Here is a 57,671-nt window from a genome sequence, read left to right on the forward strand (position 1 = left end):
TTGGTGCCGTCCTCGAAGCCGACGCCCGGCAGGAATACCGAGGTGTCGTTGACGAACGAGCCGGTCGGCAGGAAGTGCCGCATCGGCAGCAGGTTGCTCGTACGGTTCAAGAGATCCTCGCCAAAGTGGATCTGATCCTTGGCGGACACGCCCAGCAGGTTGGCGACCGTCGGCAGAACGTCGATCTGTCCGCCCGTCTGCTCGAACGTCTTGGGATATGTGACGCCCGGCGCGTGGACGATAAACGGAATGTTGAACATATCCGTATACCCGTACTCCCGGCCGAAAATGCCTTGCATCAGTCCCTTTTCCTTGTTGTCCAGCGAATACAGCGGCAGGCCCTGGTGGTCGCCGTAGAACACGATGACGCTGTCGTCCCACAGACCGCTGGACTTCAGCTCCTCAAGGAATTGACCCATCGCATAGTCCGCGTAGTTCTGAGCCAGAATGTAATTGCCGACAAGCGTGCCGTCGTACTCCTCAGGCAGCTTGATCTTGTCCTTGGCCTCGGGAATCTTGTACGGGTGATGCGCGCTCATCGAGATGACCATCGCGTAGAACGGCTTATCCTCGGCGTCCATCTTGGCGAGCTCCGGCACCGTCTTGGCATACAGCACTTCGTCGGAAGCGCCGAACGCGATATGGTCGTCGTCGCCGTAGAACGCTTGATCGTAATACTTGTCAAAGCCGATCGCCTTGTACAGCATCGAGCGATTCCAAAATTCTACGCTGTTCGTATGGAACGTCGCCGTGTTGTAGCCGTTGGCCGACATCAGCCGCGGCAGGCTCGGCAGCGCCTTATCCATATAGTCCGAAGACGTAGCGGCTTCGTGATGCGGCACATAGAGCGACGTGTTGACGACGAACTCGGCATCCGACGTCGTGCCCTGACCGACATTGGTATAGAAGTTGTTGAAGTAGAAGTCGCCAGCTGCCAGCTTGTTGATATTAGGCGTGATCTCTTGACCGTCGATCGTAAGACCGATCAAGAAGTTCTGGAAGGATTCCATCTGAACGACGATGAGGTTCTTGCCCTTGGCCGCCGCCCAGAGCGCCGGATTCGCGGGCTGCTCTCCGCCCTTGAGCGCGTCGATCGACGGTTGGTTGATCTCCTTCATGTCGATGACTTCCTCGTGCACCGTGCTGTCCGCAAAAATCGTATAAACCTCGTAATTGAGAATGCCCATGCCCTCTGCCTTCTTATTCTCGTTCATGCTGGCGTGATTGGGCCAGATGTTGAAGATGCAGAGCGCGGCGGATACGATAAACGTGGCAAGCAGCGCGGTGCGGTTCACCTTGCGCATGCCGATGTTCGTGAATCGGGCGATATACTTGGGCCGGAACATATAGAAGGCGAAAATGACGATATCGATAAAGATCAGCAGGTAGTACGGATCAAGCAGCGAGTAGGTGCTCTCTCCGACCTTCGTCACCTTGTCGGCCTGCTCGAGCGCATGATACGTAACGATGACGCCGTAGTATTTGTAATACATGAGAACGGCGAAGTAGAGCAATGTGATCGACAGGTTGGCGATCATGTAGTAAAGCAGCTTGCGCTTGGACGCGAACCACTCGATCAGACAGAAAACGATCAAAATGAACGGAATCTCGGTCAGCACCGTCATCCAGGACGGGCCGTCGTCGAAAATGACGAACCAAGCCAAGGCGCCCTTTAAGAGCAATATCATAGAAAACCACAGGATCGGCTTGGACTTCATTGCATTCCATAGTCGCATCTCGGCACTCTCCCTCTTGCAGCATAGCCGTATTTTCAGACAGTATCCATGCGCGCATCGTAGTGTATTTTTGTAATCGGTCTGTAAACAACGTTTTTAATTATGCCTCGAATGCGGCGGCATGTCAAAAGACATAAGCCGCGAAATAAGCTGAAAATCCGGCTTCTTGAGCGTTCTTCCCGGCCAAATCGAGCCGAAATGCCCCTATAGAATGGGAATAAATTGAAATGGCCCGAAATAAATAGGACCTTCCCCTTATCTCTACTTAACATTACCCGTTATTGCGCTTCCTTACCTTTAAACGAAGTACGGAGGGACATGGTTCCGTCTCGCTTCCTTAAATGTAGCTAAAATTGCCCCGTTAGACGAAAACGCACGCGAAAAGGCTCCACGGAAGGTTTCCCCTCCATGAAGCCCGATCTCGCAAACAACCTGTTTCTACTATGTTTCTACCATAATAATAGAAGCTTTATTTGCTCACGATATCTTTGACGGCCTTGTCGAATTTGTCGAACAGCTGATCCTTGTCGATGGAGCCGCCTTGATACTCCTGCATCGCCGCGCCCCAGCCCTGGATGACGCCGTCCGGGTACCGTCCCCAGTTCCAGCCGCCCGCTTCCTTCGCCTGCTCGGATACGGCCGCGCCGAGCTGGCCGATGTCCTCCTGCGTCGCGGGAATCGTGACGAGCGCAGGGATAAACTTGAACTCCTTGGTGATGTAGCTCTTGCCCGTATCGGAGGTGACCATCCACGCCAGGAATTTTTTCGCTTCTTCGGCGTTTTTGGACTTGCTGTTGACGATCCAGAAGTTGGCGGGACCGGTGTAGATATGCGCCTTGCCGCTGTCGTCGATCGGAATCGGCAGCATGCCCAGGTTCAGCTTGGCCACCTTGTCGATGTCGCCCTGGATCCAGTTGCCTTGCTGGATCATCGCGGCTTTGCCGCTGGCGAACGTGGCGACCTGGGTCGCGTAGTCGGTCGTCAGCTTATCCTTCTGGGAATACTTGAAGACGAGGTCGACGTAGTTGATCCACTTTTCGAACACGGCGTTTCCTTTAAAGGAGGCGGTGCCTTTCTTGTTGTCGTCGATGAACTGGATCGGGTCCGGCTGCTCGGAGAGTCCGACGTTAATCGTGTGATGGCCGATCGACCACCACTCGTTCGTCGTGGAAAACGGCGTGATGCCGGCGTCCTGCAGCTTCTTGGCCGCGGCCTCGAGTTGTGTCAGCGTCTTCGGCAGCTCGGTGATGCCTGCCTTGGCGAACAAGTCCTTGTTGTAGACGATGCCGTAACCTTCGATATTCATCGGCATGCCCAGCAGCTTGCCGTCAACGCGAGCCGGCGCAGCAGCGGAGTTCACGACATCCGTGGCCCAAGCTTCGCCCGACAGGTCCGTCGCCCGGTCGTAGTAGGGCTCAAGCGCCGCATAGCCCTCGGAGTTGAAAATTTCCGGTTCGGAGCCCGAAGCGATCTCCGCCTTGAGCAGCGCGTTGTAATCTTCGCCGCCTCCGTGCGTTTCCACGTCGACCTTGACGCCCGTCTCCTTCTCGTACTGCTCGGCCATTTTGTTCAGCGCGTCCGCTATCTCGACCTTGAACTGGAACACCTTGATCGTGACGTCCTTCTTCGGCGCATCCGAGGAAGGAGCGGCGGACGATGCCGGCGCAGACGATGCGGAGCTGGGCGCAGCCTCCGAAGATGCCGGAGATGCGTTGTTGTTGTTATTGCCGCAGCCTGCGGCGACCGTCAGGAGCGAGGCGATCAAAATGCCTGCGGAGATGCGTTTCATGTAATGACCTCCCATGTATTCAATGTTCTGGCTACAGGTCGAGTATAGTGGAGAAAACGTTTGCACAAAACCGACGATGTTGATGTCAAAAGTGTAACATATTGACCCCGGCCTGCTCCTAGCCCTTGACCGAGCCCGAGGTGATCCCTTCGACGATGTGCTTCTGAAGCAGCAGGAAAAGCACGACGATCGGCGTGACGCTCATGGCGAGACCGGCGAGCGCGAGATCCCACTGCTTGGTATATTGCCCGAAAAACCGCGTGACCGCGAGCGGAATCGTCGTCAGGTCTTTGTTCGATCCGATGATAAGCACGGGCAGCAGATAATCGTTCCAGATCCACAGCGTATTCAAAATGACGACCGTGACGGCGATCGGCTTGAGCAGCGGGAAGACGATCCGCCAGAACACGCCGTACGGCGAGCAGCCGTCCATCACCGCGGCCTCCTCGATCTCGAGCGGCACGCCCTTGATGAAGCCGTGGAATAAAAAAACGGACAGCGCGAGTCCGAAGCCGAGGTAACAAACGACGATGCCAAGCAGGTCGCCGCGCAGCTCCAGAATGCTCGTCACGCGCACGAGCTGCAGCATGACCGACTGGAACGGGATAATCATCGACGAGATGAACGCGAGAAACAGCAGGTTGTTGAAGCGCGTCGGCCTGCGGACGAGCCGGTAGGCGGTCATCGAGCTGATCGTCACGATGCCGGCGACGCTGATCGCCGTGATGACGACGGAGTTGCGAAGCGCGGTCGGGAAGCGGATCATGTCCCATACCCGCGAGTAGTTCGTAAACTTGTAGATCTCCGGCAGCGAAGCGGCGTCGACGAGAATCTCGCCGAGCGTCTTGAGCGAATTCACGAGCACGAAGTAAAACGGAGCGAGAAACAACAGCGCCAGCAAGATCGCGAAGACTTCGATGCCGACGAGCCTGTAGCGCAGCGAACGTTCGCGGTTCATCAGGCCTCCACCTCCTTGCGCTTGGTGAGCCATACCTGCGTCACCGCGATGAGCGAGACGGCCAGGAAGAACAGCATCGCCTTCGCCGTGCCGAGGCCGTAGCGGTTATTGACCAGCGCCTCCGCATAGATGTTGTAGGCGAGCGACTGCGTCGACGTGCCCGGGCCGCCTTTGGTGAGCGACAGGTTCAGGTCGAACATCTTGAAGGCGTTGGAGATGGTAAGAAAAAGGCATACTGTAATGGCCGGCATAATGAGCGGCAGCGTCACTTTGCGGATGCTCTGCCAGTAGCCCGCGCCGTCGATCGTCGCCGCCTCGAGCATATCCTTGGGCACGCCGGTCAGCGCCGCGATATAGATGACCATCATGTAGCCCGCCGACTGCCAGACGAAAACGATGACGAGTCCCCAGAAGCCGGTGCCCGCCGTACCGAGCCAGGGCTGCTCGAAGAAGGACCAGCCTGTCATTTCCCCGATCGTCTTGAAGCCCTTGGTGAAGATGAACTGCCAGATATAACCCAGCAGAATGCCGCCGATCACGTTCGGTACGAAAAAGACCGTCCGCAGCAAGTTGCGGGTCTTGAGCGCACGCGTCAGCATCAGCGCAAGCAGGAATGCCAGCAGGTTCGACGCCAGCACCGTGACCGCCGTGAAGCGGAGCGTGAAGCCGAAGGCCGCCCAGAACTTGTCGTCCCGCATGAAGATGCGATTCAGATTGTCCATGCCCGTCCAATGCGCCTTGTTCAGATCAAGGCCGTTCCACTCGGTGAACGAGTAATAGAAGCCGAGCAGAAACGGCACGAGCACGATGATCGAGAACGCGATCAGGCCCGGTCCCACGAATACGAGCTGCTGCAGCCATTCTCCGGATTTACCGCTGCGTTTGGTCATGAGGCACACTCCCTTTCCGTTATGTAAAATATAAAGCGATATTGCGGCATGGACCACCGATAGATATGATGGGTTTGGTGTAATATATTGACCTCGGGGGAACCGTCTTGAAAAAAAGCATCCGAACGAAGCTGATGGCGCTGCTCCTCGCGGCTACCATCGTCCCGATGGCGCTGTCCATGGTCATCTCGGATTTTTATATTAAAAATCAGGTGACGGGCAAGGCGATCGCGGAAAACCGCAGCCTCCTCGAGGTGGGCAAAGACAACATCCTGAACTATATGAACACGCTCAACCGGAACTCGTTAAGCGTTTACAACTCGATCAATTCGCCAACCTCCCTATATGCCATCATCGAGCGCTTCACGGCGCCCGGCGCGAATGTGGAGGCCGCGGATCTGCTCTATCGCACGACGATCTACCAGCATCTGCTGAACATGTACCAGTCGAACAAAGAAATCCACCAGATTCACCTGCAAATCGGACGCGGTGAGGACAGCTGGTCCTATCTGCTGGCGCGCGGCCTTTTCCGCAGCGGACGGGAAGCGGACGGCGGCTGGCCCGCCGGGCGGGCGGACGACCCGATTCCTTTCATGGAGCCGGCTCACAAGAGCGCGAGCTACGCGCTCGATTCGCGGCGTTCCGTGTCCGCCCGGGACGTGATCACGCTCAGGCGGCCGATCATCCGTACGCCGAGCGACAAGGTTATCGGCTATCTGTCGATCGACGTGCTGCTGAGCGAGCTGGGCGACATCTGCGGGCGGCTCGCGCTGTCGAGGGAGGAGAAGCTGTACGTGCTCGACCGGGGGGGCCATGTCGTATGCGGAGCGGAGCCCGAGAACGGCAGCCTGCTTCAAAATGAAGGCTGGGCACGCAGGCTGCTGTCGGAAGCCGGCGGCAGCGGCGACTTCAAGTGGTCGGATTCGGCCTTTTCGGGTTACGTCGTGTACGATACGCTGCAGACGCAATTCATGGACTGGATCGTCGTAAAGCAGCTGCCTTACTCGTACTTGTACCAGAACGCCAAGGGCATCCGCCTGATCAATTCGCTGATCATCGCGCTGTCCCTCATCGTGGCCGTCATCGCGACCCTGATCGTGTCCGTCCAATTCACCAGCCCGATCAAGAAGCTGATCGCGCGCATGAATCTGGTGCAGGCGGGCAAATGGAGCGCCGGCGCCGAGGCGGGCTTCGCCAACCGCAGCGACGAGTTCGGCGTGCTGGAGCGGCGCTTCGGCACGATGGTATCGACGATCGAGGAGCTGATCAACCGGGAATACAAGCTCGCGCTCGCGAACAAGACGAACCAGCTGAAGGCGATGCAGGCACAGATCAATCCCCATTTTCTGAACAATGCGCTGCAGTCCATCGGGACGCTCGCGCTGCAGTCGAACGCGCCGAAGGTCTATGGGCTCGTCGCGGCCATGGCCCGGATGATGCGCTACAGCATGAACACCGAGGAGACCGTCGTGCCCCTGTCCGCCGAGCTCGCCCACGCCAAGGCCTACCTGGAGCTGCAGAAGCAGCGGTTCGGCGAGGATCTGGATGTGTACTACGAGATCGATCCCGAGGCGGTCGATATTGCCGTGCCGAAGATGCTGCTGCAGCCGCTCGTCGAGAATTACTTCAAGCACGGCTACGATCCCGGCGCAGGAAACGGAGCGAGGGATTCCAGGGCTGGCGGCGAAACGGGCGGCGGCGCTGAAACAGGAGGAACAAGCGGCAGCGGCGGCATGAGCACCGCCGGCGCCAAGCTGTACATTCGCGCTTGGCTGGAGGGCGAGCGCGAATGGCTGCACATCGATACGGCCGATAACGGCCGAGGCATGGAGGCCGGATCGCTCGAACGCCTGCGGGCCCGCTTGAATCGCGACAGCGCGGAGGACGGCACGGGCGGGCAGATCGGACTCGCCAACGTTTATATGCGCCTTCGCTTATACTTCGGCGAAGAGGCGGGGATGACGGTGGACGCTTCGCCCGGCGGCGGATTCAGGGCCGCGCTCCGGATCCCGCTGCCAAAGACGCCGATTGCGGAAGAGCAGCCCGACGGAACGCACGCACGCGCGACAGACGCAGAAGAGGAGAATACAAGATGAAGATTGTCATCGTAGACGACGAACGCCACGTACGGGAAGCCGTCCGCCTGCTCGTGGATTGGGAAGCGCTCGGCGTCACAGAGATACACGAAGCGGCCAACGGCGAAGAAGCGGCGACGCTCATCGAACGCGTGCGCCCGGGCGTTGTCGTCACCGACATGCTGATGCCGGTGCAGGGCGGGCTCGACCTGCTTGCCTGGCTCCAGACGCAGCGGCCCGAGATCCAGAAGATCGTCGTTAGCGGCCACGACGACTTCCACCTCGTGCGCGGCACGATGCAGCACGGCGGGCAGGATTACCTGCTCAAGCCGATCGATCCCGAGCAGTTGACCGGCGCGCTCAAGCGCGCGATCGCCCGTTGGCACGATCAGGACCGCTCCCGCAAGGACGAGCTGGCGCGCAGCATGGAGATCAACCAGCTGCGTCCGGTTATGCGCGACCGCATCTTCTCCGACCTGCTCGGCGGCGGAGACTCTAACGGCCATGCGCAGCTCGCGCTTCAGGGCGAGCCGGTTTTCCGCCAGGCGTCGACCTGTCTCGTCGCCGTCCTCGACCTGGACTCTGCCTCCTCCGAGGTCGCCGAGCGGTACGCCCGCAACCGGGATCTGCTGTACTTCACGCTGACCAACATCGCGGACGAAGTGCTGCGTCGCGGCGATCGCGGCCTCGCCTGCCGGAATCTCAGGTCGGAGAACGAGATTCTTCTTTTCTTCTGGATCGAACCCGGCGCTGCGGCCCGCCGCGACGCGACGGTACAGTCGCTGCTGTCCGAGATTAACGAATGCTGCTTCCTCGCGCTCAAATGCCGCTTCGACTATGGCATCGGCACGGAGCAGCCGTTCCCCAAGGGAGCCGCGAATTCGTACCAGGCCGCCAAGGCCGCGCTGCGGGATCGCGATCTGCTGGTGGAGCGCGCCTATTATTACCGCTACGATGCGGCTGAAGTCCGCAGCTCCGCCGCGACGCCGCGTTTCGAAGAATACGAAGAGAGTCTGCGGCTCGCCGTCCTGAGCGGTTCGGACAAGCAGATCCGGGATGCCGTCGGCCGCTGCATCGCCGAGATGCGCCGCATGCCCCGGATCAGCAGCGAGCAGTTCGAGCGGTGGCGAACGGCCTTCGCCGAGATGCTGCAGCGATGGCGCGAGGCGGATGCAGAACGCGCGGAAGGCCTGCCGGTCGCGCAGTCGCGCGCCGACGGGACGGACGGCCTCCCGCTTCCCACCGGCGCGCTGCCGCTGGACGCGCGCGGCCGGCTCGATCTGGACGGTTTGGAGACCGTTTTTCGCGAATTCCTGACCGCCTGGTCGCACAGCCGATCGGCCGCAAGCCAGCAGTCGCAGAGCGCCATTCCTGCCGTCGCCCGCTATATCGAACAGCATTACAACAAGGAGCTCACCCTGCAGGATATCGCGAGCCAGTTCTATTTGAGCCGGGAGTACATCTCCCGCAGATTCAAGCAAGAAACCGGGGAGAATCTCATTGACTTCCTCTGCCGCATCCGCATCGACAAAGCCAAGCTGCTGCTCGAGAGCCCGCATTTCAAGATCTCCCAAGTCGCCGAGATGGTCGGATACGCGGACGAGAAATACTTCAGCAAGGTATTTAAAAAGCTGACGGGGCTATCGCCGAATCAGTATCGTAAAAATAATGCCTAATTCGCCGCAAGCCAACGGGGGTCAAGCGCAGGTTTGCTCCCCTGCGGCCGGCGCGACGCTCGCTCGCCCTCGCCGCATCCAGTCCTCCGCCGAATACTTTGCAGGCCTATCGCCCGAATCCCGCTGACTGTTGATCTGCGTCATCCCTTCTCTTGCAAACAGTCTGCATGGAGCAGATCGCAAATAAGCCTTCCCATCCCCGCCGTCAAACCCTCATTTTTGCGCATTTGAACGATATCCCCTTGAATCAGGAGGGTATGAACAAGGGTATGAACAAGGTATGAACAAGGTATGAACAAGGTATGAACAAGGGTATGAACAAGCGTAAACCCAACGTTCCCTGACGGAAGGGGATATCGTTAAAACGGACGAAAAGCCCTTCGCGCGCCGGGACGTCTCCCGCGGCAAAGGGCTTCTCGTTATGCTCGTTTGGTTACTGGCCTAGCAGCTTGAAGAGCGCTTGCGCACTCTCGGCGCGGGTCAACCCCGACTTCGCGTCGAAAACATGGCCGTTGCGTCCGGACAGCAGGCCCAGTCCGGCTGCGCGACCGATCGCCTCGGCGGCCCAGCCGCTGAAGCCGGATGTGTCCGCGAACGGTTCCGCAGCTGGAGCGGCGCGGTCCGCGCCGACAACGCCTGCATAGTCGTAGGCCCGCATGAGCATGACGGCCATTTCCTCGCGCGTGATGCCTTCGTTCGGCGCGAACGCGCTCGCGCTTCGGCCGCTCACGATGCCCGCCTCGGCTGCCGCCGCTACGGCTTCCTCGTACCAGGCGCCGGATGCGACATCCGCGAACGGCGCCTCCTTTTGCGGTGCGGCCAGTCCCAGCGCGCGGCTCAGCATCGCGGCGAACTCGGCGCGCGTGACGCCTCTCGCCGGTTCGTAGCGCGAACCGGCCGTGCCGTTCACGATCTGCTTCGCCGCGAGCGACCGGACGGCCGTCCAGGCCCAGTGGCCGGACGGTACGTCCGCGAACGCCGCGTCGATATGCAGCGCCGCGTACTTGCTGAAGTGCGAGACGGACGCCGTCAACACGCCGTCGTCGGACCACGTCCCGCGCACGTATTCAAGCTGGCCGTCGTCGGCGACATGGTACACGCCCGTTACGTCGCGGTCGGCGACGGCGGCATCCGCTCGGAATGAGAGCTTCACCGGCTGCGCGAGCTCGCGAACGGCGCGGTTCTCTCCGTCCTCGCCGATGACGGAGAGGCTGAAGTCGTACACCTCGCCTACGAGCCGGATATCGCGCCCCTCCCGCGAAGTCTTCGCAATCAGCGCATCGGCTTGCGTAGCGGTCAGCGGCACGATGTCGAGCGCTACCTGAGCCGCCTTTTCATCCGTCCCTACCGCTTGCGACAGCAGGCCGGCCGGCACCGATATCGTCAGTCTTTCCTTGACGAGCGTCAGTTCGCCCGGCTTCAGAAGTTCCCCTGCATTCGCCGGGAGCAGGATGCGCGTCGCGCCGGACGGAAGCTCGATCTTCACCTTGCCGGTCGCATCCGGCACGAGCTTGTCGGCCGCAATCTTGAGCTCCGCAGGCGCGGAACTCGGCGTTGACGTTGGCGTCGGCCCGTTGCTCACAGGCGTCGGCGTTGGCGTCGGCGAACCGGACGGCTCCGGCGAAGGCGACTCCGTGCCGCCCCCTGTCCGCGTGATCTCGAGCTTAATCGTCTTCGTCGCCTGAGAGGCTCTGCCTTTGTCCGTATAGAACGGGAGGTTCAGCGTCTCGGCCGTCGGCTCGATATGGAGCGTGAAGACGTTCTTGCCCTGCGCGAGCGGGATATCGTTCACCAGCACGTTGCCGTAAGCGTCCATCGCGCCCTCGGGAATCGGCTGTCCGTTGATCGTGAACGCCACGCCGTACGGCACCGCGGCGCGCAGCGCGAAGCTTGCGTCCGCTGTCGAGTAGGCGATGTCTTCGCCGTAAGATTTGCGCGGCTGATAGATCGCCACCGGCATATCGACCCAGCGCAGCACGTAGTCGTCGACGATCATTTTGTTGCCGCCCTGATTCGCGATCTTGAGCTGCATGTTCGTATCGGTCGAGCTATACGCCCAGTTGCCCGGATCTGTCGTATCGTTCTGCACCCTCGCGTGGCTCGTGAACGCCTCTTTGTTCCAGTCGCCTCGGGCGTACTTGTACTGCATCGACTTGCCCGCCATCATCTTGAACGAATATTCCACGACCTCGCGGGTCGTGGCGCCGCTCGGCACCGCCAGCTTGGTCGAGGACACGTTCCAGCCGTTGAAGTCGCCGGCGATCGTGATGTCGTCCGTCGTCGGCGTGTAGTCCGGCAGATGCAGCCGCAGCGTCACGTCGATCATCACGAGCCTTGGCGTCACCGACTGCGGCTGTGAGTATGCCCGATTGTAGGCTTGGTCGTAGGCGGCAACCTTGTAGGTGTAGGTCGTATCGTTATTTACGGTGAAATCGGTATACGCGCGAACTTCCTTCGCCACCGTCGCGATCTTGCGGTACACGGCATCGGTCACGGACTGGCGATAGATCTCGAAGCCAGCGACCGATGCGTCATCCGACGTCCAGGCCAGACTCGCGCGTCCGGATTCCTGGAGCAACCCGCCCAGCTCCGGCGCATCGGGCGCCTCCAGGTCGTCGTCCGACTGGAGAACGTTCACAGTATTCTCGCCGGAGAGCGTCCAGGTCTCTTCGTTATCCGAGGAAAAGGCTGCGTAATAGCGGTAGGCGCCCGCCGCGGTCGGCTCGAAGGAAGCGCGATACGCCTTGGCCGCCCCCGCATCCTCCTTGTATCTTAACGAGACGGCCACGGCGTCAGCCAGATCTCCGTTTTCCGGGTAAAAGAACAGCTTGCCCGGCAGATTCGGCGCCGCCCTGCCCGCATAGGCTGCATTGTCCGTAAGCCCCGGCGCCAGCACCTCGACGGTGATGCCTTCGATCTTTTTGCCGACGCCCGCATAGACGACGCCAGCCACCGAGGATGGTACGGCTACCGATTGAACCGGATAAAACGGCGTCGCGGACACCATCGTTCCGATCAGGCTCTCCGACTGGCCGGCATAGGCGGTAACTGCGTAATAATACTTGGTCGCATTTACGATGCCGGTCTGATCAGTGAAGGCAAGCGTGTCCGCTTCGACGTCGCCGACACGCGTCAGCGCGCCGCCCTCGATGAGCGCCCGGTATACGCGATAGCCTGCCGCTCCGGGAACCGTCTGCCAGGCGAGATCGACCTTGCCGTTGCCGGCGGCGGCGGTCAAGCCCTGAACAGCGGCGACCGTGCCCAGATCGCCGGTCGATACCATCATGACGCCCGACAGGGCAGGCAGCGTCAGCTTGAGCTTGCCGCCTTGCACCGTCGCCTCGATCGCGCCGCCCAGCTCATCCTTCAGCTGAAGTCCGTCCGGCAGGAAGCCGGTGACGTCCGCTTCAATCTCCTTGGCCGCGGCGGCACGGTTGATTGCAACGAGACCGCCCTTAGACGCCGTCTTGCGGGCATACGCGATCACGTCGCCTTCTGCGTAGGCCATCTTCAGGTCGCCGGTGCTGAACACGTCGTTGGCATGACGCACCGCAGCCGCGTCCTGGTACGTCTTGAACAGGTCTGCGTAGCGGCCTACGGCCTCATATTCTTCTCCGCTTCCCGCTACGCGCTCCCATGGGAACGTCCGTCTAGAATCCGGATCCTTCGTGCCGGTCAAGCCGACCTCGTCGCCGTAATATATCGTCGGCGCGCCCGGATAGCCCAGCTGGAACAGCGCGACGAGCGCCTGCTGCTTCAGCGCCTTGTCGGACGCCTCCGGCGCGATGATCAGATGCTCCTCCTCGTAAGAAGGGAAATCAAGCTTCGTGATCGAGCGGGTCGTGTCATGGGAATCCATCAGATTCAGCATGACCTGCCAGGCTTCCTTGGGGTAGTCCTCGCGGATCGACTCGAGCGTCTCGTTGAACGCCTTGGCGTCGCCGCCGATCATGAACGTCTGCAGCGCGCCGCGGAAACGATAGTTCATGACCGAGTCGAACTGGTCGCCCAGCAGATACGGCGTCGCGACATTCCATTCCTCCCCGAGGATGATCGGCTCGTCGATCGTATTGCCGCTCGCGTCCTTCAAACCGGCCGTGGATTTGACGGCTTCCCTGAACTTTTTCCACGTACCCGCGGATACGTCCGGCGCGACGTCGAGCCGCCAGCCGCTCGTGCCCATCCATACCCAGCGCTGCGAGACGACGTTTTGCATCGCCTCGTCCGCTTCCGCATCGGATTGTCCCGACAGGTCATGGCCGATGACTTCCTCGCGATAGGCGACGTTGTTCCATTCGTGCGCCTCCTGCGGACCGCCGATCGCCGCTGCGTCGCCCGCTTGCGGCGTCACGGCGTCCATCGCCGGCAGCGAGTCGTAGCCCCACCAGGCGTCGTATTTGTAGTGGGTGTTGGTACCGTCGCGATCCGGAACCTTCTCGTTCTCGATCGTGAACCAGGTCGTGTAGGCGAAGTCTTCCGGATACTTGTAGTTCATGCCCGTCTTCGGATTTTTTTGGCTCGTATAGTAAGCCTGCGCCTCGCTTTTCGCCTGCTCGAGCGTCTTGCCGGGCGCGGCATTCCGGATGTCGTATACCTTTGCCCAATACTCGTAAGCGCCGATCTCCGGATATTTCTCGTAACGGTCGAAATAAACCGAGTCGTCGCCGACATGATTGAACACGCCGTCGCCGATAATCCGGATGCCCTGCGCCTTCGCGGCCTTGGCGAAGTCGATGAAGATCTTGTCCGAAGCGACGCGCGTCGCTTCGTAATTCAAGCCGGATGCCGGGTCGCCCGGCGTATTGTACACCGGCTCGCCGAACATCGGATCGAGATGCTTGTAGTCCGTCGCATCGTACTTGTGGTTGGACGCCGCCCAGGCGATCGGATTGAAGTAGATCGTGTTGACGCCGATCGACTTGAGATAGCCGAGCTTCTGCTGCACGCCCTGCAGGTCTCCGCCGTAAAACTCGTTCGTCCAGACGCCGTCCGTCTTCGCGCCCGGGTAATACGGCTGGTTTTCCGGCTTGACGCGGTCCGGATTTTCCGGCACGTCGCTCCACTTGCCCGCTACCTGGCCCGGCGCCGGATCGTTCGCGACGCCGCCGTCGAAATATTGCAGCGGGTAAGGCGCGATCTCGCTCGTGTCGTCGGATTCGGACCGGTTGCCCCGATATCCGTCCACGATCTTCGCGCGATTGTTCGTCTCGTCGCCGTCGAAGAAACGGTCCGGGAAGATCTGATAGACGACCGCTTCTTTCATCCAGTCCGGCGTATGATAGTCTGCGCTGTAGACGGTCAGGTCGAAGGGCACTGCGCCTTCGTCCGACACGACGCCGGTGCCGCCGCGCGCGATATTTCCGTTCTTGTCGTCGCCGAGCTCGACCTTCGCCGCGCCGTCGATCAGGATGAACTTGTAGCCCCATACGCCGATCGGCGCGAACGTAGCGGCCGGAATCTTCGCCTCGAAGTAGTCGCTTCCCGCGACCGAGGTCGTCTTGCGCATATCGAACGTACGGGCCATGCCTTCGCCGTCCGTCAGTTCCACGCGCGCGAGCTGGACGTCGTCCTTGGCGGCCGCCACGCGCAGCGTCAAGTCCTCGCTCGCTTCCTTGATTGCGCCGAACGGCTTCTTGTACGTCAGCGAACGGCTGTCGAACCGGATGCCCGACTTGTCGATCTTGCCGTCGAAGCCCCCGCTCTGGAGCACGCTTTTCCCGCCGAGCTGCCTGTTCTGGCTTTGGTAGTCGATGGTGAAAATCGTAAAGGCTTCGTCCGGAATATCCAGCGCCAGATTGCCTCCGCCGTCGCCGTAGCTCTCGTCCCAGCTCGGTCCGAACGCTACCTTGGCCTCGTACCGTCCCTGCGGAATGCTCGCCTGGTACTTATATACGCTGCCGTCGAAGTCGTAATCGACGAAGCGCAGACCCGACGTCGAAGGCGACCAATCCGCCGATTCGCCAAGCGCGGTCTGCAAGCTGCCGACGAGTCGCGGCCATTTGTCTTCGCCCAGCGCGGCCGTATACTGCGGCAGTCCCGAGACGCCGGCCGCCGTGATGCGCGCCTGGCCGATCTCTTCGTTGACGTAGAAATTTACTTTGGTCTCCTCGTCAAGCGTCAACGAAAAGTTGTTGCCTCCGTTGCTGAAGCCGTCCCAGGTTCCGTTCTTGGTCAGCTTGAATTCATGCGTTCCTGCCGGCAGTACCGCCGAAAACGCATAAAATCCTCCGACCAGGTGCTTCATTTTGCCTGCGGAAGTCGCAGGCTTCTCGTTCCAGTCGGTGAACGAGCCAGCTACGACCCATTGGCTCTCGCCCCCAGGCTGATCTACGAATACGTCCGCCGCAATGGCAGCGCTTGCATAACGGACTGCGCCGATCCCTGCGAACAGCTGCAAAGCCAACAGTCCTGCGATAATGAGTGCGACCTGCCTTCGAATGCGGCTCCATGCCTTTGACATAATCTTAACGATCCCTCCTGTGCTAATTCTGAACTCGTCAGCAAACCCGGCGCAAGGCAAAGACGCAGAACCCCGTTGTGCTATGTATGCCGCCATCGTTGCGCAAACGTTTGCATAACTTGTCATGAAAATAGCATATCACCTGGCGGAAAAGACTGTCAACGCCGAATGTAAGCGCTATATGAAATATGGAGGAATTCACGGTTATGTGCAAAGCGTTGCACACAAGCGCGTTTGCCGTCCCTCCGCCGCTCCCAGTCATTTAAAAAACCGCCAGGGGAAGATCGCCCTGACGGTCCTTTTGGGTTTGACGGCTATTCGAGACGCCTGTCGTATCCGACGTCCCGCCTATCCCTTTACGCTGCCGAGCTTGATGCCGCTGACGAAGTACTTTTGCAAAAATGGATAGACGAGCAAAATCGGAACCGCGGCCACGACCATTTGCGCCGCCTTGACGGAGCGGTCGTTCAGCTGCGCGAGGCGCTGCGCGTCCGTAGCCGACATCGTCTGGAAGTCGAACTTGACAACGATCGTCTGCAGGTAGCTCTGCAGCGGGTAATGCGCGGCGTCCCGCATGTAAATCAGGCCGTCGAACCAGGCGTTCCAGTGTCCGACGACGCAGAACAGCGTGATCGTCGCAGTCGCCGGCGTGGAGATCGGCACATAGATCTGCCACAGCGTGCGCCAGTGGCCCGCGCCGTCGATCATCGCAGCATCCTCCAGCTCCTCGGGCACCTGCCTGAAGAAGTTCAGCATCAGAATGAGGTTGAACACGGTGACCGCGCCGGGAAGAATAAGCGCCCACAGCGTATCCATAATCCCGATTTCCTTGATCAAGATGTAAGTCGGAATGAGACCGCCGTTGAACAGCATCGTGAAGAAAAAGATCCAGACGTACAGCGTTCTGGCGCGGAGCTTCTCTCTCGACATCGACAGCGGATAGGCGAGCAAAATGACGAGCAGCACGTTGACCGCCGTGCCCAGCGCCGCCCGCTGGAGCGTAACGCCGAAGGCTTTCCAAAAGGCGCTGCGCTCGAGCACGTAGACATACGGCTCCCATGTAAAGCGCACAGGCCACAAGGTGACCAAGCCGCCGGAAACGGCGGCATTGTCGCTGAGCGACAGGGCGATTACGTGAATCAGCGGCAGCAGGCACAAAACGGCCGTCAAGGTGAGCAGCGCATAGTTGAACACGCTAAATATTTTCTGACCGCGGGTTTGTCTGAGCAGCAATGCGATTCCCTCCTAGAAAAGGCGGTACTTGAACAGCCGATAAGCAACCAGATAAGAGGTCGAGATCAAGATGAAGGATACGAGCGACTTGAGCAATCCTACGGCGGTCGAGGGCCCGAATTGCGTCTGCTGAAGTCCCATCCGGTACACCATCGTATCGACGATATCGCCGGACTCGTATACCTGCGGGCTGTACAGATTAAAAATCTGATCGAAGCCGGCATCGAGCACGGTACCGAGACTGAGCACCATCAGCAGCACGATGATCATATGCATGCCGGGAAGCGTCACATGCCAGGTCTGCTTCCAGCGCCCCGCCCCGTCTGCCGCCGCAGCCTCATACAGCGAAGGGTCGATGCTCGTGATGGCGGCCAGGTAAATGATCGTGTTGAAGCCGAACGTCTTCCAAATGTCGGAGACGACCATCGTGTAGGGAAACCATGCATTCTCGCCCAGAAAAAAGATCGGTCCGATGCCCACCCAGCCGAGAAACTTGTTGACGATGCCCGTGGACGGCGACAAAATATCGATCAAAATCCCGCCCAGAATAATCCACGATAAAAAATAAGGGAAATAAATGATCGTCTGCGTCGTCCGCTTGAACAGCACGTTGCGAACCTCGTTCAGCAGCAGTGCGAAGGCGATCGGCACGACCAGTCCGGCTACGATCTTGAGCGCGGCGATCCGCAGCGTGTTCCAGACGACCTGCCAGATCGTCGGCATGGAGAAGACATAATCGAAGTTGTCCAGGCCGACCCATTCCTGCCCGCCGAACAAGCCTTTGAGCGGAATAAAGTTCTGGAACGCGATCGAGACGCCGACCATCGGAATATACGCAAAGATCAATATCAGAACTAGACCCGGAAGCAGCATAAAATGAAGCGGCAGCTCGCGTCTTGTCTTGTAGCCGAACTTGAACGACCGTCTCCTTTCATTGCCCAAGGCCGGTGTATGCTTGCTCATCCTTTTCGCCTCCTCCCTTTGAATTGAAGCAAGCGCCGCAGGTCAGGACGGCGCTTGCGGGTATAGGACTGCCTCGCGCTTACTTGCCCAGCTCCGCGTTGACCTCTTGCGTGACCTTGTCTCCGCCCAGCTTGTTCCATTCGGCGACCATCTTGTCGAAGCCTTGATCGGCGTCCGTCTTGCCCATGATGATCGCGGTCAGCGTCGTGACGATCAGCTCATCCATGGAGCTGCCTCGCGTGATCTGCGTCGGCGTCGGCGCGCCCAGATACGCATTCCACACGATCTGATCCGGATAGGACTGATCCACATAGGCGAACGGCGTATCCTTCGGCCCGAACATCATTTCGAACGTCCACATGCCGGACTTGATGTTGGCGTAGAAACCGGCTGCCGTGCCGCCCAGGCTGTCCGTCGTTCCGTTCGCGATGGCCGCCTTGATATCCTGATGCGCCTTAAGGTCGATCATCGGGTCCAGCGTGTAGATCGGAGACATCTGCCAGATGTTCTCTACGCCGTTCTCCCCGTAGTACTTGCTGAATTCCGCATCTTTTCCGAACAGCGCTTCCACGTAGACATTGAACATTTTGACGAGATTTTCCGGGTTCTTCGTTCCCTTCTTGACCGCGACATAGCTGTCCTTGCCGATGGTCAGAGATACTTTGGTCGGACTGCCGTCCTTGGAAGGCAGCGGCACGACGATCCACTTGGCGTTCGGGTCGTTCTGGATCGTCTTGTCGATCGTGAACGCCGACCAGTGCGGTCCATAGAACATTCCTGTCTTGCCCGAGACGACCGACTCCATCGACTTGGCATTGTCCTTGGTGCCGAACTCCTTGTCGATGATGCCTTCCTTGTACATCGTCTGGAGCATGGCGAGCGGTTCCTTCATCTCGGGTTGAACGAAGCCCCGCACCGCCTTGCCGTCCCTTTCCACCCACATGTCTGGCGAAGGGTCGGCGCCGTATCCCCAGAAGAAGCCCTTCATGTTATTGCGGAACGCATTGTCGATCTGCAGGCCGAACGTGTCCGGCTTGCCGTTGCCGTCCGGGTCCCCCTCCTTGAACGCCTTCGCGATCTTATAGACGTCGTCCATCGTTTTCGGACGCTCGAGGCCGAGCTTCGTCAGCCAATCCTCGCGAATCCACAGATGGTTGTAGCCGTTCGTGGACGGCATTTTAAGCGGGATCGCGTAGATCCTGCCGTCCTTGGTGACCGGCTCGAATACGCGCGCCGTCTCTGCCTCGATGATGCTCTTCAGCAGCTCGGAGCCGTATTGCTTGTAGGCATCGGTCAGATCCTCCAGCGCGCCGGCATCCATCAACTGCTTCATGTCGGCCTCGCTCGTGACATTGAACATGTCCGGCAGGTCGTTGGAGGCCATCGCCAGCTTGAATTGCTGATCGTAGGTCGGACTGGCCGTGACCATCTTGTAATCCACGGAAACATTCAGCTTCTCCTTGAAAAGACGGGTCCAGCGGTTATCCGCGAGCGTCTCGCCCGTTTGCGATTCCAGCAGCTTGATCGGCTCGCTGTTCGGATCGATATTGCGCCCGAACGTATAGGTGATCGGACTGCTGCCTGAACTATCCGACGATGCCGTCTGCGCTGGACCGCTTGATGCAGCGCTGCTGCTCTGTTTATTTTCCGAATTATCCGAAGATTTCGAGCATGCTGCAACGCCGAATGCCATCATGACCGCCATACTGCCTAGAGCCCATTTTTTTCTCATTTTTGATCCCCTTTCTTTGTTTGCGACGCAAATAATAACACCTGTTATGCAGACTAAAGCGACAAAAGTGCAGGACACTTGTTCCCAACCCTGTTGGAATGCGCTTACATGAGCGTTGCTTCGCTTTGTTCGCCTGCAGCTTTATGTTAGCCGATGAGCCCCCGGTTCGTATTTAGCGGATATCGCACAATATTAGAAGTTGTCAGTCAGGTCGAAGCTTGGTAAGCTTAAAGCGTTTCCAGTCCGCTTGCACAATATTGAACTTGCTACCGAACGGAGGTGGGGGCTCATGCTCATCAGGGAACACGGAACGCTGAAGCTGCAGCCCGCGGGAGCCGGCGGCGTTCATCCCTATCATGAGATTCTGTATATCGATTCCGGCGAATCCGAGCTCCAGTGGATGGGCAGGTACTACAAACTCGCTTGCCCCGCGCTGCTCGTCATTCCCGCTCATACGCCGCATTGGCTCACGCCTTGCGCGTCCGGGGTACGGGGATGGTATATGGAGGCCGATATCCAGCAGGAGCTGCTTCCCGGCTATGAGGTCATCCTCCAGTGGAATCAGATGCAGAGCGGCGCGGAGACGACTGCCTGGTCGCAACCGTTGCTGGCGGGCATATCCGGCATCACCTCGGTGATCGCATCCTACGAAGCCGGCGAGCTCGATCCCAGAACCGCCCATCAGCTGCTCGAATGCGATATACGCAAGCTGCTCCTGCTCGTCCGCAGCGCAGTAGCCGCATCCGCGCACACGGCATCTCCACCGGACAACAACCCGTCTTCCCAGCCCGTCGAGCGTCACTTATACCCGCTGGTTCGTTATATGGAGCGGTTCTATACGGACAACATTACGATCGAAGACCTCTCTCAGATGTGCAACCTGACGCCATCCTATGTCATCCGCCTATTCAAGCAGACTTTCGGCGCGACGCCGATTCAATACTTGCAGGAACTTCGGCTCAAAGCGGCGATCAGCTATCTGGGCTCGACCGATTTGCCCGTGCAGCAGATTGCCGAGTTGACCGGATTTTCCAATCTCCATTATTTCAGCAGAATGTTCAAAATGAAGGTCGGCGAGAGCCCCTCGACCTGGCGGAAACGCATGTCCGCGCATGGTCCGCTGCTGCCGATCGCGCAAGGCTACGATTCCTGGCGCTAGAGAGCGGACGAATTCCGCCTGCGGCTTTCGGATAATCACCCCTACGCGCGCTAACAGGCCCCGAACGCCGTTTATCCGGTCTCGGGGCCTGTTTTTTCGGTCTAGGAATTCGGTTTGTTGGGCAATTGATCACACGAGAAACATAGCAACCAGCGTCGTGACGACAAGCCCGATTAATACCGGGACCAGATTGCGCCGAGCCAGCTCGAACGGACTGACGCCGCAGATTGCGGCAGCCGGGATAAGCGCCCACGGAATGAGGGTGCCGCCGCCTACCCAGATCGCAGCTACCTGGCCGAGCGCCGTCAGCGTATCCGTGCCGCCGACCGAGGCGCCGAACATTCTCGCGATCGAGCCGGCCAGCGAGATCCCCGAGAAGCCCGATCCGTCGAGTCCCGTTATTGCGCCCACGGCGGTCAGCGTCACGGAGCTCACCGCGCCGTTCAGCGGCACCGTGCCCGCAAGCGCAACGCCGAGATCGTTCACAATGCCGTGCGAGCCTTCCGGCAGCTTGCCGATCAAGTCAGCAAACGCCGAATCCCCGAGGTAGAAGAACGCAGCAATGGGAATAACGGGTCCGAACACGCGGAAACCGAACTGCAGCCCCTCGATCAGGTAGTCCGTCGTCGCTTCAAGTCCGCGGTCGCCATGTGCCAGGAGCGTTACGCCGATAAGAATCAATACGGCCGTGCCGCCGATAAGTGCCGTCGCGTCGCCGCCTTGCAGCTTGAAAGCGATCATGGCGCCGACGTCGGCCAGAAACAGCAGCGGAATTATCACGGCAAGCACTCGCTTGAGCGCCGGCGCCATCGGAATCCCGTCACTCTTCCCGCCGCTGTCGCCGGCAGGCGCCTCCGCAACCAGACCGTCGCGGAAGGTGCCGCGCTTCAAGTCCCTCCGCATCATCCAGAACGCCGTCGCCGTCGTGACGATGCCCATCACCGCGACGAGCGGGATGCTTGCTTCCATAACCTGCGCCACGGGCAGACCCGCCGCATCCGCCGTCAGCTTCGGGGCGCCCTGAATGATATAATCCCCGGACAGCGCAATGCCGTGCCCGAACAAATTCATCGCCATCGCGGCGCCGAGCGCCGGGAGTCCCACCCGTACGGCAACCGGCAGCAGCACCGCGCCAATTAACGCAACCCCTGGCGACGGCCAAAAAAACCACGACGTGATCATCATGATGATCCCGATTCCCCAATATGCCATCGCAGGCGTGCGGATGAACCGCGTGAGCGGTGCGACCATCACTTCGTTGATCCCCGTCCGAATCAGGATACGGCTCATCGAGACGATGACCGAGATAATGAGGATCGTGCCGATCAACTCTTTAATCGCGTAAATAAAGCTGTTGAATATGCCCGACACTGAACTTCCGAGACTATCCGTCGCGATCAGGCCCAGCGCAAGAATGCCGACCACGCATACCAGTATTGTATCGCGGCGCATGACAAGCATCGCCATGATAAATAAAATAAAAGCCAGGTACACCCAGTGCAAGGATGTCAGGGCTATCTCCACGCTCATCACCCTCTGCCTCTCCCCGAAGACTGCTACATCGTATGCGGAGAGACGGGCGGGCGTTCGTCCCGGGGCGGGGGCGGCGTTCTTCCATTTCGCGCGTTTTAACGGTATCCCCTTCGAGCAGGGAATGTCCATTACGATCAGCAACGGCTTGTTGACTTAAGCCACAAAGAACTGAATGACGAAAGATATTGATTCAGGGAGAATTTGAAAAGATCTTGAAAAGGCAGAATTCCCTTTCCTTATCGCCCTAATTTACGGATATGACTTTCTTTGTGATTTATTTGCGTCCCGTCCGGTTTCAATTTTTGGCTGTGCACTTTTCATAGGCAGCTCAAGCTTTTTATTCGTAAATTACTTGAAATACAGACAGTCCAAACAAAATCGCCAATATAATAAACAATGATGCTTGAATGCGTGCAGCACCGGAGCGCCCCTTCAAGCATTTGGAGCGGTTCATTCTCAAAATTTCAGTTAAATCAACGCGAAAGAACCGCCCTGACGCCAGAGCGGTTCTTTCGATATTGGAGTTACGAAAATCTCCGGGCAAACCTCGCCATTATCTAGGCAGTTGCGATATGCGCCGCTTCTTCCTGCCAATCCTGCTCGCGCTCCAGCCGCCACATGCGCCAATACAGGCCGCGCGCGCGAAGCAGCTCCGCATGGGTGCCGCGCTCGCGCACGCTCCCTTGGTCCAGTACCAGAATCTCATCCATCCGAGCGAGCCCGGACAGTCTGTGCGTGGCCCACAGCACGGCCTTATCCTTGAGCGCCGTCTCCATGTTGTCTTCAAATGCGCGCGCCGTCAACGCGTCCAGGCCGGTCTCGGGCTCGTCGAACAGGATGGCCGGCGCATCCAGCAGCAATGCCCGCGCCAGCGCGAGCCGCTGGCGCTCGCCTCCGGACAGCGAGGCGCCCCACTCGCCGATGATCGTGTCGTAGCCTTCGGGCAGCTCAGACAGCTTGTCGTCGATGAGCGCCTGACGCGCGGCGCGGCGCATATCTTCATCGGAGGCATCCGGCCTGCCAAGCCGGATGTTGTCCGCCGCGGACGCGTTGAACAGCTGCACGCGCTGCGAGACGAACGCGAAGAGAAGCGCCCCATCTCCCTCCTGCGTCTCCGTCAGGTCGCGGCCGTTCAGCCGGATGCTGCCGCCGTCAGCCTCGCGCAGACCGAGCAGGCACTGCAGCAGCGTGCTCTTGCCCGCGCCGCTCGGTCCGACGACGGCAATTCGTCTGCCGGGCCGCAGCGTCAAGGACAAGTCCCGCACTGCATAGGGCGCGTCCGGGCCATAGCGGCATGACAGGCCGCCCACCTGCAGCTCCCAGTCGGACACGGCCGCTCCCGGCAAGGCAGGCACGGCCCTTTGCGACACGGCGGGACCGCACGATGCGGCCGCAGTCTCTCGGCCTGCGTCGGTCGTCGCCGTGCGTGCCTTCCTAAGCCCTCGCTCTCCTGCGGCCTCGGCCTCGTCCGCCATGGCAAACAGCCGCTCGGCGGACTCCATTGTATGGCCCAGCTGCTGGAAGGCCGCGGGCAACGGCATCACCGCCTCGAAGCAGGCCAGCGCGATCATCGCCACGGCCGGGATGTACAGTCCTTCGAGGCGCCCGTTCGCGGTCAGCCATGCGGCGCACAGAAGCACAAGCCATAGGGTCACGTGCGCCGATGCGAGCATGGCCCCGTTCGTGAACGCGCCCAGCCGATTCAATCCGGTCTGCAGCCGGTCGAGGCGCGCTTGCCCGGCCCCGATCCGATCGATCCGGTCGCGCGTGCGGCCGAATATCGCGGACTCCGTCAGGCCCGCCAGCAGATCGGCGGTTTCCGCGTACAGATGGCCGCGGCCCGTCGCAAACTCACTGCCCTTTCGACGGCCGGCGCGGAAGCCGATCCAGGGCAGTCCCGCGCCAGCAACGAGGAGCATGCCTCCGAGGATCGCGCCCAAATAGGGATCGAACGCGGCCAGCACGGCCGTGCCGAGCAGCGCGGTCAGCGCGGCGACGATCGGAGGCGCAATAACGCGCAGATACAGATTCTGCAGTTGTTCGACGTCGCTCATCATGACGCCGAGCACGTCGCCGCCGCTGCGGCGCTCGAGCAGCGAGACGCCGCCGCGTTCGAGCCGCTCGTAGAGCCAAACGCGGATGCGCTGCAGAATGCGGAACGTCAGATCGTGGGACGCCAGGCGTTCCAGGTAACGCAGCACACCGCGCGAGATGCCGAAAAAACGGACGCCGACGATCGGCACGAACAGCAGCAGCACCGTTTCCGGGCGCAGAGCCGCCTTGGCGATGAGATAGCCTGAGGTGCCCATAAGTCCCACGTTCGCGGCGACGGTCGCGAAGCCGAGCAGCGCGGCGAGCGCGAGCCGGCCTTTATAGGGCAGGAGGAAACTCATCAGCCGCCGCCAAGTACCGCCGTGCGATCCCCGGTTCCCATCCGCCGCGCAATTCGCAGGATCACCTGCCCCGGAACCCGGCGCTGTCGGCGCCTCGGGCGCTCCCGCCCAGGCAGGCGCATCTTCGCCTTTGCGAAGGTCGCCTGGCAGCGGCACGGTTTCATCCGCGGCGAGCGGCGGCTGCCGCACGGCGCTTAGCGCAGGCTTCTCTTCGCCGCGGGAAGCCGCGGACAGGCGCGCGTACAGACCGTCCGCGGACAGCAGCTGGGCCGGCGTCCCGATTTCCGCGAGCCGTCCGTCCGCCAGCACGATGACGAGATCCGCTCCCCGCACCGTCTCCAGCCGGTGCGCGACCGTGACGGACATGCGTCCCCGCAGCAGCGTATCGAGCGTCCGGCGAAGCTCGGCCTCACGCATGGCATCGAGTCCTGCCGTAGGCTCGTCGAGCAGGAGCAGCGGCGCGTCCTTCAGCAGCGCCCGTGCGATCGCCAGCCGCTGCTGCTGTCCGCCGGACAGCCGGGCCGATTCGCCGAGAACGGTATCCATCCCCTGCGGCAGCGCGGCCACGACGTCCGCCGCGCCGGACAGCTCCAGCGCCCGAAGCACCTCGGCCTCCGTAGCGCCGGGGCGTCCGTACGCGACGTTGTCGCGCACGGTTCCCGGAAACAGCTTCGGCTGCTGCGGTACGCCGGACAGCTCCTTGCGCCACGCCGCCATCGACAGCTCCGCCATGTCGACGCCGTCGATATAGACGGCCCCGACCGTCGGCCGCACGAAGCCCTGCAGCAGATCGAGCAGCGTGCTCTTGCCCGCGCCGGTCGGCCCGATGACGGCGACCCGCTGACCGGGACGGATCGTCAGCGACAGCCCGCTCACCGCGTCGCGCTCTGCGCCCGGATACCGGACGCTTACGTCGCGCAGCTCGATCGTGCGGCCCGCCTTGCCGTCCGTTGCAGCTCCGCCGTTTGGCGCTTCCCTTTGCACCACGGCTCCGGTCTGCATTCCGGCGATGCCGGTCTTGCCGATCGCCGCCACTTCGCTTTGCACCCCGGCCGTTCCGATCGCACCAGCCGCGCCTTCGGCCCACGCCGCAACCGCAGCGTCTGCGCCGGCCGCCTCCGCAAGGCCGCCGGGCGCGGGCTGCATCCGCGGCAGCTCCCTGCCGTCCGTCCGCTCGGGCCAGCCCGCTCCTTCCGCCCCGAGCAGCTCCACGATCCGCCGGATCGCGCTCATCCCTGCCGCGCTGGCATGGAACTGCGTGCCTACGGCGCGTACCGGCGCATAGAACTCCGGCGTCAGCAGCAGCACGAGAAACGCCTGCTCGAACCCGATCCCGCCGTCCGCCAGGCGCAGCCCCAGGAAGACGGCCACGACCGCTGTGCTCAGCGTGGCGAACAGCTCCATCACGAACGCCGACAAGAAAGCCAGCCGCAGTGTGCCCATCGTCTCGCGGCGGTAATCGTCGCTGAGGCGATCGATAATCTCGATCTGTGCGCGGCTGCGGCCGAACGCCTTCAAGGTCGGCAGTCCGCGGACGACGTCTAGGAAGTGCCCGCCAAGACGCCCGAGCAGCTTGAACTGCCTGGTGGCCTTGCTCTTGGCGGCGACGCCGACGAGGATCATGAACAGGACGAGCAAGGGCATCGTCACCGCCAGCACGACGGCCGATATGAGATCGAGCCGCAGCGCGACGGCGAACACCGCCGCAGGGACCAGCATCGACAGCGCGACCTGCGGCAAATATTTCGACAAGTACGCTTCCAGTTGCTCCACGCCCTCATGGACCGTGCCGAGCAGCTCGCCCGAGCGCTCGCCGCCGATGCTCCGCGGGCCCAGCTCCGCCAGCTTGGCGATCAGGCGGACGCGCAGCTCCCCTTTAATCCGCAGCGCCATCTGAGCGGACGCATGCTCGCCTGCCGTCTGCAGCACGGCGCGCAGCGCGATCCACAGCAGCAGCACGCAGAAGGCCGGCAGCAGCGGCGCAAGCGGCGAGCCCCGGAGGAACGCCCGGTCCGCGATATCCGCGATCCATGCCGCTTCGAGGATCAGCAGCATGCCCGCGCCGAGACCGAGTCCGATGCTGAAGGCGAACAGCTTGCGCACGCCGGACACCTGGCGGAACAGCTCCCGCAGCATGTCAGTAGTCCAGGTGGTCGGCCGGGGTCACGCGCTTGCGGAACACCCAGTACGTCCAGATCTGATAGGCCAGCACGAACGGCAGCACGCTGCAGGCGACGATCGTCATGACCTTGAGCGTATATTCGTTCGACGAAGCGTTGTGAATGGTCAGCGACCAATCCGGATTCAGCGACGAGATCATGACGCGCGGGAACAGCGACATGAACACGGTGACCGTCGACAGCACGATCGTCAGTCCCGTCATGATGAACGCCCAGCCGTCCCGCTCGGCCTTGATCAGGAACGGCACCGACAGCAGCGCGAACCCGGCCGATACCGGCACCATGCCGGGGAAGATGCCGTGGCGCGTGAACATATCCGTTTCAAAATAACTCAGGACGACAAACACGAGCAGCGCGCCGCTCGTCCATGCGCCGATCCGCTTGGCGAAGCCAAGGGCGCGATCGCGCAGCTCGCCCGTCGTCTTGAGCGACAGGAACAACGAGCCGTGCAGCAGGAACAGCAGCACGATGCTGAGTCCCGCGAGCACCGCGTAAGGGGACAGCAAATCCCAGAACGAGCCTACATAATTGGTCGTCTGGTCGATCGGCACGCCGCGCATCAGGTTGGCGAGCGCCACGCCCCAGAGCAGCGGCGGCAGCAAACTGCCGAAGAAAATGATCCAGTCCCACGTCGCCCGCCACCGCGCGCTCTCCAGCTTGCTGCGGAATTCGAACGCGACGCCGCGCCCGATAAGCGCGATCAGCATGAGAAACAGCGCCATGTAGAAGCCGCTGAACAGCGTCGCGTACCAGTTCGGGAAGGCGGCGAAGATCGCCCCGCCCGCCGTGATAAGCCATACTTCGTTGCCGTCCCAGACCGGTCCGATCGTGTTGATCATGACCCGGCGGTCCGTGTCGCCGCGTCCGATGATTTTCGTCAGCATGCCCACCCCGAAGTCGAAGCCTTCAAGGAAGAAGAAGCCGATGAACAGCACGGTCACCAATATAAACCATAACGTCTCCAGCATGGCGATATCGTCGCCTCTCTTTCGTATGCGTTAGATAGATGAGCTTCGACCAGTCCGGACGCCGCTTTAGAGAATCGGCAGCGCCGGATTGCCCGGATTCGCATGCGCCTTGTGCGACGCATCCGCGGCCATGTCGTCCTTGCGGACGAAGTGAACAATCAAATAGACGAGCGCCGCCGCCAAAAGGCCGTATACGACCGTGAAGCCGATCAGCGAGGTCAGCACCATGCCGCTTGATACGAGCGGGGACACGCCGTCCGCCGTCTTGGCCAGGCCGAACACCGTCCAGGGCTGCCGCCCTACCTCGGTCATCACCCAGCCGGACAGATTGCCGAGCCACGGCAGCGCCATCGCCGGCATCATCCACCAGAGGAATCGCGGACTGTTCAACACTTTCCCGCGATACATTTTCCAGACACCGAGCAGCGCGACGAGAATCATGAGCATGCCCGACACGAGCATGACGCGGAAGCTCCAGAACGTGGTGCGGACGGGCGGGATATAATTGCCGGGACCGTACTCCTGCTCGTACTTCGCCTGCAGCTCGTTCATGCCCGGCACAGACCCGCTCAGCTTGTTGTAGGACAGCACGCTCAGCAGATAAGGCACCTCCAGCTTCGCCGCGTTCTGCTTGGCCCCCGGATCGATCGCGGCCACGACGGTCCACGGCGCATGCTCGCCCGTCGTCTCCCAGAGCGCCTCGGCCGCCGCCATCTTCATCGGCTGTGATTCCATCAGGTGCTGCGCCTGTTCGTGACCCGCGAACGCCGTAAGGATGCTGCCGACGAGCGTCACGACCATCCCGATCGAGAACGACGCCTTGAACGCTTCCGTCTGATGCTTGCGCAGCATCTTGTAGGCGCTGATGCCGACGACAAACATGCCGCCGGTGCACAACGCCCCGTAGATCACGTGCGGGAACTCGACCCACAGCTGCTTGTTGCCCAGCAAGGCGAAGAAGTTCGACATTTCCGCGCGGCCGTTGTTGATGACGTAGCCTACAGGCTCCTGCATAAACGAGTTGGCCGCCAGAATCCACAGCGCCGACAGCGTCGCCCCGATCGCGACGAGCCAGATCGCCGCCAGGTGCACCTTCTTGGGCAGTTTGTCCCAGCCGAAGATCCAGATGCCGAGGAACGTAGACTCGAGGAAAAAGCTGACGAGCGCCTCCACCGCCAGCGGTCCGCCGAACACGGCGCCGACGTAGCGCGAGTAATCCGCCCAGTTCATCCCGAACTGGAACTCCTGCATGATCCCCGTCACGACGCCCACCGCGAAGTTCAGGAGGAACAGCCTGCCCCAGAACTGGGTCAGCTTCTTGTACTTCTCGTCGTTCTTGACGACGTAGAGCGTGTTCATGAAGGCGATCAGGTAGGCAAGCCCGATCGATAAAGGCACGAACAAAAAATGATAAATCGTGGTGACGCCGAACTGCCATCGCGCCAGATCCAATGCATCCACAAATAGGCCTCCTCTCTCACTCGAAGCCCATTATAGCGGCGGAGCGCATGCCGGCATGTGATCGATGTCACAATACGGTTAGAACCCTGCGAGACGTCGCAAATCGTCACAAAAATGCCGCGAGGCGGCGCGCGTTTTCAGGGATGACATCGCATTTTGCCCCGTTTGAACGGTATCCCCTTCAGTCAGGCGACGAGCAAATATCCCCTCAGTCAGGGGTAGAGACGGTCGCGAGCGCAAGAAAGGGAGCATGAGCAAATCGATTCCCCAATCGATTCCCAGAGCGTTTCCTGTGCGAAGGGGATATCGTTAAAACGCTTTAAAACACTAAGCCGCCCCAAGTATCCGCTCCACCGGCCGTTCCCTCTGGATTTGCGCCCTCCGCGGCATTATGATGGATAGAGTCAGGCTAAGAAAGGGGGGCCACCTATGTCAATCAACCGCAGGCTGCTAACGGACACGGATTTCCAAGAGGCGATGGAGCGTCAGCTTCGCATGCGCGTGTTCAAAAACGACCATATCGTGGACAGCGGCGGCGTCATTCTTCGCTTTGACGACAATACCGTCGTCATTCAATCCAGTGTCAGCGAGCTGGCCTATCACAATAGGCGAGACTGCGAATTTTTCGAATTGAAGCGGAGAACCTGAGCCTATCCAACCATATTCGCCTCCTCTCGCGCATATCCATGGGGAACAGCGCAAGGAGGCGATTCAATTGAAAAAAGCTTATTTGGCATTCCTCGGTCTTATCGTATGCTTGACCTGTCTGATTCCTTTGGGTACCGCGTCCGCGGCCTCGGCCGCCCAGATCAAGCTGAACGCAAAGTACAGCGGCTACGAAAATTTCATCGTCATCGACAAATCGCTCAATAAACTGGCTTACTTTAAGGAAGGCAAGCTCGTCAAAACATTCCCCGTAGCGACCGGTGCCAAACCTTCGTACACGCCCGAGGGCCTTTTCGTCATTCAGGAGAAAATTAAAAATCGCCCTTATTACAAAGAGAAGATCAAAGGCGGTGATCCCAAAAATCCATTGGGCGATCGCTGGCTCGGCCTCAAAGTAACGCTCAAAAACGGAAATGTATCCTACGCATACGGCATCCATGGCACGAACAATGAAAAGTCCATCGGCAAATATGTATCGTCCGGCTGCATCCGGATGCATAACAAAGACGTCCGTTGGCTGTACGAGGAGGTTCCGAGCAAAACACCGGTACTCATCCAAAAGTAATCCGCCGCCCCTCCGGACGAGAATGTACGTTCCCTAAAAGGGATTGACTTCCACCTTTGTTTCCGTGTATAGTGAACGAACAAAATACTTTTCATCCGACAGGGGAAGCACCCGCGAGTCAAGGCCACAGCCTTGCTTGCTGGTGCTTTTTTGCTGTCCAATCCACTTTTTGGGGAGGAATTTCGTTATGCGATGGGGATGTAAATGGGTGTTTGCAGCGGTACTGATGTGGTTTGCGATATCGCCAGGCGTTTCTGACGCCGCTTCGTTCACGTTCTCGACGGCGGCCAAGACCGCTTACGACAAGATGAATGCGGCAGCGGAGCCGGAGCTGCGCACCAAGATCGCGTCTCAATACGATACGCTGCGATCGCTGGAGGCCAAGGGCGATCAGACGGACGCAGCGACCGCCGCCCTCCACGAACGCAACGAACAGCAGTTGAAGACGGCCAAGCAGCGGATCAAGGACATCGACGCAGCCGAGATCGCCAAGCTGGATGGACAGGTCAAGACTGCGCAAGCCAAGTACAAGCCGCTCTTCGACGGTTACACGTCGCTCAACAAACGGATCGAGGCAGCACGCAAATTGAAAAACAAAGAATTGAACGCCGCACTCAAGCTTCAAGCCGATATCATGAAGGTTACGATTCAACTCGCCCGCGACGATATTCGAGCCAAGAAAGACAAGCTTAAGCTCGCCAAAAGCGCCGCCGCCTTGAAGGCCAAGCGCGCCAAGGAGCCGCTAGCGTCCATCGACGGACTCAAAACGCGAATTCAAGCAGAGAAAAAAGCGGCGTCGGCTGCGAAGCAGGCTGGCAAAACGCTCTGGAGCAGCTTTAATGCGTCCGCAAAAAAGAATGCGCCCCGAGATGCGTTAAGCGACCTCTCAGGCCTGCTTAAGTTGGCAGGTCAGATCAACGCAGCCAAGCAGAATCAATACGTTTTGGAGCAGAAGATCGCGGATGCAATCGCACGCGCCTCTTCGTTGGCTGCAGTATAAACGCCCCAACGATTAGAATAAACAAGGCAGCTGCAATTTTGTCCTTGGACGCACAAAAGCCCGGCCATTGGCCGGGCTTTGCTATTTAAGGGCGTTGCCGCCGCTTAAAGTTTTTATTACAGCTTTACAACGTTTTCAGCTTGCGGACCGCGGTTGCCTTGAACAACGTTGAATTCAACGCGTTGGCCTTCGTCAAGCGTCTTGAAGCCTTCGCCGACGATTGCGGAGAAGTGAACGAATACGTCGTTGCCGCCTTCAACTTCGATGAAACCGAAGCCTTTTTCTGCGTTGAACCACTTAACTGTACCTTGTTGAGCCATTTGGTATTACCTCCAAAAATGTTTTTTCTACATGACCTTTATTTTGCGTAGAAAATAAAATTCACATATTGTACAAGGTTATTAATCCTTCTAAAATAATAACCCTCTACAATATGTGAACTCAGGTCAAGATTTAGATTAAACTCATCTTATCATATCTTGTCCAGGAACGCAAATGCAGAAATGGTCTGTGCAAGGCAGAACAAGAAAACGCTCTTCCTTGCCGGCTACACTCCCCACGGCAGGGTAAAGCGTCGCTCAAATATAGGTTAACCAAAGACGAGAGGTTCTAAACAGGGTCTGAAAACTTTTTTTTTTAAGCGGGGGGTTTGCGATCCCTCAAGCAAAGATGCCGCCCTCCAGGGGAGAAGCGGCATCGGGCATGAATCACAAGCGCCGAATATCGATAACCGGCGTTAGCTGCGGCTCGACATCGACAGACTCGTATTCACGAGAGCTGGAAGCATGCGCTCGGTCTTTTCCATCGGAGATCCGCAGAGCGTGCAAGCCGGTTCGTCAGAAAACGCAAAATTTTCGCGAATCCATCCGTTGCAGCTGTCGCTCGCGCAGGACCATACGGAAGTCGGTTCAAGAGGTACCTCTTCAACCGGTTTTTTGCGGGAGTTGTACATGGAGCGCTCCTCTCCAAGGCTAAGCCTTGTTCCTTGTATTGGGCGTAACACAAGCAGCCTCGAACCGTCAAAACTAAAAAATCATATACGCGACAAGGCCTCTTACTGCCATGAAACCTTGACGATATATGATTCTCCACGTACATGCATTATATCCATCATAGCCCAAAAAAGAACGAATGGCAAATCCAAAAAGGACCGCAAACGGCATTCGCTTCCTTGAAAGCGCTTCTCAATTCTTGGCAAAGCCCTCTTCCTTTAAATAGTCAACTGCTTCCTCATAGGAGTCGAAAGCGCCGTCCAAGTTGAGCCCGGCGTAGACGTACCACATCGCATCTTCTTCGTCGTACTTTAATTCCAGCGTCTGCCGCTTTTCGTTCCGCCAGATCTCTTCAAGCGCCGGCTCGGACTCCCCGCCCGCATCGCCTCTGAGCGAATCGATTGAAGCCGTGATAATCGTCCGCAGTTGCTCCTCCGAGAACTCCGCGATATTCGTAAAGCCTTTGTCGTCCGTCTCGTATCCTTCAAGCCTTCCCGCATAAACGAAGCCGTTGCCGCTGCGATGAAGGTGATAAAGGACGTTTTTCTTATCGTAGGCGCTGTCCTCGAATTGATAATTTACGCGCCCGAGCGATACTTCTTTGCGTGTCAGCTCATTGAATCCGTCAGCGATAGCCAGTTTTTTCTCGAAGCTAAGCATGCTTGCACGCTCCTTGTCCATGATCCATATTATAGTCGCGATCGTACGCTCGCGTTTAAATCGGCAACCGCATCAGGTCCAGCCCCAGAAAAATCCGTCGCGGTCCCACGCGACACGCCCGCCGTGGAGTTTGCGGAACGCCTTGACCACCTCGCGGTCGAGCGCGGTATGGCCGCGTTCGTTCACGAAAACGAATCGCTCGCCGAACTGCTCGCGGATATAAGCGACCGCTTCCTCCTGCTTCAACATTCCCCGGTGGCGTATCTCGCCCACCATCCACGCCGCGACATCCTGCGCCGTTTTTTCCATCCCGAAGCCTCCTTGAAATACCGGCAACTCTCCTACGCATAGCCGCTTCTTATTGTACCAAATTGACGGGAAATGCAGGCAAAATAATCGAACGGCGTACACAAACAGAGGGACGATTCCGGCTGTTCGCCGGATCCGCCCCTCTCGGTATGATCTTTATTGCCGGATCAAACCCGCCTGCACGAGCATGCGCCGAAGCATTGTTGCCGCCTCCGCGCGGGTCACCTCTGCCGCCGGGTCAAGCCGGCCGCCCGCCCCTTGGATCAGACCCGCCTCAACGGCGCCCGCGACATCCGAACGCGCCCAGCCATGAATAGCGGCGCCATCCGCAAATGCTTGCAGGATGCGCTCCGAATCCGCCGTCGCGCCGACTTTAGTGCCGGCGAGCTTCGCCGCGCGCATGACAACCGCGAACGCTTCCTCGCGGGTAATCGTGTCGTCCGGCCGGAATCGGCCGTCGCTGCCGCCGAGCAGCAGGCCGTATGCCGCCGCTTGTTCGACTGCACCGCCGTACCAGGCTCCTGCCTTCAGATCCGTAAATGCGGACGCAGCTCCCGATTTTTGCGGCAGGCCCAGCGCGCGGATGAGGATTGATGCGAATTCCGCGCGACTGACAGCCGCATTCGGGCGGAATTCCCCACCGACGTAGCCATTCACGATCAGCCGGACCGTCATGTCGGCGATCGCCTCCCGAGCCCAATGCCCGCTCAGATCCGTAAAATCATGCGTCTTCGATCTGACGAGCGCGTATGCGCTATTCGTCAGACTGCGGACGACTGCGTAATATCTGCCGTCGCGGGACACGATCTCCGTGGGGACCGGCCGAAGCGTGCCGTCCGGTTCTACCGCGACTGCGGTTACGCCTGCCGGATCGGATCCAGCCGGGAGCGGAAGCTCTCTTTTCACAAAAGACTTAAAGCTATCGATGATCGTCGTCCGGCCCAGTTCATCCACCGACAGTTCAAACATCACCGGAGAGCCGAAGACGGTATAGCCTGCATCCGATGCCGCCTTTGATAGCTGCAGAGCTGTCTTCTCTCCCCCTTGACCAATGGTCAAACTGAACGTAGCGCCGTCAGTTGGCTCGATTGGAAGGTCCGCTATCGGAAGCATGTAGAGGCCCTGGGCAGTCACGAGCTCGAGCGCCGCCCACTTCGCCTTCATGGCGTTCAGTGCCGCTGCGTCAAAACGAACGATCAAGCTCGACGCATCGTCCGGCGCCGTGATCGCGACCGTGGTGCCCTCCGAGGCAGACGATAAGGCGGCAGTCAGCGCCAACGTGAGCAGTTGTACGTCAAGATCATGCCCATTTATTGTCGCCTTCCCGATCAGAGACTGGGCCTCTCCTCCAATCGTCAGCTTGAAGGGAGGAACCGCAGGCTCGTTTGCACCGTTCGGATCAGGTGGAGGCGTCGACGTTTCCGGATCCGTCGGGGTTTCAGGTTCAGATGCCTTTTCTCTTTGAATATGCAGCGTGTACGTCAATATTTTGCCGTCCTCCGCGACGACCGCGATCTGCATGGATGCCGCAGAGACGCCTAGCGCGACGGATTTGGACTCGGCGTTCAGCAAGACCGGGCCGCCGATCTTTGCGCCTTCCGCGTCGTAAACGCTGGCCGTGACGGATTGACGCTCGTTCGCTGCTGCCGACGTTACATTGAGTGAAGCGATGTCAGCAGGCAGGGTAATCGTGTATTCAGTCGTTTGCGAAACGAAGACAGTGCTCCACGTACCTTTAGATAGCGTTAGCGACGTTAATTTGGGAGCCGCTACAGGATCCGGATCGGGGTCGGGGTTTCCTCCCGGTTCGATCTCCCATTTCGCGTAAAGACGAATGTCGTCCAGACCTATCGTTAGCTTGTCGCCGGCTTTGTAGATGGCGCCGCTCCCGTCGGTCGCAAGCGTCCAGCCGGCGAAGGTGTAGCCGCTTTTCGCCAGGCTGCCTGTGTTGCCTTGTACCGTTACTTCGGCGCCTGCTTCATATGCGGCAGCATCCGTCGGCACGGTGCCGCCGTCCGCATCGCTGGCGTCGTACGTCACATGGTACGTCGGGTTCGCCGTCCACTTGGCGTGCAGCGTCACATTCACCGCGCCGATTGTCAGCTTGTCGCCGGCTTTGTACACCGTGCCGGTGCCGTCGGCCGCAAGCGTCCAGCCGGCGAAGGTGTAGCCGCTTTTCGCCAGGCTGCCTGTGTTGCCTTGTACCGTTACTTCGGCGCCTGCTTCGTATGCGGCAGCATCCGTCGGCACGGTGCCGTTATCCGCATCGCTGGCGTCGTATGTCACTTGGTACGTCGGGTTCGCCGTCCACTTGGCGTGCAACGTCACATCCGCCGCGCCAATTGTTAGTTTGTCGCCGGCTTTGTAGATGGCGCCGCTCCCGTCGGTCGCAAGCGTCCAGCCGGCGAAGGTGTAGCCGCTTTTCGCCAGGCTGCCTGTGTTGCCTTGCACCGTTACTTCGGCACCTGCTTCGTATGCGGCAGCATCCGTCGGCACGCTGCCGCTGTCCGCATCGCTGGCGTCGTATGTCACTTGGTACGTCAGGTTGGCCGTCCACTTGGCGTGCAGCGTTACATTCCCCGCGCCCATCGTCAGCTTGTCGCCGGCTTTGTACGCCGTGCCGCTCCCGTCGGCCGCAAGCGTCCAGCCGGCGAAGGTGTAGCCGCTTTTCGCCAGGCTGCCTGTATTGCCTTGCACCGTTATCTCGGCACCTGCTTCGTATGCGGCAGCATCCGTCGGCACGGTGCCGCTGTCCGCATCGCCGGCGTCGTACGTCACATGGTACGTCGGGTTCGCCGTCCACTTGGCGTGCAGCGTCACATCCGCCGCGCCGATAGTCAGCTTGTCGCCGGCTTTGTAGATGGCGCCGCTCCCGTCGGCAGCGAGCGTCCAGCCGGCGAAGGTGTAGCCGCTTTTCGCCAGGCTGCCTGTGTTGCCTTGCACCGTTACTTCGGCGCCTGCTTCATACGCGGCAGCATCCGTCGGCACGGTGCCGCTGTCCGCATCGCTGGCGTCGTACGTCACATGGTACGTCGGGTTCGCCGTCCACTTGGCGTGCAGTGTTACATTCCCCGCGCCCATCGTCAGCTTGTCGTCGGCTTTGTAGATGGCGCCGGTGCCGTCTGCAGAGAGCGTCCAGCCGGCGAAGGTGTAGCCGCTTTTTGCCAAGCTGCCTGTGTTGCCTTGTACCGTTACTTCGGCACCTGCTTCGTATGCGGCAGCATCCGTCGGCACGGTGCCGTTGTCCGCATCGCTGGCGTCGTACGTCACATGGTACGTCGGGTTCACCGTCCACTTGGCGTGCAGCGTTATCTCCGCCGCGCCCATCGTCAGCTTGTCGCTGGCTTTGTAGACCGTGCCGCTTCCGTCGGCAGAGAGCGTCCAGCCGGCGAAGGTGTAGCCGCTTTTCGCCAGGCTGCCTGTGTTGCCTTGCACTGTTACTTCGGCGCCTGCTTCGTAGGTACCGGCATCCACCGGCACGCTCCCGCTGTCGGCATCGCCGGCATCGTACGTCACTTGGTACGTCGGGTTCGCCGTCCACTTGGCGTGCAGCGTTATCTCCGCCGCGCCCATCGTCAGCTTGTCGCCGGCTTTGTAGACCGTGCCGCTTCCGTCGGCAGAGAGCGTCCAGCCGGCGAACGCGTAGCCGCTTTTGGCCAGATTGCCTGTGTTGCCTTGTACCGTTACCTCGGCACCTGCTTCGTATGCGGCAGCATCCGTCGGCACGGTGCCGCTGTCCGCATCGCCGGCTTCGTAAGTCACATGGTACGTCGGGTTGGCTGTCCACTTGGCGTGCAGCGTTACATTCCCCGCGCCCATCGTCAGCTTGTCGTCGGCTTTGTAGATGGCGCCGGTGCCGTCTGCAGAGAGCGTCCAGCCGGCGAAGGTGTAGCCGCTTTTTGCCAAGCTGCCTGTGTTGCCTTGTACCGTTACTTCGGCACCTGCTTCGTATGCGGCAGCATCCGTCGGCACGGTGCCGTTGTCCGCATCGCTGGCGTCGTACGTCACATGGTACGTCGGGTTCACCGTCCACTTGGCGTGCAGCGTTATCTCCGCCGCGCCCATCGTCAGCTTGTCGCCGGCTTTGTAGACCGTGCCGCTTCCGTCGGCAGAGAGCGTCCAGCCGGCGAAGGTGTGGCCGGTTTTGGCCAGATTGCCTGTGTTGCCTTGTACCGATACTTCTGCGCCTGCTTCGTATGCGGCAGCATCCGTCGGCGCAGTGCCGCCGTCCGTATCGCCGGCGTCGTACGTCACATGGTACGTCGGGTTCGCCGTCCACTTGGCGTGCAACGTTACATTCCCCGCGCCCATCGTCAGCTTGTCGCCGGCTTTGTACGCCGTGCCGCTCCCGTCGGCCGCAAGCGTCCAGCCGGCGAAGGTGTAGCCGCTTTTCGCCAGGCTGCCTGTGTTGCCTTGTACCGTTACTTCGGCGCCTGCTTCGAAGGTACCGGCATCCACAGGCACGCTCCCGCTGTCGGCATTACCAGCTTCATACGTCACGCCATAGGTCGGATTCAACGTCCACTGCGCATACAGCGTCACGTCGGCTGCCGCCATCGGCAACGTTGCGCCCGCCGCGTACGGCTTGCCGCTGCCGTCCGCCTCGGTATTCCAGCCGGCGAAGGTGTAGCCGCTTTTAACGAAGCCGCCGATATTGCTCATGACGATCGCTGCCGCCCCAGCCTCATATTCCTCGCTGTCGCTCGGCCCGGTGCCGTCCGTTTCCCCATTGCCGTCATACAGAACCCTGTACGTCGGATTCTTCGACCACTGCGCGTAGAGCACCAGATCTTCCTGCCCGATCGTCGCCTGGTCGCCTTCCGCATAAGGCGTCCCTGTGCCGTCGGCTGCCGTATTCCAGCCCGCAAACGTGTATCCGGTCCGGATGAGCGCTCTGGGATTCCCCAAAACTTCAGCCTGTTCCTCTTCATAATAATAGTAATCGTCGATCGGCACCTTGCCGCCCGTATTGCCGTTCCCGCGATAGATGACGCTGTAAGTCGGGATCGCCACCGTAACGACCTGCTGCATCGTATAAGCGGTTTTATTGCCGGCCTTGTCCTTCACGATGACGTTAAAATAATAGGGCATGCCGTCCAACAGGCCCGTCAATGGCAAGCTGTCGGCATTGGCCGTATACGCATTGACTGCGATGCCTTTGGACTCGATGTCCGCGACGGTCTGCAGGTTGTTCTTGAACGACCGATAAACGCGATATTGCAGGTCCGCCTGTCCAGACATGTTATCGGTCGCCTTGGTCCAGGCGAGCGTAGCGCTATTCGTCGTGACGTCAGAAGCCGAGATGGTGCCGGACGTAAGCGCCGGCGCCGTATCGTCCAGCCATACGAGGCTCTGCGCCGGTACGCTCGAATCCTTGACCGTACCGTTGCCGAGCTGACCGTAATCGTTGAAGCCCCAGCCCCAGAACGAGCCGTCGCTGCGCAGCGCGCCCGAGTGGAAAGCCCCCGCGGCGATCTGCGCGACGTCCGTAAGGCCGGTCACCTGTACAGGCGCCTTGCGCGTCGTGGTCGAGCCGTCGCCGACTTGGCCCAGATTGTTATAACCCCAGGCCCACAGCGTGCCGTCCGCCTTCAGGGCAAGGCTATGCCAGCCGCCCGCGGACACCGCGACGACGTCGCTTATCCCCTGCACCTGGACCGGCACGATTCGCTTGGTCGTCGTGCCGTCGCCCACCGCGCCCCAAGAATTCTCCCCCCAAGCCCACACGGTGCCGTTTTCTTTTAGCGCAAGATTGTGATAGTTGCCGGCCGAGATCGCGATCACGTGATCCAGCCCGGTCACCTGCACCGGCGTAGCCTGCGCGGCAGATTCGGTGCCGTTGCCCATCTCTCCTGCCGTGTTGAGTCCCCAAGCCCATACCGTTCCGTCGGCCTTCAGGGCGATGCTATGGTAGCCGCCGGCGGATACCGCGATCATATTCGTTAGACCAGGGACTTCGGCAGGCACGGAACGGCTTGTCGTCGTACCGTCTCCGAGCTCCCCGCTGTCGTTTTTCCCCCAGGACCACACCGTCCCGTCCACCTTCAGGGCCAACGTATGATAGCCGATGCCGCCCGACAGCGACGCGACGCCGTCGATCGCGATCTGCACGGGCAGCCACTGGTTGGTCGTCGTGCCGTCCCCTAGCTGACCATGATTGTTGGACCCCCAGGCCCATACCGTGCCGTCCTTCTTGACCGCGAACGACTGCCGTACCCCCGCCGCGACCGAAGCGACCTCCGTCATGCCTTTCGCGGCCACCGGCTTGCTGCGGTTCACGTCCGTGCCGTCCGCGAGGCCGCCGAATTCGTTGCCGCCCCAACCCAACATCTTGCCGCTCGTGGTCAGACCGACATCATGGTAATAACCCGAGACGAGCTGCATCTCGTTCGCCGGTGCCGCCGCGTGGGCTGCGCCTCCATATGCAGGAATAAGGCCGAACAACAGCGCTATGCACATCAGTATGCTCAACTTGCGATTCAACTTGGTTCCCTCCCAGCTTGCCGGCGCGCAGTCCGGCTTCTGCCGCTATTTTAAGGGAGGCACGCAAGACGATACGATTATCGAAAGTTAATTCGGTTGAAGGAAAACATCGTTAATCCTTACTGCCGCTAACCGTCTCACTAACGCAAACAGCCCGCTCGCCTGACGGCGAACGGGACTGTCGACGATCTTAAGTTAAGGATTAACGTTGATCGTGAAGGTGGAGGTTGTATTTTTGATCGGCGTCACGACATTGTTGAACTTCAGGTTGTTAAACGTCACCGAGCCGACCGCAGGGCCTTGACCCGGCTCAGGCAGCTCGTTTGCCCAAATGCCCACGCCGCTCTTCGCGTCGAACGCATCGCCGCTTTTTTGCGCGCCGGAGATCGTAATGTTGGTGAAGATCGTGTCGGTGACCGGATTTTCCGGCTGCGTGCCGTTGTACTTCGTCTGGAACATGATGCCGTGGTACGTCGGATCGACGATATCCACGTCGCTCACGCGGATGCCCTGAAATACCTTGGATGCGGAGAACACCCAGATGGCCGGGAACGTCTGCTGGCCCCAGAAGTGGCCGCCCGCGCGCACGATCGAGATGTTTTGCAGATTCGTGGTCGGACTTGCGCCGAAGCCGTTCATCGGATAGCCGAAATCGAGCGAGCTGATCGTGATGCCCGAATAGCAGAGCGTATCCGCGATGTAAATGTTGCGGAACGTGTTGGCGTATCCGCCGTACACGGCGAGTCCCGCCGCGCGCCAGGTGAGGATGGACGTCAGATTTTCGAAAATGTTGTCTTTCTCGTCCGCTCCGCCTGCGTCGATTGCCGAGAATAACGCGAAGCTGTCGTCGCCGGTCGCGCGCGCTTCGTTGTTGGAGATCAGGTTGTTCGTGCTGCCGTTCGTCATGTTGATGCCGTCCGCGAATGTGTTGCGAATGCGCGAGTTTTTGATCGTCATGTAATCCGTGTTGGCGCCCCAGTACATACACACCATGTGCTCGGTCCAGATGTTATCGATCGTCATGTTGGCCACGTTGGAGAAGTCGAATACCTTGCCCGGTCCGTCGATCCGGGACGTGTAGTTGCCGAAGTAGGCGAAGTTGGCAAAAGTAGAGCCGTTCGCGGTGGACGTTGCCGAGAAGCCGATGTCGGTGTTGGTCTGGTTCGACGGCGCGACGAAACGTGTATACCATGGACCGGCGCCGATGACCTTAATTGCCTTGCCGTACACCTGGAACTTGTTCGACGTCGTATACGTACCCGCCGGCAGATAGACGCCTACGTAGGTGCCGGTCGTGTCCATCCGCACCTTGTCGAGCGCGTTCTGCACATCTTGATGCGTGAAGCCCGTCGGCACGACATACTTGGCCGGATCGGGATTCGCGATCGGCGTCGCCTGCTCCAGGCTGACGAAGTCGATCGCATAGTTCGTTGTGTTGGCCGCGTCCTTCTGCAGGCGGATCGTGCTGCCCGCCGGGATCGTGGTGTCGAACATGAGGTTCGCTTCGTCATAAATGTGACGCGGCGAGCCGGAGCCCGGGCTGTTGCCCGGCGCTGTCTCGGAGCCGTACAGCCAGGCGTACTTGGATGTCAGATCGATGGCTTTGGCAAACGTGCCGTTGACGTAAACGTTCAGCGTCGCGTTGATGCCGTCGCCGCCCGTGGCGTCCGGGATGGAGAAGCGGGCGACCAGCGTGTTGGCGCTCGCCTTGGTCGTGAACTGCACGTAGCTGCCGGTCGAGTTAAGCGTGACCGCCTTGCGACCGGAAGCCTCGCCGGCGAGGTCGCCGATGTTGCGGTTCGGTCCGACGACGGCCGCTCCGCCGCCGATCGTGCCGTCCTCGGCCTCGTACATGTCGAACGGCATGTTCGCGCCGCGACCGACGAACAGCGGCTGCGTGGAGACGTTGTTCGCTTGCTTGACGGACAATTCGTTGCCGTCGGCTGCGATCTGGACCTTGACGTTGTACTTGCCGTTCGCCGCGGTCCAGCTGCCAAGGGGGATAGACGGACTGGACGCGCCGGCGGCGAGCGTGCCGGTATAGCTGGCGGTTAATGTTTTGAGGACCGCATTGGTCGTGGCGTCTGTCAGCGTCAGCGTGACGGCGTGCGCGCCGGCGGCCGAAGCGATCGTGCCCTGATTTTTCAGGATGACGGAGAAGTTCGTCGTATTGCCCGCAGCCGGATTGCTCGGGCTCCAGCTGACCGACGTAGCGACCAGATCCGAGCTTTGAACCGGGCTGACCGTCAGGTTGGAAGCGCCGGTGAAGCTGTTGTTGTTCTCGTTTTGCTCGATGACGGCGTTATCTTCGTCGACCTTTGCGGAGACGGCGTAGCTGCCTGCGTCCTTCGCACCGATGTTGACGCTGATATTGGCTTGAGCGCCTGCCGCGAGCGCGCCCACGTTCGCCGTGCCTACCTTGGTCGTGCCGAGGTAGAAGTTGACGGTCGTCGCCGCGGAAGCCAGCGTGCCTATGTTTTTAACGGTGGCTGTCAGGCTGACACTGTCCGTCTCGACAGGCGCGGACGGCGTCCAGGATAGGCCCGTCACGGTCAGATCCGGGTTCGGCGCGGGTACGCCGATGACCTGGAACTCGGCGACCTGCCCGCCCGTCGCGCCCGTGTTGGCCGTGAACTTCAGCTGCACGTCGCTGGCGGTAGCGTTCACGGGGATCGTTACCGTGTTGCCGGTTGCCGGGTTAAACGTATATTGCGCGGACGAGACCAAGTTGTTGAACGTCGTCGCGTTCTGATCGCGGCCGAGCACCTGGATGGTCTGCGTGCGCGTCGCCCAGGCGCTGTCCGGACTAAGCTTCAGTACGATCTGCGAGATGCTGGCATTGGCGCCGAGCGAGACGGTCAGCGTGGCGGGATAGCTGTTCGCATTGCTTTCCCAATAAGTCGCCGTGCTGCCGTCGTTGGCATTAGTCGCGGCGTACGTCCAGTTGACCGAAGAAGCGACGATCGGCTTGCCCTGCGCCAGGTTAGAGCCGGATGGCGGAGGCGTAGAGGTTGGCGTGGCCGTCGGGGTGGCGGTTTGCGTAGCTGTCGGCGTAGCCGTCGGGGTGGCGGTTGGCGTTGCGGTCGGGGTGGTTGTCGGGGTCGCGGTAGGCGTAGCTGTCGGCGTCGGGGTTGCGGATACCGCTGTCAGCGCGATTTGGTCCAGGTTGACGTTGCCCGAATCGGTTGTATCGTACTTATAGGCGATCGTGTTGCTGCCCGCATTCAACGCAAAAGTCTCGGACTGGGTTCCCCACGTGTCCCAATTGGCGAGATTGGCGAGTGTCGTCTGCTTGACCTTCGTGCCGTTCACGTAAACGCTCAGCGTTCTGGCCGCGCCGTTCGCGTTGCCGTACTTGAGCGCGATCGCGTAGTTGCCGGCGGCTGCGGCATTGACGGTAAACTGCGTCTGCGCGCCTTGCGTCCAATAGCCGTCGACGAACCCAGTCCCCGTGTACCCCGGGTGGTCCGTGTTTACTTTGGCTCCGCCGGACAGCGCAGCGGCCTCTGCTTCATACACATTATTGGCCGGCGGCGTGACGGCGCCGTACACCTCGAATTCGGATATCTGACCGGCCGGCCAAGCGCTGTTGGCCGTGAAGTTAACCTTGATGTAGCGCGCGCTGGCGGCGGCGAAGCTGATCGTCACCGCGTTGCCGGTAGCCGGGTTAAATGAATAAGACGCGGAGGCCGCAAGCGTGCTGTAACTCGAATCGTTCAGACTGCCCTGCACGGACAGCGTCTGGGAGCGCGTCCCCCATCCGGACGGCAGCTTCAGCACGACTTGATTAACAGTAGAGGCTGCGCCCAGGTCAACTCGAATCCATTGCGGAAATGCGTTGTTCGCGCTCTCCCAGTAGGTGCCGGCGTTGCCGTCCACGGCATTGCCCGCTTGGTACACATCTGCGTATGAGCTTGCGGTCACAGGTTTGTTCGCCGCCAGATTCGGGCCGTCGGCATAAGCCTTGGATGCTTGAAGCCCGGCCAAGTTGGCGAGCAGTCCGGCCATCAGCGCGAGAGCCAGCAAAGAAGCCGTCCACGGCTTCCGTTTCCCCGTATGCAGTTGCATGAACATCATCTGCCTCCTTTTAAATGGATAACTCGATTTTTTTCCCTTCCGACCTGGGCGGCTGATCAGAGATGCCCGATAAAGCCCGCGCTGCCACAAACCTCCTCCTCCCGAATATGGATGATGCTTCCTTTAAATTATAAGCGCTTACAAGCCAGTCCGACGATGTACATTCCTATGCGATGTGTGTGCGGAATTACGATTCATCGGCGTGGTGGGACCGAGACCACAGAAAGCGTTGCGGAACCTGGCGTGGTGGCGCTGGGTGTGATGGTGCTTGGCGTGATGGTGCTTGGTGTTATGGTGCTTGGTGTTATGGTGCTTGGTGTTATGGTGCTTGGTGTTATGGTGCTTGGTGTGATGGTGATTGGTGTGATGGTGATTGGTGTGACGGTGCTTGCGGGGTGGCGTTTGGCGGGTGGCGCGGTTCGTGCGCAGGTTGGGCGATATAGCGATGCGGCACATTCTTATTGGTCGAAAATCGGCCTCAGCGCACGGAATAACGATGCCGCACATCGTTATCCGGCGGGGTTAGGCATTGTATGGCGCCATAACAGTGCCCTGTCGATTGATTTTGCCCGAAACGAAACCGACTCGCCCGCAAAATCGCGGACGAGACGGTTGGATGGCTCACGATGGACGTCAGCGGCGCAAATGGTAAGGCACGGTCGCGATGATGACGTCCTTCTGGTTGTACAGATAAGCGCGGAGCAGCAGACTCGACTGATTGTGCAAAATGTGCTGCCACCAGTGCTTGGCGATGAACTGCGGGATGAGGACGGTGATGTGGTCCGTTTCGGCGGTTTTCCACTCGATTGTGTCGATGAACTTCATGATCGGGCGGATAATGCTGCGATAGCTGGATCTCAGCGTGATGAGCCGGACGCCGGGATCCCAGTCGGCCCATCTTTTTTCCATGCGCTCGATCTCCTCGTCATCGAAGCCGACGTAGACGGCAACGACGTTGTCGGTCAGCGACTTGGCATAGCTGAGCGAATTCATGACGACGCGGGTGACCCCCGCGACCGGCACGACGATCGTGCTGCCCTTGATGCACGGCTTCTCCTTGGTCGGGTCGATGCGAAGCTCGTCGGCGGTGTTGCGGTAGTGGCGCGCGATGGCGAAAAATGTCCACATGACGACCGGCAGGAAGACGAACACCATCCACACATGCGTGAACTTGGTGAAAATGAAGATGAGCGTGATGCTCAGCGTCGTCAGCATGCCGATCGTGTTGACGATCAGGCGCGTCACCCAACCTTGCGGACGGAGCCGGATCCACCGCACCATCATGCCGAGCTGCGACAGCGTGAACGGGATGAAGACGCCGACGGCGTATAGCGGGATCAGGTTCTCGGTGTTGCCGTGGAAAATAATGACCAGCAGCGCGGAGAATACGCCGAGGAAAATAATGCCGTTCGAGTAGCCGAGCCGGTCGCCGCGAACCATGAAGGCGTGCGGCATGTATTTATCCTTGGCCAGCATGAACGCCAGCAGCGGGAACGCGGAATACGCCGTATTCGCCGCCAGCACGAGAATCAGCGCAGTCAGCGCTTGAATGACGTAGTAGATCGTGCCCCGCCCGAACGTCGATTCGGCGATTTGCGAGACGACCGTCTGCTTTTCGTCCGGCGCCACGCCGTACCAGTAAGCGAGCAAGCTGATGCCGATAAACATCGCGCCCAGGATCGTGCCCATCATGATCAGCGTAGCGGCGGCGTTGCGTTCGGCCGGCTTCTTGAAGTTGGGAATGGCGTTGGACACGGCCTCGACGCCCGTGAGCGCCGAGCAGCCCGAGCTAAAAGCCTTGAGCAGCAGGAAGAGGCTGACGTTGGACACCGCAGCGCCGAATTCCGGCACGTGAGCGGGTGCGCCGCCCGTTGCATACTTGATGATGCCGACGGCGATGAGCACGAAGATGGCAACAACGAACAGATAGATCGGCGTCGCGAGCACAGACGCGGACTCGGTCACGCCGCGGAGGTTCATGACGGTCAGGATCAGGATGATGACGAGCGCGATAAGGACGCGATGTTCGTGCAGCGAAGGGAAAGCCGACGTGATCGCGTCCGTCCCTGCGGACGAGCTGACCGCAACGGTCAATATATAGTCGACCAGCAGCGAGCCTCCGGCCAGAAGTCCCGTGGAGATGCCGAGATTGTCCTTGGCCACGATATAGGCGCCGCCGCCGGCCGGATAGGCATAAATGGTCTGGCGATAAGACAGGATGAGAATAAATAAAAGGCCGAGCACCGCCAGCGAGATCGGCACCGAGTACCAGACAGCCGCGAAGCCTGCCGCCATGAGGACGATCAGAATCTGCTCCGTACCGTACGCGACAGACGACAGCGCGTCGGACGACAAGACGGCCAGCGCCTTGAATTTTCCCAGCTTGGCGCCTTCGATCTCCGCGCTTTTCATCGGTCTGCCGATCAGTAGCCTTTTAACTTTGCTGACCATGGGGTTATCTCCTTTGCTGTACCGGCACCGCGGAAATGCATCAAAAAAAAGCCGCAGGAAAGGATCTCCCGCAGCTTATTCTTAAGCGAATAGCGGCGCAGGTTCCTCTTCCGGACGCTTGCGAGGTTAGCTGTCGGATTCGGGCCCGGCAAGCAGCCCTACGCCTGGCATAGCCAAGCGATTCACCCCTGGGCGCATGTGCGGCACCCGGTTGGTTCCCCCGTTCCCGCATTGTGCGGGATTCAGCGATTAGGATGTTGAATCACGAAATGAATCATACGTTACGTTCCATCTTCATGTAAACTGCCGCCGAAGGGGATGAAACAGCGCGGCAGCCTTTTAACACGGCAAGAGAACGGTTACATTCATACGGCTCTTGCATTATCGCAGTCGCGCACGTTCGCGCTCGATTTATTGAAGTTTCTACGCCTTCGGCTTTCCGCGTTTGGATGAGAATCGAAAAAAATCGCCCCGCCTCCCGGCAAACAGGAGGACAGGGCGTTATTTCGAAAAAGACTTTAAATGAGCTGCAGCCTTTCCAGCATCCGCATGAGCGATACGGCAGCCTCGGCCCTGGTAACCGGAGCTGCAGGCGCGAACGAGCCGTCCGCTCTGTTCCGCATAATGCCTGCAGCGAGCAGCGCCTGCGCGTCGGCGGCAGCCCAGGCGGGAATCTTCGCCGCATCGACAGAAGCGCCGGAGCTTGCCTTCCCAGCATCCTTAGGCAGCCCACCCGCATAAGCGATCGCTCTGCCAAGCATGACAGCCAACTCTTGACGATTGATGACGCCGCCCGGACCGAAGCTCCCGTTGCCGTACCCCGAGATCAGGCCCGCGCTCACCGCCGTTGTTACCGGCGCGCCATACCAGGCGCCTGCCTTCACGTCGGCGAACGCAGGCGCTGCGGGCAGCGTCTGCAGACCGAGCGCTCTCGCGAGCAAGGCCGCGAATTCGGCTCTCGTCACCGTCCGGTCCGGTTGAAACCGTCCTGCTCCGGCGCCGAGCACGAGCTTTTTGGCTGCCATCTTTTCGATCGCGGCGCGATCGGGGTGGGTCGCGATGTCGGCGAAGGACTTGCCGGTCTGCGCCAGCACATACAGGCTGTTGTGCGGCGTCCGGATCGCCGCCGTCAGCCGGCCCTCGGAGACGGAGATCGCCGCGGGGACGAACGCGAGCTGTCCGGACACGGAATCGTACGTCAGCGCCGTTACCTCCCCCGCAGCGGCCGGAGCGTCGATGCTGATGCGTTTGGTGACATAAATGCCGTTAAAGTTTTTCAGCTCTTTTTTCTTCCCGCCGGAAGCCAGCTCGATCGTAAAGTCGAGAAAGTCGGATATTGCCGCATAACCGTCCGTTCGCAGCAATTGCAGGGACTTAGCCTGCTCTGACTGCGCAGGCTTGACGATGCCGAACTCGAGCTGCAGGTCGTCCGGCAAGGACGACGTCCCCCAGGCTTGCGCGAGCATCGAACTGCCAAGCAGCTTGGCGGGAATCTCGTACGTCACTCGGTCGGTCTGTACGACGAGCGTCAGTCCGGCGGACTGGACCGAAGCGGCTGTGAGCGTTCCGGACGGCAGCCGTACCTTGACGCCGTCTCCGATTGCGCCGACGGGCAGGATAAGCTTGAACGCCGTGCCGACTGCTGTCGTCTGCTCGCCCGCAAGCTTCAGGGCTTGCTTCAGCTTGTCGGCGTCGGGCTCGACGATGGCGATCGAGCGTCCGTCGGCGCCGGTTTCCTGCGTCGACTTCAGATCGGCTGCGGCTAGCTTGACCGTCCCGCCCGCAACCGTCGGTTCGCCGCCGGATGCGTCTGCAGGCGCGCTCCCGCCGGGTGCGCCAGTGCCTGGCGTGCCGGTTCCGGGTGTACCGGTACCTGGATTGCCTGTGCCTGGATTGCCTGTGCCTGGATTGCCGGTGTTCGTATCCACGACGATCGGGCATGCATTCAGCGGCGTGGAGACCGAGATGATCGGACTGAAAAGAGCACCTTGATAGTCTCCGTATGTCGTTATCGTCGTCGCGCCGGCACTTGTCGCGACCAGCGTGAACACGCCTTCCTTTGCGCTCGGGGCCAGCGTCAGGGTATCTCCGGCCAAACCTGAAAACAGGCCGGTGGAAGGAGAAGAACCGTTCGGTCCCAACTTGTATGCAGCGCTTCGAATCGTGTTGCCGGACCGCACGGCCATCTGTTGCCTTTGATCCTTTTCATCGAACGGGCCGAACAAAATATCGTCTACGCCGTCGCCCAGATCTCCGCCGGATTGCAGCCGTTCTCCTTCGCCCCACTTGTAATAAAGTCCCGAACCGGAAAACACGTACGTCTCGTCCGGGGATACCCAGAGCCTGTCGGGCGAACCTTCATTTACGTACGGCGGGTGAAAATCCGGAACGGCCGTTTCGTCGTCCGCCTCCAGCAGACGCGAAGCAATCGTCGTATAAGCGCGGAGCTTCGCACCGTCCACGATCGTATAGAGCCGCTGCCGCTTCGGCGACAGGGCGAGGCCTTGCGCGCTCGTCATATCGGCACGCGCGCGGATCGATCCGGCTTCGCTATACGCCGTCAGATGCTCGCCGTCGGCCGCGCGGCTGAGCACGTAGATCTCGTCCCGCGATGCGACGGCCAGATCGAACGGATCGTCCGCCGTATCGAACGCGGCCGTCTGTGACAGATCGTTCGCGTCCAGCACGACGATCCGGCCCGTTCCGTCTCCTTTTTTCAGAGCTGCGTACACATAGTCCGCTGTCGCATACAGACGCACCGGCGCGGCGGGCACATTCGCCGTCTCGATTCGTCCTGTGGTCGGGTCGATGGAGACGACGCTTCGGTTGCTCGCGCCGCTCGGGATCAGATACATCGTCTGCGCGTTCGGATGGCCGACCGCCTGCGCCGCCTGCCAGGGCAGACGCGCCCAGCCGACAGTCGACGCAATCGCCGACTGCGCTTTGGAACGGTTGATCACGCCGCTCCAGCCGATCGCAGCCGCCCGGTTGCCCGCATCGTCGTAGATGGCGGTCGAGCTTGAATCCGGCTGATAGCTGAATGTAACCGTATCTCCGGCGACGGCGGCACGTCCCAGCCACAGCTCGATATGCCGCCCCTTGGCGATGACCCGGGTGACGGACGCTCCCTCGCCATTCAGCCTGACGGCCAGCCCCAGGTATGAACCGGGCATGACCGGAGCTTGCAGGCCTACGTACTCGTCGAAGGTCAGCGTCAGCTTGGCTCCGTTCACGCTGGCTGTATTGAGCTTCGGCGGCTCTTTATCGTTCGTATAGATATAGTTGGTTGTCAGGTCCGGCCGTACGCTTCTGCCGCTTGCGGACTTCAGCTTGCTCACCGTAACCTTGTACATCGTGCTCGACAGCAGCGCCCGGTCCAAGGTGAGATAGACACGACTGGAGGTGGCGCAATCCCGTTCGACTTTGGTTACGACAGGATTGTCCGTTCCGCCGTCCTGACGCACGACGACATAATTCCAGGGGTTGGCGAGCTCGTATGCCGCCATCTCCTGGTCGAACGACAGCACGATCATTTTCCCTTCGGCACTTCCGCTTGCCCTCGCTATATAGGGACTCGCCGAATCCCTGACAGCCTTTACCCGCCAATTGCGCGTCTGACCGTTCTGCGCCGTCACCGTGTACGTCCGCTCCGACGTCAGATCGACGGGCGCTCCGCTCGCGGGGCTGACGACGGCGCCGTCCGATACGGTAATGTACGGCGTTAACGCGGTCAAGTCGTCGCCGTCCTCCACATAGAGCGTGACCGTGCTGCTTGCGTTGTCGATCATTGCGGGGCCGTACAGTATATCGAGCGCGAAGCCTTCTATCGCATTGGCTGTCTCGGGCTTGGCTATGCTGCCCGTTACGGTCCACCGACGTTTTTGGCCGTTCTCGGAGGTCACCTCGAATTGTACGGGAGAAGCATAATCGCGCACCTGCGCCGGGTCCGGCGAGATCGACGCGCCGGGAGACACCGAGATCCGCGCGGACAGGCTGCTCAAGTCGGTGCCCGGCGTCACTTGAAACGTTACTGTCGATGCAGCCGCATTGATATAAGGATTGTCCGCCAGCCGGTCGGCGCCGAAGGACACGATCGAGTTCTCGCTCGACGTGTATCCGAGTCCGACCGCCGCCCAGGCCGCTTCGACCTTGGCGATGACGGCCGACCGGAGCTCGCCCGAGAGCGGCAGGTCGCCCGCCGCCAGCACGAAGGCATCGCGGGCATCCGCGAACTGCGCCGTCGGCGTTAGATAGGAAGTGAGCGCGCCGTAGGCCATGTCGCCCATCAGCTTCCGGCCTTGGCCGGCCAGCTGCGGGATCTCGTCGATTCCGGTCGCCATCAGATAGGCGGCATGGTTCGGAATGCCGCTGTTTTTGTGGACGCCGCCGTTGTCGTTGCTCTCGGGCAGCTGGGCATACCCGCTCATCGTGCCGGGCTGCGGCTCCAAGCCGAGCTCGGGCTGCTGCAGGCTTCGCAGATAGCCGCTGCCGCTGCCGCCGGCAACGCCCGTATCCTCGCCGATCGTCCAATCGTCGTCGTCCATAACGGCAGCCATCATATCCGCAAAGGATTCGTTGAGCGCGCCGGATTGATTTTTGTATTCAAGGTCCGCACTGTGCTCGATAACGCCGTGCGTCAGCTCGTGAGCCACGACGTCCGCCGCGCAGCTCAGGCATTCGAACTGCTTGGAGCCGTCGCCGTATACGATCTCGGTGCCGTCCCAAAAGGCGTTGTCGGTCACGTTCGTATTAACCAGCGACACGATCGACATGCCATTGCCGTCCAGGCTGTCGCGGCCGAACCGATTCAGGTAGAAGTCGTATACTTGTCCCGCAAAATAATGGGCATCGATCGCGTCCGGGTTGCTGCTGTAGAAGTTCGACGTTTTCGCGTTCACCGGGTTATAGGGATCGCCCAGATCGTAAGTCTCGATCGTTCCCGACTCGGCCCCTTGATTGTACTTGTACATGGGCTTGGTCGTATCGACCAGGTAATAGGCACCGTAACGGTTAACGGCATTCAGCGACCTGACGTCGCCCTTGTAGCCCGTGCCGGTCGCCGGGGCGCTGTCCGCCGCAGCCTCTGCGAGACGGCTGAACTTGCTCAGCACCCGTCCGTCGCCAGCATCGACATAGCCGAACCAGCGTCCCGGCACCGGCGACTGCGTCGCCAGCTCGACCTTGTAGGCGAGCGTGTATTTTCCCGATTCGTCCGGGTAGTAGATCGGCTCTGCCTTGGGCGTCTCCTGCTGCAGCACGGGAGACTGACCTGCAGCCTGCGCCGTGTCAGCGACAGGCTGGGAGCTCGTGCCGCCTCCGACGCTGCTCCCCTCGGCTCCGACCGAGGCCGCCAACGCCGCAATCGCCTGCTCTCCCGTCAAAACCGCCGTCCCGTTCGCAATCAGGGACCCGATGTCGGACGCCGTCTCGTTGGTCGCCGCGTACAGCCGCCGCTCCGAATCCAGATGCGCGCGAATATATTTGCCGTAGACGGGAATGCCGTTATACGACTGCTGAATCAAATAATGCGCTTTACGATAGACATCTTCGCTCTTGTTGACGATCTCAAGGCCTGTCTCCGATCTGGCGAGGCTGTGCGACGTTCCTTGAAAATAGCTGAGCACGTCGGCATCGGAAGCCAGTACCGCGGCGCTCTCGCCGTCCGGCGAGATGGATGTGCCGACGGCAGTTGCCGCTCCGACCGATCGCATATCTGCCGCGCCCGCGCTCCAAACCGTCATTACCAACCCCATGATGCCCACTCGCTTAATAAATTTCGACAAGCCTGCGCCCAAATATAGCCCCTCCAAAATAACCTATAATTTCTGAATATATATCGGAAATTACTGGACTACAATGTAATTTTTATCGGATGAAATTATAATTCGAACAAAAGAAAACCGGCACCGCAGTAGCGCGATGCCGGTCGATCGTCATTTATAGTTTATCAGCCGCGTTCTCTAACCCAATACCACCCGATCGTCCGCCAGCTTGTGGCCGCTGATGCGCTCGAATTCGCCGAGCAGCTTCTGCACCGTCAGATCCTGCTTGCGTTCCGGCGGGATGTCGAGGATGATACGTCCCTTGTCCATCATAATGAGGCGATTGCCGAGACGGATAGCCTGCTCCATGTTGTGCGTAACCATCAGCGTCGTCAGCTTCATGCTGCGGACGATCTCCTCGGTCAAGCGGGTGATGAGCTCCGCGCGCGCCGGATCGAGCGCCGCGGTGTGCTCGTCGAGCAGCAGAATGCTCGGCCGCGTGAACGTGGACATCAGCAGGCTGAGCGCCTGCCGTTCGCCGCCGGACAGCAGCCCGACCTTGGCGCGCAATCTCGCGTCAAGTCCGATGCCAAGGCGCTTCAGCTCTTCCTTGAACAGGGCGCGCTTGCGCCCCGTCACCGCCCATCCGAAGCCCCGCGGCTTGCCGCGCGCGTAAGCCATCGACAGATTTTCCTCGATCGTCATGTTGGGCGCCGTGCCCGCCATCGGATCCTGGAATACCCGTCCGATCCACTTGCTGCGCTCGGATTCGGACTTCGCCGCGACCGATTGCCCGTCGATCCGCACGTCGCCGATATCCGGCTGCATGACGCCGGAGATGATGTTCATCAGCGTGGACTTGCCCGCCCCGTTGCTGCCGATGACCGTGACGAAGTCGCCCTCGTTCAGCTTCAGGTTGATGTTCATGAGCGCGACTTTCTCGTCCGGTGTCCCGGGGTTGAACAGCTTGGATACTTGATTGATCTCCAGCATCAGATCGCCCCCTTGCCGCGCATGCCGGCCGCCAGCTCGGCCGTGCGCCGTTTGGCTTGCTGCTTCTGCTTGGCCGTGCGGCTCACCGTCGGAATGACGAGCGCCAGAATGACGATGACCGCGGTGATCAGCTTCAGATCCGTCGCCTGCAGATGCAGGAACTCGGCGCGCAGCGCCAGCGCGTAGACGATCCGGTAGGCGATAGCGCCGAGGACGACGGCGAGCGTCGCCCAGAAGACGCGCTTCGGCCCGAGCAGCGCTTCCCCGATGATGACGGAGGCGAGCCCGATGACGATCATGCCGATGCCCATAGAGATGTCGGCGCCGCCGCCGTCCTGTGCGATCAGCGCGCCGGACAGCGCGACGAGACCGTTCGACAGGCTAACGCCAAGGATCGTCGTAAGATCCGTGTTGGAGCCGAAGCTGCGGATCATACGCTTGTTGTCCCCGGTCGCGCGCAGCGCGAGCCCAAGGTCCGTGTGCAAAAACGCGTCGAGCAGAAGCTTGACGCCGAACGCGACGACGAACAGGACGGCGATGTACGCGAGTCGGACATCATGCCACTCATGAGAAGCGACGCCCGAAAAGAGCGTGTCCGTATTGAGCAGCGAGATGTTCGGCTTGCCCATGATCCGCAAGTTGATCGAGTAGAGCGCGATCATCATGATGATGCCCGCGAGCAGGCCGTTGACCTTGCCCTTGGTATGCAGCAGGCCCGTGCAGACGCCGGCCGCCAGACCGCCGCCGAAGGCCGCCAGCGTTGCAAGCCAGGGCGCCTGGCCGTGCGAGATCATCACTGCGGCGATGCCGGCTCCCGTCGTGAAGCTGGCGTCTACGGTCAGGTCGGGGAAATCCAGGATGCGATACGTGATGTACACCCCGAGCGCCATCAAGGCATACATGAAGCCAAGCTCGACTGCGCCGGTCAGGGAATGAATCAATGACGACACCTACTCTTTATTGGATAATATTGTTGGTCGGGTCCTGCACCTTGCTCTTCATTTCGTCCGAGACCGTAATGCCCTGGGCTTCTGCAGCCTTAAGGTTGAGGATCAGGTCGAGCTTCTCCTGCATGCCGACCTTCAGATCGCCGATGTTGGCGCCGTTCTTCAGCACCTCGACCGCCATCTGGCCGGCTTGGTAGCCGTGGTCGTAGTATTTGAAGCCGTAGGTCGCGAAGGCGCCCTTCTCGACCGTATCGCGGTCGCTGGAGAAGAACGGCAGGTGGTTGTCGTTGGCGACCTTGATGATCGCGTCGACGCTGCTGACGACCGTGTTGTCCAGCGTGATGAACAGCGCGTCCGCGCGGCCCACGAGCGATTCTGCGGCCTGCTTCACCTCGGAAGTGTTCGTGACCGGCGCCCTGACCAGCTCGATATTGTGCTTCTTGAGCTGTTCCTCGGCATTCTTCGCCATAACGACGGCGTTCGATTCCCCTTCGTTAATGACGATACCGACCTTCTTCACGTTCGGAAAATCGGATGCGATGAAATCCATCAGCTGCTGAACTGCGACAGGGTTCGTGTCGGAGACGCCGGAGATATTGGCGCCCGGCTTGTCCAGATTCGATACCAGCTTGGCGTCGAGCGGATCGGTGACGGCCGCAAACAGGATCGGCGTATTTTTCACGTACTGTGCCAGCGCGGTGGCGGACGGTGTCGCGATGCCGAGGACGAGATCGTACTTCTCCGACGCGATCTTTTGACCGATCGAAAGGTTTGCATTTTGGTCGTTTTGCGCGTTATTCAGCGAGATCTTCAGGTTCTTGCCTTCTTCGATGCCCGCATCCTTGAGCGCGGCGATGAAGCCTTCGCGCGTCGCGTCAAGCGAGGGATGCTCCACGATCTGCGAGATCGCGATCGAATAGGTCTTGTCGTCGGCCGGCGCGGACGCGCTTGCCGATGCGCTGGCCGAAGGCGATGCAGACGAGCTGGCGGCTCCGCTCTCATTGTTGCCGGTGTTCTTCGCGCCGCAGCCTGCCGTCGTCAGCATGGCGAGCGAGAGAAGCGCGGTCGCCCAAATTCTCTTTTTCATTTTTTCATGGCCCCTTGTCTAGTGAGTTTAAACTACAGTTTAAATGTCCAAGCGAGCATTCGTCAATGAAAGCGTATTACCATTGCGCTACCGCCATCTCTAGCCTACTCCCCGGTTCCAAAGCCCAACAACCGGCGTTAACGTCGGCGATTATTGGCCGCGACTCCGCCGCCGCAGCGACTCCCTGTACACCGGGCTGCGAAACCTAAGGATCGGATCGTCAGCAGGCTCGATGCCTGCCCCCGTCACCATCGGATCCATCACGAGTCCTTCGGGCTCCGCAATCACTTCCGTGACGTCCAAGACGCCGGCCTCGATACGCTGCCGGTCGTCGGGCCACGGCAGCGTAGGGTCGTCGGTCGGGTCCTCCTCCCGCCCCAGCACGATATTCAGGCGGAAGCGAAGCGGTCCTGCCTTAATCCGTTCTGCAGCATCAAGCTCCAGATAGTCTTCCGGCTGCGATTTGAGCGCTGTGACCGACAGCGTCTCGACGCCGAGCTCCGGCAACCACTCGAACTTTACCGGCCGACGATTTCCCTCCCCGTCGACGAGCAGGAAAGCGTGAATCGCATAGTAGCGGCAAGTGCCGTAGCTTGCAGGCGGCTTCAGCTTGCCGATGTGCGCCATGGCGTGACGCGCTTCCGGAAAGTGCGCAGCCAGCTCCGCGGCGGCCGCAATCGCTTTTAAGCCGCCTCCTTTCAAACGGTTCGCTTCCTTTATAAGGTCAAGAAACGAGGCCGGCGTCCTGGCGAAAAAAACCGGAACCGTCACGGCTGTCAGCACAGAAACATCGCCCTCCGCCGGCTGGAATTGTACGGCCAGTCCTTTGCCCGGGGACAAAAGATCGGCCAGCGAAGGATCGGACGAGCTGCCCGAGAAGCGAACGATCGCACCGCTCTTCCTGTCTTTGTCGCGCAGATGCGCCGCAGTCGTAAGCGCTGCGGCCAATCCGCTCGGCGTAAATTCGGCACGACAGCATATGCCTTTCGCATGCACCCTTCTGTTGCCGGGATGAACGCCTGAGAGTCCCTCAAGCGCGTCGACGGTCGGATTGATCAGCTCCGAGCGAACCGCTTCCCCGACGGCTGAATCAGTCTCGGAGCGATCGGCCAATGGTTTATGCATCCGGTAATAACCTCCAACTCTTGGGCTGCCGCCTGCTTTAGCCGGCTGGCGACTGTTATATTTACCCTATTTGACCATCGCTAACCGGCGCAATATAGATGCGCTGCAGCCTTGCCGATCGGTCAAATTCGGCCCGGTAACGGTCAAATTTTTTTCGATCCCTCTTGCTATAGTGAAAGGGCAATCAATTGTATGGAAATGGAGGAACGCAGCATTGAGTCAGTCCGCGCTTTTCCCCGTCTATTCGCTGCTCAAGGACAACCTTCGAACGCAGGTTTTCACGGACAGACGGCAGCTTGGCCTAGCGGCTTGCGAAGACTTTGCCGGCAAGCTGCGAGCGCTGTTGGCAATCGGCCGCAGCGCGCGCGTCGTATTCGCCGCAGCCCCCTCGCAGAATGAGTTTCTCGACGCGCTCGCCGCAGCGCCCGGCATCGATTGGAGCAGGGTCACTGCCTTTCATCTGGACGAATACCTCGGCTTGCCTGTCGAAGCTCCGCAACGGTTCGGGAGATACCTGAACGAGCGGTTATTCGACAAAGTCAAACCCGGACGCGTTCATCTCCTGAATCCCTGCGAAGACGCCGAGAAGGAAGCGCTTCGATACGAAGATCTGCTGCGCGAGGCGCCGATCGATATTGTATGTCTCGGGATCGGGGCGAACGGCCACCTGGCCTTCAACGATCCGTCGGCCGCCGACTTCGACGATCCGCGCTGGGTCAAGGTCGTCGAGCTCGATGCGGACTTCCGGATGCAGCAGGTCAACGACGGATGCTTCGGCTCGCTCGCGCGCGTACCGACGCATGCGCTCACGATGACGATCCCCGCATTAATGTCCGCCATGCATCTCGTATGCATCGTGCCCGGTCGGCACAAGCGCGAAGCCGTACTCCGCGCGGTCCACGGTCCGATCGAGGAGGCTTTCCCCGCCAGCGCGTTGCGTCGGCACGAGAGCTGCGCGCTGTACGCAGACATGGACAGCTATGGCTACAAACGAACGGATTAGAACGAACCTGGCAAAGGGGGGAATTTAAGAACGGACCGACGACGGGAAGCCCGGCGGTGCAAGATAAGCGCCGGGCTAGCGCCCCGGTAATCGATTCGACGCAGTCTATTCTAAATAGGGGGTCATCGAAATGAACCAACGACCGCTTTCCGCGCAAGACGACATCATGGGGGCGTATCTGACGTATATCACAGAATTATTCGAAGAAATCCGAAGCGAGCCTCGCGATCGCCTGCTGGAGGTGGCCGGCCTGCTGGCCGACCATATTGCGGAGGATAAGCTCGTCTACTTGTACGGTCCCGGCGGTCACTCCAACATGAACGCCACGGAAATTTTTTTCCGGGC

General features: G+C 60.2%; 32 protein-coding genes and 1 riboswitch (2 of these 33 running past the window's edge). Of the genes, 8 read left to right on the plus strand and 24 right to left on the minus strand.

Going from position 1 to position 57,671, the window contains the following annotated elements:
• The 4 genes from KB449_RS26635 to KB449_RS26650 all read right to left on the minus strand — a co-directional run.
• Positions 1-1,736: the 5' portion of an LTA synthase family protein gene (locus tag KB449_RS26635; RefSeq protein ID WP_282911263.1), read on the minus strand. 157 nt of this gene lie to the left of the window's left edge; 1,736 of the gene's 1,893 nt are visible here — the first part of the coding sequence; it begins with the start codon at positions 1,734-1,736; its stop codon lies off the left edge, out of view.
• Positions 1,737-2,205: 469 nt separating this feature from the next.
• Complete coding sequence (locus KB449_RS26640) at positions 2,206-3,525, minus strand: ABC transporter substrate-binding protein (RefSeq protein WP_282911264.1); 1,320 nt, start codon at positions 3,523-3,525, stop codon at positions 2,206-2,208.
• A 118-nt stretch (positions 3,526-3,643) separates the two neighbouring features.
• Positions 3,644-4,483: a carbohydrate ABC transporter permease gene (locus tag KB449_RS26645; RefSeq protein ID WP_282911265.1), complete on the minus strand. Its 840-nt coding sequence runs from the start codon at positions 4,481-4,483 to the stop codon at positions 3,644-3,646.
• Positions 4,483-5,373: a carbohydrate ABC transporter permease gene (locus KB449_RS26650; RefSeq protein ID WP_282911266.1), complete on the minus strand. Its 891-nt coding sequence runs from the start codon at positions 5,371-5,373 to the stop codon at positions 4,483-4,485. The genes KB449_RS26645 and KB449_RS26650 overlap by 1 nt, the downstream gene beginning before the upstream one ends.
• A gap of 107 nt (positions 5,374-5,480) precedes the next feature.
• On the opposite strand from KB449_RS26650, the gene KB449_RS26655 reads away from it, so the two are divergent.
• A complete protein-coding gene (locus tag KB449_RS26655; RefSeq protein WP_282911267.1) occupies positions 5,481-7,469 on the plus strand; it encodes a cache domain-containing sensor histidine kinase in 1,989 nt (662 codons plus the stop codon).
• Complete coding sequence (locus tag KB449_RS26660) at positions 7,466-9,124, plus strand: response regulator (RefSeq protein ID WP_282911268.1); 1,659 nt, start codon at positions 7,466-7,468, stop codon at positions 9,122-9,124. The genes KB449_RS26655 and KB449_RS26660 overlap by 4 nt, the downstream gene beginning before the upstream one ends.
• 433 nt (positions 9,125-9,557) lie before the next feature.
• Here KB449_RS26660 and KB449_RS26665 read toward each other — a convergent pair whose 3' ends face one another.
• The 4 genes from KB449_RS26665 to KB449_RS26680 all read right to left on the minus strand — a co-directional run bounded on the left by KB449_RS26665 (position 9,558) and on the right by KB449_RS26680 (position 19,512).
• On the minus strand, positions 9,558-15,584 hold the full coding sequence (locus tag KB449_RS26665; protein ID WP_282911269.1) for an alpha-amylase family glycosyl hydrolase: 6,027 nt from the start codon (positions 15,582-15,584) through the stop codon (positions 9,558-9,560).
• A 348-nt stretch (positions 15,585-15,932) separates the two neighbouring features.
• On the minus strand, positions 15,933-16,817 hold the full coding sequence (locus KB449_RS26670; protein ID WP_282911270.1) for a carbohydrate ABC transporter permease: 885 nt from the start codon (positions 16,815-16,817) through the stop codon (positions 15,933-15,935).
• A 12-nt stretch (positions 16,818-16,829) separates the two neighbouring features.
• The gene (locus KB449_RS26675) at positions 16,830-17,780 is read right to left on the minus strand and encodes an ABC transporter permease (RefSeq protein ID WP_282911271.1); all 951 of its coding nucleotides are present in this window, start codon (positions 17,778-17,780) and stop codon (positions 16,830-16,832) included.
• Positions 17,781-17,859: 79 nt separating this feature from the next.
• Entirely contained in the window at positions 17,860-19,512 is a 1,653-nt protein-coding gene (locus KB449_RS26680; protein ID WP_282911272.1) for an extracellular solute-binding protein, read from the minus strand.
• A 289-nt stretch (positions 19,513-19,801) separates the two neighbouring features.
• On the opposite strand from KB449_RS26680, the gene KB449_RS26685 reads away from it, so the two are divergent.
• Positions 19,802-20,671, plus strand: a complete 870-nt coding sequence (locus KB449_RS26685) for a helix-turn-helix domain-containing protein (protein WP_282911273.1) — start codon at positions 19,802-19,804, stop codon at positions 20,669-20,671.
• 129 nt (positions 20,672-20,800) lie between these two features.
• On the opposite strand, the gene KB449_RS26690 is transcribed toward KB449_RS26685, so the two are convergent.
• From KB449_RS26690 to KB449_RS26705, 4 genes are all read right to left on the minus strand, one after another.
• Positions 20,801-22,195: a hypothetical protein gene (locus tag KB449_RS26690; protein WP_282912916.1), complete on the minus strand. Its 1,395-nt coding sequence runs from the start codon at positions 22,193-22,195 to the stop codon at positions 20,801-20,803.
• Positions 22,196-22,761: 566 nt separating this feature from the next.
• Positions 22,762-26,733, minus strand: coding sequence for a thiol reductant ABC exporter subunit CydD (gene cydD, locus KB449_RS26695; RefSeq protein ID WP_282911274.1), 3,972 nt, complete (start codon positions 26,731-26,733; stop codon positions 22,762-22,764).
• Between the two features lies 1 nt (position 26,734).
• Positions 26,735-27,745 (minus strand): cytochrome d ubiquinol oxidase subunit II, encoded by a 1,011-nt coding sequence (gene cydB / locus KB449_RS26700; protein ID WP_282911275.1) that lies wholly within the window; start codon positions 27,743-27,745, stop codon positions 26,735-26,737.
• 66 nt (positions 27,746-27,811) lie between these two features.
• Positions 27,812-29,206, minus strand: a complete 1,395-nt coding sequence (locus tag KB449_RS26705) for a cytochrome ubiquinol oxidase subunit I (protein ID WP_282911276.1) — start codon at positions 29,204-29,206, stop codon at positions 27,812-27,814.
• A 429-nt stretch (positions 29,207-29,635) separates the two neighbouring features.
• On the opposite strand from KB449_RS26705, the gene KB449_RS26710 reads away from it, so the two are divergent.
• From KB449_RS26710 to KB449_RS26720, 3 genes are all read left to right on the plus strand, one after another.
• Positions 29,636-29,854, plus strand: coding sequence for a hypothetical protein (locus tag KB449_RS26710; RefSeq protein WP_282911277.1), 219 nt, complete (start codon positions 29,636-29,638; stop codon positions 29,852-29,854).
• 67 nt (positions 29,855-29,921) lie between these two features.
• Positions 29,922-30,437, plus strand: coding sequence for a L,D-transpeptidase (locus tag KB449_RS26715; RefSeq protein ID WP_282911278.1), 516 nt, complete (start codon positions 29,922-29,924; stop codon positions 30,435-30,437).
• Between the two features lie 187 nt (positions 30,438-30,624).
• A complete protein-coding gene (locus KB449_RS26720; RefSeq protein ID WP_282911279.1) occupies positions 30,625-31,437 on the plus strand; it encodes a hypothetical protein in 813 nt (270 codons plus the stop codon).
• A 116-nt stretch (positions 31,438-31,553) separates the two neighbouring features.
• On the opposite strand, the gene KB449_RS26725 is transcribed toward KB449_RS26720, so the two are convergent.
• The 12 genes from KB449_RS26725 to KB449_RS26780 form a co-directional block, all read right to left on the minus strand.
• Positions 31,554-31,757 carry a cold-shock protein gene (locus KB449_RS26725; RefSeq protein WP_090118053.1) on the minus strand — a complete coding sequence of 68 codons (204 nt, stop codon included), beginning with the start codon at positions 31,755-31,757 and terminating at the stop codon, positions 31,554-31,556.
• Between the two features lie 416 nt (positions 31,758-32,173).
• Positions 32,174-32,389 carry a cold-shock protein gene (locus KB449_RS26730; RefSeq protein WP_090118052.1) on the minus strand — a complete coding sequence of 72 codons (216 nt, stop codon included), beginning with the start codon at positions 32,387-32,389 and terminating at the stop codon, positions 32,174-32,176.
• Between the two features lie 232 nt (positions 32,390-32,621).
• On the minus strand, positions 32,622-33,089 hold the full coding sequence (locus KB449_RS26735) for a hypothetical protein (RefSeq protein WP_282911280.1): 468 nt from the start codon (positions 33,087-33,089) through the stop codon (positions 32,622-32,624).
• A 72-nt stretch (positions 33,090-33,161) separates the two neighbouring features.
• Positions 33,162-33,398 carry a DUF6953 family protein gene (locus KB449_RS26740; RefSeq protein ID WP_282911281.1) on the minus strand — a complete coding sequence of 79 codons (237 nt, stop codon included), beginning with the start codon at positions 33,396-33,398 and terminating at the stop codon, positions 33,162-33,164.
• Positions 33,399-33,554: 156 nt separating this feature from the next.
• A complete protein-coding gene (locus KB449_RS26745) occupies positions 33,555-39,881 on the minus strand; it encodes an InlB B-repeat-containing protein (RefSeq protein ID WP_282911282.1) in 6,327 nt (2,108 codons plus the stop codon).
• A 195-nt stretch (positions 39,882-40,076) separates the two neighbouring features.
• Positions 40,077-43,955, minus strand: a complete 3,879-nt coding sequence (locus tag KB449_RS26750; RefSeq protein ID WP_282911283.1) for a galactose-binding domain-containing protein — start codon at positions 43,953-43,955, stop codon at positions 40,077-40,079.
• A gap of 636 nt (positions 43,956-44,591) precedes the next feature.
• Positions 44,592-46,409, minus strand: coding sequence for an APC family permease (locus KB449_RS26755; protein ID WP_282911284.1), 1,818 nt, complete (start codon positions 46,407-46,409; stop codon positions 44,592-44,594).
• Positions 46,410-46,509: 100 nt separating this feature from the next.
• A riboswitch (cyclic di-AMP (ydaO/yuaA leader) is annotated at positions 46,510-46,667 on the minus strand.
• Positions 46,668-46,927: 260 nt separating this feature from the next.
• Entirely contained in the window at positions 46,928-52,162 is a 5,235-nt protein-coding gene (locus KB449_RS26760; protein WP_282911285.1) for a M4 family metallopeptidase, read from the minus strand.
• Between the two features lie 207 nt (positions 52,163-52,369).
• Positions 52,370-53,164 (minus strand): ABC transporter ATP-binding protein, encoded by a 795-nt coding sequence (locus tag KB449_RS26765; RefSeq protein WP_282911286.1) that lies wholly within the window; start codon positions 53,162-53,164, stop codon positions 52,370-52,372.
• Complete coding sequence (locus KB449_RS26770) at positions 53,164-54,066, minus strand: ABC transporter permease (RefSeq protein ID WP_434082566.1); 903 nt, start codon at positions 54,064-54,066, stop codon at positions 53,164-53,166. The genes KB449_RS26765 and KB449_RS26770 overlap by 1 nt, the downstream gene beginning before the upstream one ends.
• A gap of 55 nt (positions 54,067-54,121) precedes the next feature.
• Complete coding sequence (locus KB449_RS26775) at positions 54,122-55,198, minus strand: ABC transporter substrate-binding protein (protein ID WP_282911288.1); 1,077 nt, start codon at positions 55,196-55,198, stop codon at positions 54,122-54,124.
• 150 nt (positions 55,199-55,348) lie between these two features.
• Positions 55,349-56,323, minus strand: coding sequence for a catalase (locus KB449_RS26780; protein WP_282911289.1), 975 nt, complete (start codon positions 56,321-56,323; stop codon positions 55,349-55,351).
• A gap of 214 nt (positions 56,324-56,537) precedes the next feature.
• On the opposite strand from KB449_RS26780, the gene KB449_RS26785 reads away from it, so the two are divergent.
• Both KB449_RS26785 and KB449_RS26790 read left to right on the plus strand, forming a co-directional pair.
• Positions 56,538-57,326, plus strand: coding sequence for a glucosamine-6-phosphate deaminase (locus KB449_RS26785; protein WP_282911290.1), 789 nt, complete (start codon positions 56,538-56,540; stop codon positions 57,324-57,326).
• Between the two features lie 130 nt (positions 57,327-57,456).
• Positions 57,457-57,671 carry the start of an SIS domain-containing protein gene (locus KB449_RS26790; protein ID WP_282911291.1) on the plus strand. The gene runs 565 nt beyond the window's last position, so 215 of the gene's 780 nt are visible here — the first part of the coding sequence; its start codon is at positions 57,457-57,459; its stop codon lies off the right edge, out of view.

The organism is Cohnella hashimotonis (genome assembly GCF_030014955.1).
Taxonomy (GTDB): Bacteria; Bacillota; Bacilli; order Paenibacillales; family Paenibacillaceae; genus Cohnella; species Cohnella hashimotonis.

Bases quoted from the DNA above. Each gene is read 5' to 3' on its own strand.
- KB449_RS26640 (WP_282911264.1), bottom strand. From the start codon at position 3,525: ATGAAACGCATCTCCGCAGGCATTTTGATCGCCTCGCTCCTGACGGTC.
- KB449_RS26645 (WP_282911265.1), bottom strand. From the start codon at position 4,483: ATGAACCGCGAACGTTCGCTGCGCTACAGGCTCGTCGGCATCGAAGTC.
- KB449_RS26650 (WP_282911266.1), bottom strand. From the start codon at position 5,373: ATGACCAAACGCAGCGGTAAATCCGGAGAATGGCTGCAGCAGCTCGTA.
- KB449_RS26660 (WP_282911268.1), top strand. From the start codon at position 7,466: ATGAAGATTGTCATCGTAGACGACGAACGCCACGTACGGGAAGCCGTC.
- KB449_RS26665 (WP_282911269.1), bottom strand. From the start codon at position 15,584: ATGTCAAAGGCATGGAGCCGCATTCGAAGGCAGGTCGCACTCATTATC.
- KB449_RS26675 (WP_282911271.1), bottom strand. From the start codon at position 17,780: ATGAGCAAGCATACACCGGCCTTGGGCAATGAAAGGAGACGGTCGTTC.
- KB449_RS26680 (WP_282911272.1), bottom strand. From the start codon at position 19,512: ATGAGAAAAAAATGGGCTCTAGGCAGTATGGCGGTCATGATGGCATTC.
- KB449_RS26685 (WP_282911273.1), top strand. From the start codon at position 19,802: ATGCTCATCAGGGAACACGGAACGCTGAAGCTGCAGCCCGCGGGAGCC.
- cydD (WP_282911274.1), bottom strand. From the start codon at position 26,733: ATGCTGCGGGAGCTGTTCCGCCAGGTGTCCGGCGTGCGCAAGCTGTTC.
- cydB (WP_282911275.1), bottom strand. From the start codon at position 27,745: ATGCTGGAGACGTTATGGTTTATATTGGTGACCGTGCTGTTCATCGGC.
- KB449_RS26710 (WP_282911277.1), top strand. From the start codon at position 29,636: ATGTCAATCAACCGCAGGCTGCTAACGGACACGGATTTCCAAGAGGCG.
- KB449_RS26720 (WP_282911279.1), top strand. From the start codon at position 30,625: ATGCGATGGGGATGTAAATGGGTGTTTGCAGCGGTACTGATGTGGTTT.
- KB449_RS26725 (WP_090118053.1), bottom strand. From the start codon at position 31,757: ATGGCTCAACAAGGTACAGTTAAGTGGTTCAACGCAGAAAAAGGCTTC.
- KB449_RS26730 (WP_090118052.1), bottom strand. From the start codon at position 32,389: ATGTACAACTCCCGCAAAAAACCGGTTGAAGAGGTACCTCTTGAACCG.
- KB449_RS26735 (WP_282911280.1), bottom strand. From the start codon at position 33,089: ATGCTTAGCTTCGAGAAAAAACTGGCTATCGCTGACGGATTCAATGAG.
- KB449_RS26740 (WP_282911281.1), bottom strand. From the start codon at position 33,398: ATGGAAAAAACGGCGCAGGATGTCGCGGCGTGGATGGTGGGCGAGATA.
- KB449_RS26750 (WP_282911283.1), bottom strand. From the start codon at position 43,955: ATGTTCATGCAACTGCATACGGGGAAACGGAAGCCGTGGACGGCTTCT.
- KB449_RS26755 (WP_282911284.1), bottom strand. From the start codon at position 46,409: ATGGTCAGCAAAGTTAAAAGGCTACTGATCGGCAGACCGATGAAAAGC.
- KB449_RS26760 (WP_282911285.1), bottom strand. From the start codon at position 52,162: ATGGGGTTGGTAATGACGGTTTGGAGCGCGGGCGCGGCAGATATGCGA.
- KB449_RS26765 (WP_282911286.1), bottom strand. From the start codon at position 53,164: ATGCTGGAGATCAATCAAGTATCCAAGCTGTTCAACCCCGGGACACCG.
- KB449_RS26770 (WP_434082566.1), bottom strand. From the start codon at position 54,066: ATGTATGCCTTGATGGCGCTCGGGGTGTACATCACGTATCGCATCCTG.
- KB449_RS26775 (WP_282911288.1), bottom strand. From the start codon at position 55,198: ATGAAAAAGAGAATTTGGGCGACCGCGCTTCTCTCGCTCGCCATGCTG.
- KB449_RS26780 (WP_282911289.1), bottom strand. From the start codon at position 56,323: ATGCATAAACCATTGGCCGATCGCTCCGAGACTGATTCAGCCGTCGGG.